General features: G+C 60.4%; 44 protein-coding genes. 15 read left to right on the forward strand and 29 right to left on the reverse strand.

Annotated features, from left to right (window positions below):
• Window positions 1–96: 96 nt before the first annotated feature.
• The gene (locus G485_RS0123490; protein WP_240489261.1) at window positions 97–930 is read right to left on the reverse strand and encodes a hypothetical protein; all 834 of its coding nucleotides are present in this window, start codon (window positions 928–930) and stop codon (window positions 97–99) included.
• 454 nt (window positions 931–1384) lie between these two features.
• On the opposite strand from G485_RS0123490, the gene G485_RS28665 reads away from it, so the two are divergent.
• Window positions 1385–3019, forward strand: coding sequence for an alpha/beta hydrolase family protein (locus G485_RS28665; RefSeq protein WP_051318533.1), 1635 nt, complete (start codon window positions 1385–1387; stop codon window positions 3017–3019).
• Window positions 3020–3071: 52 nt separating this feature from the next.
• Here G485_RS28665 and G485_RS0123500 read toward each other — a convergent pair whose 3' ends face one another.
• The 4 genes from G485_RS0123500 to wrbA form a co-directional block, all read right to left on the reverse strand.
• Window positions 3072–4046 carry a glycoside hydrolase family 113 gene (locus G485_RS0123500; protein ID WP_027094548.1) on the reverse strand — a complete coding sequence of 325 codons (975 nt, stop codon included), beginning with the start codon at window positions 4044–4046 and terminating at the stop codon, window positions 3072–3074.
• A gap of 33 nt (window positions 4047–4079) precedes the next feature.
• Window positions 4080–4628 carry an alpha-amylase family protein gene (locus G485_RS28005; RefSeq protein ID WP_169732362.1) on the reverse strand — a complete coding sequence of 183 codons (549 nt, stop codon included), beginning with the start codon at window positions 4626–4628 and terminating at the stop codon, window positions 4080–4082.
• A 108-nt stretch (window positions 4629–4736) separates the two neighbouring features.
• Window positions 4737–6398 (reverse strand): glycosyl hydrolase, encoded by a 1662-nt coding sequence (locus G485_RS28010; protein ID WP_051318535.1) that lies wholly within the window; start codon window positions 6396–6398, stop codon window positions 4737–4739.
• A gap of 349 nt (window positions 6399–6747) precedes the next feature.
• Window positions 6748–7362: an NAD(P)H:quinone oxidoreductase gene (gene wrbA, locus G485_RS0123515; RefSeq protein WP_027094549.1), complete on the reverse strand. Its 615-nt coding sequence runs from the start codon at window positions 7360–7362 to the stop codon at window positions 6748–6750.
• Window positions 7363–7665: 303 nt separating this feature from the next.
• On the opposite strand from wrbA, the gene G485_RS29605 reads away from it, so the two are divergent.
• The gene (locus G485_RS29605; protein WP_420805835.1) at window positions 7666–11805 is read left to right on the forward strand and encodes a bifunctional 2',3'-cyclic-nucleotide 2'-phosphodiesterase/3'-nucleotidase; all 4140 of its coding nucleotides are present in this window, start codon (window positions 7666–7668) and stop codon (window positions 11803–11805) included.
• Between the two features lie 473 nt (window positions 11806–12278).
• Entirely contained in the window at window positions 12279–13343 is a 1065-nt protein-coding gene (locus G485_RS0123525) for a ParB/RepB/Spo0J family partition protein (RefSeq protein WP_027094550.1), read from the forward strand.
• Window positions 13344–13637: 294 nt separating this feature from the next.
• Here the strand turns inward: G485_RS0123525 and trxA are convergent, their stop codons facing one another.
• On the reverse strand, window positions 13638–13964 hold the full coding sequence (gene trxA, locus G485_RS0123535) for a thioredoxin (protein WP_027094552.1): 327 nt from the start codon (window positions 13962–13964) through the stop codon (window positions 13638–13640).
• Window positions 13961–14329 carry a MerR family transcriptional regulator gene (locus tag G485_RS0123540; protein ID WP_027094553.1) on the reverse strand — a complete coding sequence of 123 codons (369 nt, stop codon included), beginning with the start codon at window positions 14327–14329 and terminating at the stop codon, window positions 13961–13963. The genes trxA and G485_RS0123540 overlap by 4 nt, the downstream gene beginning before the upstream one ends.
• A gap of 148 nt (window positions 14330–14477) precedes the next feature.
• Here G485_RS0123540 and G485_RS0123545 point away from each other — a divergent pair, with 148 nt between their 5' ends.
• The 7 genes from G485_RS0123545 (at window position 14478) to G485_RS0123575 (ending at window position 22452) form a co-directional block, all read left to right on the forward strand.
• Window positions 14478–14714: a hypothetical protein gene (locus tag G485_RS0123545; protein WP_027094554.1), complete on the forward strand. Its 237-nt coding sequence runs from the start codon at window positions 14478–14480 to the stop codon at window positions 14712–14714.
• Window positions 14715–14722: 8 nt separating this feature from the next.
• A complete protein-coding gene (locus G485_RS0123550) occupies window positions 14723–15451 on the forward strand; it encodes a hypothetical protein (protein ID WP_027094555.1) in 729 nt (242 codons plus the stop codon).
• Window positions 15448–16644: a glutathionylspermidine synthase family protein gene (locus G485_RS0123555; RefSeq protein ID WP_027094556.1), complete on the forward strand. Its 1197-nt coding sequence runs from the start codon at window positions 15448–15450 to the stop codon at window positions 16642–16644. The genes G485_RS0123550 and G485_RS0123555 overlap by 4 nt, the downstream gene beginning before the upstream one ends.
• The gene (locus G485_RS0123560) at window positions 16645–17355 is read left to right on the forward strand and encodes a hypothetical protein (RefSeq protein ID WP_027094557.1); all 711 of its coding nucleotides are present in this window, start codon (window positions 16645–16647) and stop codon (window positions 17353–17355) included.
• An 11-nt stretch (window positions 17356–17366) separates the two neighbouring features.
• Entirely contained in the window at window positions 17367–17741 is a 375-nt protein-coding gene (locus G485_RS0123565) for a DUF350 domain-containing protein (RefSeq protein ID WP_035157958.1), read from the forward strand.
• A 155-nt stretch (window positions 17742–17896) separates the two neighbouring features.
• Window positions 17897–19489 carry an SWIM zinc finger family protein gene (locus G485_RS0123570; RefSeq protein ID WP_051318536.1) on the forward strand — a complete coding sequence of 531 codons (1593 nt, stop codon included), beginning with the start codon at window positions 17897–17899 and terminating at the stop codon, window positions 19487–19489.
• Complete coding sequence (locus G485_RS0123575; protein WP_027094560.1) at window positions 19486–22452, forward strand: DEAD/DEAH box helicase; 2967 nt, start codon at window positions 19486–19488, stop codon at window positions 22450–22452. Before G485_RS0123570 ends, G485_RS0123575 begins: the two co-directional genes overlap by 4 nt.
• Before the next feature lie 230 nt (window positions 22453–22682).
• On the opposite strand, the gene G485_RS28025 is transcribed toward G485_RS0123575, so the two are convergent.
• From G485_RS28025 to G485_RS28035, 8 genes are all read right to left on the reverse strand, one after another.
• The gene (locus tag G485_RS28025; protein WP_051318537.1) at window positions 22683–24467 is read right to left on the reverse strand and encodes an ABC transporter ATP-binding protein; all 1785 of its coding nucleotides are present in this window, start codon (window positions 24465–24467) and stop codon (window positions 22683–22685) included.
• Window positions 24433–26202, reverse strand: coding sequence for an ABC transporter ATP-binding protein (locus G485_RS0123590; RefSeq protein WP_027094561.1), 1770 nt, complete (start codon window positions 26200–26202; stop codon window positions 24433–24435). The genes G485_RS28025 and G485_RS0123590 overlap by 35 nt, the downstream gene beginning before the upstream one ends.
• Before the next feature lie 175 nt (window positions 26203–26377).
• Window positions 26378–27754 carry a dipeptidase gene (locus G485_RS0123595; protein ID WP_027094562.1) on the reverse strand — a complete coding sequence of 459 codons (1377 nt, stop codon included), beginning with the start codon at window positions 27752–27754 and terminating at the stop codon, window positions 26378–26380.
• Between the two features lie 67 nt (window positions 27755–27821).
• The gene (locus tag G485_RS28030) at window positions 27822–28454 is read right to left on the reverse strand and encodes an RNA polymerase sigma factor (RefSeq protein ID WP_051318538.1); all 633 of its coding nucleotides are present in this window, start codon (window positions 28452–28454) and stop codon (window positions 27822–27824) included.
• A gap of 201 nt (window positions 28455–28655) precedes the next feature.
• Window positions 28656–29207, reverse strand: coding sequence for a cysteine hydrolase family protein (locus tag G485_RS0123605; RefSeq protein WP_027094563.1), 552 nt, complete (start codon window positions 29205–29207; stop codon window positions 28656–28658).
• A gap of 78 nt (window positions 29208–29285) precedes the next feature.
• A complete protein-coding gene (locus G485_RS0123610) occupies window positions 29286–29549 on the reverse strand; it encodes a hypothetical protein (RefSeq protein WP_027094564.1) in 264 nt (87 codons plus the stop codon).
• 355 nt (window positions 29550–29904) lie between these two features.
• Window positions 29905–30516, reverse strand: coding sequence for a glycerol-3-phosphate acyltransferase (locus G485_RS0123615; protein WP_156922562.1), 612 nt, complete (start codon window positions 30514–30516; stop codon window positions 29905–29907).
• Complete coding sequence (locus G485_RS28035) at window positions 30513–31514, reverse strand: glycosyltransferase (RefSeq protein WP_338027805.1); 1002 nt, start codon at window positions 31512–31514, stop codon at window positions 30513–30515. Before G485_RS28035 ends, G485_RS0123615 begins: the two co-directional genes overlap by 4 nt.
• Before the next feature lie 29 nt (window positions 31515–31543).
• Here G485_RS28035 and G485_RS30560 point away from each other — a divergent pair, with 29 nt between their 5' ends.
• Entirely contained in the window at window positions 31544–31738 is a 195-nt protein-coding gene (locus G485_RS30560) for a hypothetical protein (protein ID WP_169732360.1), read from the forward strand.
• A 610-nt stretch (window positions 31739–32348) separates the two neighbouring features.
• Here the strand turns inward: G485_RS30560 and G485_RS0123625 are convergent.
• From G485_RS0123625 to G485_RS0123675, 11 genes are all read right to left on the reverse strand, one after another.
• A complete protein-coding gene (locus G485_RS0123625; protein ID WP_338027806.1) occupies window positions 32349–33473 on the reverse strand; it encodes an N-acetylglucosamine kinase in 1125 nt (374 codons plus the stop codon).
• A 54-nt stretch (window positions 33474–33527) separates the two neighbouring features.
• Window positions 33528–35288 (reverse strand): glycoside hydrolase family 3 N-terminal domain-containing protein, encoded by a 1761-nt coding sequence (locus G485_RS31155; RefSeq protein WP_051318539.1) that lies wholly within the window; start codon window positions 35286–35288, stop codon window positions 33528–33530.
• A 20-nt stretch (window positions 35289–35308) separates the two neighbouring features.
• A complete protein-coding gene (locus G485_RS0123635) occupies window positions 35309–36451 on the reverse strand; it encodes an exo-beta-N-acetylmuramidase NamZ family protein (protein ID WP_027094568.1) in 1143 nt (380 codons plus the stop codon).
• 20 nt (window positions 36452–36471) lie between these two features.
• Window positions 36472–37188, reverse strand: a complete 717-nt coding sequence (locus tag G485_RS0123640) for a PIG-L deacetylase family protein (RefSeq protein WP_027094569.1) — start codon at window positions 37186–37188, stop codon at window positions 36472–36474.
• A complete protein-coding gene (locus tag G485_RS0123645) occupies window positions 37185–38159 on the reverse strand; it encodes a GNAT family N-acetyltransferase (RefSeq protein ID WP_027094570.1) in 975 nt (324 codons plus the stop codon). Before G485_RS0123645 ends, G485_RS0123640 begins: the two co-directional genes overlap by 4 nt.
• Before the next feature lie 12 nt (window positions 38160–38171).
• Window positions 38172–39392 carry an anhydro-N-acetylmuramic acid kinase gene (locus tag G485_RS0123650; RefSeq protein WP_027094571.1) on the reverse strand — a complete coding sequence of 407 codons (1221 nt, stop codon included), beginning with the start codon at window positions 39390–39392 and terminating at the stop codon, window positions 38172–38174.
• On the reverse strand, window positions 39389–40249 hold the full coding sequence (locus G485_RS0123655; protein ID WP_027094572.1) for a carbohydrate ABC transporter permease: 861 nt from the start codon (window positions 40247–40249) through the stop codon (window positions 39389–39391). Before G485_RS0123655 ends, G485_RS0123650 begins: the two co-directional genes overlap by 4 nt.
• Before the next feature lie 17 nt (window positions 40250–40266).
• Window positions 40267–41169, reverse strand: coding sequence for a carbohydrate ABC transporter permease (locus G485_RS0123660; protein ID WP_027094573.1), 903 nt, complete (start codon window positions 41167–41169; stop codon window positions 40267–40269).
• A gap of 81 nt (window positions 41170–41250) precedes the next feature.
• Complete coding sequence (locus G485_RS0123665; RefSeq protein WP_027094574.1) at window positions 41251–42714, reverse strand: ABC transporter substrate-binding protein; 1464 nt, start codon at window positions 42712–42714, stop codon at window positions 41251–41253.
• A gap of 32 nt (window positions 42715–42746) precedes the next feature.
• Entirely contained in the window at window positions 42747–43694 is a 948-nt protein-coding gene (murQ, locus tag G485_RS28045) for an N-acetylmuramic acid 6-phosphate etherase (protein WP_051318540.1), read from the reverse strand.
• 512 nt (window positions 43695–44206) lie between these two features.
• The gene (locus G485_RS0123675) at window positions 44207–45070 is read right to left on the reverse strand and encodes a MurR/RpiR family transcriptional regulator (protein ID WP_027094575.1); all 864 of its coding nucleotides are present in this window, start codon (window positions 45068–45070) and stop codon (window positions 44207–44209) included.
• A 293-nt stretch (window positions 45071–45363) separates the two neighbouring features.
• On the opposite strand from G485_RS0123675, the gene G485_RS0123680 reads away from it, so the two are divergent.
• The 3 genes from G485_RS0123680 (at window position 45364) to G485_RS0123690 (ending at window position 48795) form a co-directional block, all read left to right on the forward strand.
• Window positions 45364–46671: a 6-phospho-beta-glucosidase gene (locus tag G485_RS0123680; RefSeq protein ID WP_027094576.1), complete on the forward strand. Its 1308-nt coding sequence runs from the start codon at window positions 45364–45366 to the stop codon at window positions 46669–46671.
• Window positions 46668–47681 carry an N-acetylglucosamine kinase gene (locus tag G485_RS0123685; RefSeq protein ID WP_027094577.1) on the forward strand — a complete coding sequence of 338 codons (1014 nt, stop codon included), beginning with the start codon at window positions 46668–46670 and terminating at the stop codon, window positions 47679–47681. The genes G485_RS0123680 and G485_RS0123685 overlap by 4 nt, the downstream gene beginning before the upstream one ends.
• A gap of 115 nt (window positions 47682–47796) precedes the next feature.
• Window positions 47797–48795, forward strand: a complete 999-nt coding sequence (locus tag G485_RS0123690; RefSeq protein ID WP_027094578.1) for an aldo/keto reductase — start codon at window positions 47797–47799, stop codon at window positions 48793–48795.
• A gap of 138 nt (window positions 48796–48933) precedes the next feature.
• On the opposite strand, the gene G485_RS0123695 is transcribed toward G485_RS0123690, so the two are convergent.
• From G485_RS0123695 to G485_RS0123705, 3 genes are all read right to left on the reverse strand, one after another.
• Window positions 48934–50337 carry an MATE family efflux transporter gene (locus G485_RS0123695; RefSeq protein WP_084423473.1) on the reverse strand — a complete coding sequence of 468 codons (1404 nt, stop codon included), beginning with the start codon at window positions 50335–50337 and terminating at the stop codon, window positions 48934–48936.
• A 239-nt stretch (window positions 50338–50576) separates the two neighbouring features.
• Window positions 50577–51359: a hypothetical protein gene (locus G485_RS0123700; RefSeq protein WP_240489258.1), complete on the reverse strand. Its 783-nt coding sequence runs from the start codon at window positions 51357–51359 to the stop codon at window positions 50577–50579.
• A gap of 28 nt (window positions 51360–51387) precedes the next feature.
• Window positions 51388–53073 (reverse strand): SWIM zinc finger family protein, encoded by a 1686-nt coding sequence (locus G485_RS0123705; RefSeq protein WP_027094581.1) that lies wholly within the window; start codon window positions 53071–53073, stop codon window positions 51388–51390.
• Between the two features lie 248 nt (window positions 53074–53321).
• On the opposite strand from G485_RS0123705, the gene G485_RS0123710 reads away from it, so the two are divergent.
• On the forward strand, window positions 53322–53529 hold a 208-nt coding region (locus G485_RS0123710), incomplete at its 3' end, for a transposase (RefSeq protein ID WP_035157967.1).

The following is a 53529-nucleotide window of genomic DNA, read 5'->3' on the forward strand; positions in this document are numbered from 1 at the left end:
GGGCGAATGTAGCTCAGGCTCTGAGCTTCTTTGGCGGACGTTCGTGCAGGCTTTCGGCGGTAATACGTAAGGGGCGGTCTCCAAACGGTCGACGACTTAGAGCTGCCGGGACAGCTTTGACTTTTTATTGCCGCCCGCCGAATTCAACCGGAGCGCCGATTGGCGCAGCGCCAGCGCCCCAGCCGCAAGCGAGACCAGGAAGCAGACGCCCGCCAGGATCGGAAGCATCGACCACCGAAGCACGGCATCGCCGTTCATCGTCTGCCAGCCTATCGCGACAAGGCCCAGCAGGAAGGCGACGCCCGCAATGTGAATCAGCTTGCGGCGGGCCGACGCTTGGAGCGGGGAGCGTTCCGTCAGCCAGGCGACGAGCGGCACCGCCTGGAGCGCATGGAAGCCGAGTCCGTGCAGCCAGATAATATTGCCGTGCGAACCGATATAGCGGCCCTGGTTGACGGAGATCCAGATACCCGCCGCGAACGACAGGACGACCGCAATCATCGCATAGCGCACGCCGAGCACCAGCTCCGGACGAAGCTCATAAGCTTTCCGGCGGAAAAACTGAACGCCCAGGAACAGATAGAAAAGGACGAGCAGCAGCGCGACGAACGCGAAGACGTTCCCGACGGCCTTGTCGAAGGCCGTACCGTCCGCCACGAACCTCGGGTTGACGCCCCGGAAGTTTTGTACCGTCTCCGCGAAGTAAGCGTAGAGCGCAAGCGCGATGTAAGCCCGGCGAAATACGGAGCGGCTTCTCGCTCCCAGCGCGGAGAACGGGCTGACCGCCGCTGTGGACAGAAGGAAGGCGCCGAGCGCCGCGTTGAACGAGAACGCTTTGGATACGTCTCCCCCCGGCGGCACCTCTCCCCCGAACGCAAGCGTCCAAACGGCGCAAACCGCCGCCAACAGGAAGCCGAGCAGCCCGGTCATCACCAGACTTTTTTCCCCTTCGAACAAACGGACCTTCCGCTTCGCCTCGTGAGCGATAACATGGCTTTTCAAATTGGCCTCTTCCCTTCTCGTGCGAATGGTTACCTTCACAATACTGGAAGGGAATGGATAGGCGTAACGTCCTTCAGGTGAGTCCGGCACCGGACCGGAAGCGGTTCGCCGCACCGGTCTGAAGTCGCAGCTTATCCCGGTCAAGCGGCACCGGCGCCTGCACGTCGGCCGGGCAAGCAGCCGATTACACCCGGTCTAGAGGGCGGCATGCGGCAATGTCTTCAGCCCCATTCACCATTGAGGGCATTTCTTATTAACGCTGTGAACCAACCGCTTTTTTAAACCAAAATTAACCGCCATCGCCCCCTGCCCTTAAACTCCCCGCGATATGATTTCATTCGGAACTTGGTAAACGTTCAATCCACAGAAGAGGTGAAATCATATGAAGTTCAAAATAATTCCCCGCAGCTTAACCGTATCCCTGGCGCTCGCCGTTGCATGGACAGGCCAAGCGGCGGGATCTCCCGGCGCTTGGGCGGCGACGAACGCTCCCGCTGCCGGCCAAGCGTCCGCGATGGCGGATATCCCGCTGCGCAAGCTTGGCGAATGGATCGGGCTGACGATCCATTGGGAGCCGAAGCAGCGGACGATTATCGCGGCCAAGGGAACGGACACGATCCGGCTTCGCCTGGAAGACGAAGGAAGAGCTTCCGCAACGGCGAACGGCCGGACGATTCGCTTGGACGGCGGCGTCGCGGTTCGCGGCGGCACCGTATATGTGACGCGGGACGCGCTGCGGCAGACGCTGGGCATCGAAGCTTCCTGGGCGAACGGCAAGCCGGTGATCGATTCCGCGGACGCGCAAACCCGCGCGAACGCGTTCCTGACCCGGCTTCAGCGCGGCGATGCGGAATCCGCCTATTCGCTGGCCAACGCCGCCTTCAAGGCGGCAACCATTCCCGCGGGGTTGCAGGAATGGATCCGGCAGCTCTCCGCTTATCCGAGAACGTGGGGCACCGTCGCAGCCGACGCCGTACATACGACCGTTACCGTCACGTACCAAGGACCGAAAATGCCGTTCGACGTCGAAGTCCGGCTGGATCGGGACGGACAGGTGGACGATCTTTATGCGACGATGCGAATGGAGGGCTATCGCGCCCCGGCCTACGATCGTCCCGATAGCTACAAGGAGATGCCGGTTGTCGTCGGCACGGGCGATCATGCGGTTCAAGCCACTTTAACGCTTCCCTCAGGCGAAGGGCCGTTCCCGGCGGTCATTCTCGTCCAGGGTGACGGCGAACTGGACGCCGACAGCACCGTTTTCGCCCAGAAACCGTTCCGCGACTTGGCCGCGGGCCTGGCCGGGCAACAAATCGCCGTGCTGCGCATGCCCAAAACGACCCGCGAACACTACGTGCAATTGGCGGATCATTACACGGTCGAGGACGAATTCGTCGATAATCCGCTCCTGGCCGCGGAAGCCTTGGCGACCTATCCCTCCATCGATCCGCAGCGCATCTATGTGGCCGGTCATAGCCGGGGCGGATGGATGGTCCCCCGCATTCTGGCCCGCGACTCGAAGCGGCTTCTTGCCGGAGCGATCGTCCTGGCGGGTGCGGATCCGCGCTATTCGGAGATCGACTCTTATGACCATCCCGAGCTGGGAGGGATGCTGCCCGCCGAAGAGCTGGCCTATTACCGCGAACAATTGAAGCTCGTGCGGCAGCCGGACTTCGACCCGGCGAATCCGCCCGCGTCGTTCGATTTGCCGCCCAATCCGTACTGGTGGTCCGACATCGACAGCTACGAGCCGGCGAAGGAAGCGCAGCTGCGCGACGCCGACATGCTCGTGCTGCAAGGGGAACAGGATTTTCAGGTGCCGGCCGCCAGCCTGCAAGGCTGGAAGGATATTTACGAGGGAAGACCGAACGTGGAGTACCGCACTTATCCGAATTTGACCCATTTATTTACGGAAGGCACACTGGAGAACGGGATCAGCAATTACGCCAAACCGGCGAATGTGGATCCCCAAGTGATCGAGGATATAGCGAAGTGGATCGCAGACCGGCCGCATTAAAAAGGAAAGCCGGCCAAGGGGGCAAACGAGTCTCCCTTGGCCGGCCTTGCGCTTATTTCGGCTTCGCATACCATTCGCGAACGACGCGTTCCGCTTTTTTGCCGTAAATATCGAAGCCCGTGTTAGCCCCAGCCGCTTCAAGCGGATACAGCTTGACGCTCCAATCCCACCAGAAAAAACCCGCAAACCACGGCTCGTCCCAGAACGTCTTGAGGACGGAGCTGTAGAAGTTCGCCTGCTCCTCCTCGCTGGCCGGAAGCTTCGTATGCGTGAAGTCCCACGGCATCGCCGCGCAGCCCAAAGCGCTGCGGCAGCCGATCTCCACGAAGGCGATCGGTTTGCCGAACCTGGCGTGAAGCCGGGACAGCTTCTCCTTCACCGGAAGCCAGTTCGCGATCATCGCTTCCTCACTGGCCCCCGGCCGGGAGGCGACCGGATAGTAAGCGCTCGTGCCGATCAAATCGACCCGGTCGAACCAATCGACGCCCTCCTCTTTGCCGTGGTTCGCGTTATAGGTGATCGGCCCGCCGTAAACGCTCCGGATATCGTCAATGAGGGCGTGCCAGTATTCGGTCTTTCGCTCCGTGCCGATCATCTCGCAGCCGACGCAGAACATGTCGCAGCCCAGTTCCTCCGCGAGCTCGGCATAGTGGCGCAAGAAATTGCCGTAGGAACGAAACCAGGCGTCCCAATAGCGCTTGGCGCCTTCCTCCTCGGGAAAGCCGATATGCGCGCGCCAAATGCCGTCGGCGGAATTGACGACCGGCTTCAGGCATACTTTGAGCCCAAGCGCCTGGGCCTGCTTCACCGCATATTCGATATCCCGGTCGGTGACCGTGTATCCGTAGTCGAAGGGAATCTCCGTCGAATGAATCGTCGATTGAAACGTGTAGAACGCCAGCGCAATCCACTCGCTTCCGGTCTCCTTCAGCTTCCGAAGCGAATCGAGCGCGTACGGCTGCCGATACGCCCCGCGGGCGCTGTTCCAGCCGTACGTCATTCCTTTGATGAATAAACCCGCCGCCAAAAAAAGATTCCTCCTTCGCCTTCGCCGCCCCGGTTACCGAAAAGCCGCTTTTACGACCGCAAGCTCGTGGGGCGACACTTTTCTCGTATACCGGCCTTCATGAACGCCCGATTCTTCGCGCGCCCACAAATCGCGTACGGCCGCTGCCTTCCTGGCAAGCCCGCCCGCTCCCGCCTCGAGGCCGAGCTCGCTCCACTTCACCGTCATCTCTTTCTCCTCCGACGACCGGTTGTACAAGCCGATGGCGACGGACCCGTCCGACAACGGCTTCACCCACAGATCGGTTCCTTCTTCCTTGCGGACGATGCGGCCCTGCCGGCCGAGCGGAACCTGTTTCACGGCAATCAGTTCGGGATTCAGGAGCGTCTCCTTCGTAGCGGCGTCCATCTTCCGGATGTCGCAGCCGATGAGAAGCGGAGCGGCGGAGAGACACCAAAGGCTGAAATGCGACCGGTATTCCAAGGGCGTACAACCCGGGCCCATCCATTCGTTCGCCCCGTTCACGCCGACGACGAGCATATCCGGATCGTTCCAATGGCCGGGGACGGCGTACGCTGTTGAATGGGATCGGTCACGATTCACTCCTCCTTGAACGGATTGTCCGGAATGTCCTCTATTATGTTGCCTTCGCGGCAAGGCGAACACCCTAGTAAACGCACAGCAACACAATAGAAAATAGAGATTGGAGGGCTAGCGTCCGTAAGCGTTCAGATCGGGCAGTTCGTCCAACGTAAGGACTCTCTTGTCGTTGTACACCTTCTTGATATGATCGAGGCTGTTCTTCTTGCCGTCGGTCAGAAAATCGCCGTCCCAGGTGCAGAACCAGCTCCAGTCGGCATGGTATTTCTCCAGCAGCTCCGGATCGGGAATCGGTCCGTTCTCGGTAAGGGCGACCAGCTTCTTGTCCTGCACCAGCGACACCAGCTCGTCGTACTTGCCGCTTACGGGACCGTAATCGCCGTCCGGCGGATAGGAATCGACGCTGACGATATCGACGACATCGTCGCCCGGATACCAATCGGCGGCGGCCGAATTCCAAATCCAGATCAAATTGTTCAGTTTATGGACGTTCGTCAGACGGTCGTACACGAGGCGGTACAGCTTTTTCGCAGGCTCGGGCCCTTTCGCCCCCCACCAGAACCACCCGCCTTCCGCTTCGTGCAGCGGACGGAACAGCACCGGCACTTTGGCATCCTGCAGCTTCTTCAACTGGGCGGCAATCGCGTCGATGTCGCGGAGGAGAAGCTTGTAGTCTTCGGAATCCGGATGCTTCATCGCGTACTCCACGTCGAATGTCGTCGCTTCCGTATAGAACCCTCTCCACCATTCTTTGCCGGGTTCGTCGATCAGATCCTTCGGCGCGTTCCAATGCCAGACGAACGTGACGATTCCGCCTCGGCGATGCCAATCGATCGCCCGCTCGATCTCCTCCGATTTGGAGCCGTGCGCAACCCTCGTCGGCGAATATTCGATCAGATCGAAGCCGACGACGGCCGGTTGCTTGCCCGTCTGTTCGGCGATCCAGTCCAGGTTGCTGTAGTTCTGCTGCCCGGAGAGAATCGACTTGCCGTATTGATCGGCAAGGAAGGCGAATAGGGACCCCGCTTCCTTCGTCGCGTTCGGATTGACCAGCTTGCGCACGATCGCATGCGGCTTCGGCGCCCCGGCTTGTTGCAGCTTAATGTAGTCGATCTCGTACCAGCCCCAGTTTTTGTCGATCGTCACGGTATTCTCCCCTTCGTTCAGAAGCAGCTTGCCTGCCGGCACTTCGCCGAATGTAACGCTTGCTTTGACGCTAACGTCGCCGGACGGCTGCCCGTTCAGCTTCAAGGACAATACTTTGTCGCCGTAGGGCGCGCGGCAGCCGATCGACAGGGCGTAGATCCCGGCGGCGGGGACGTCGATCTGAAAAGCGATGGAGTCTCCGTCCTTGTCGAAGCCCGTCACGTATCCGGTTCCCGAGTACCCTTGCGCGGAGGACTCGACGATGGTGCCGTTCAGCGCCGCATCCTCGGCTTCGTAGACGACCGGCTCCATGGCGGCGGCTTCGGTTTCGTTCGCCCCGGCGGCGGAAGGTGCCGCGCCCTGGCCTTCGGCGGACGCTTCATTGGGCGGAGCCGCGGCCATACCGCTGGCTGACGCCGTATTGGGCGCATCCGGAGACGCGTTGCCGGCCGTCGTGCCGGGAGGTGTGCCGGGGGATGCGCCGAGCTTCATCCCGTTGGAATTGCCGGCCGCTTCCTTCCCCGCAGCGGGATCGGAGCGGGCGAACGGCTTGGCGACAACGATCAGGCAGAGGACAATAATAATCGCGACAGATGAAAATAAGACGAGCCTGATTTTTCGTTTCATCGGACCTAACGCCCCCGTTTTGTCGTCTTCCCTAGCTTGGTTACGCGAAAACGCGACTCCATTGGCCGGTGCGCCGCTTGATTTCATCGAGCATCCCGCCCGTTCGGGCCGGCTTCGCGGCGCGCCTCGACTTCACCCAAAATAGCACAACCAAAACCGCCTAAAAACATTACGGATTATACAAATTGACCCCACGGATGCGTCGATGCGCTCCGTAGAAAAGAAAAAAAACAAAGCCGTCCCGCCTATCCCAACAAGACAGATTGTTCGTCTTGTTAAGCTAACGCTGGACTCGCCAGCGTTAAAAAACCGGACCCAGCCGGGTCCGGTTCCTAACCGTTTCCTCTTCTCAGCCGCCCTGCCCCTGCTTTACCCAACCGGCTACGGTAACGGTCCGTTTCGCCTGGTGCATGACGGCCGCCTGGACATCCTCCTGCAAGGAGCCGTCCTGATTCACGGTGACGCTCGTGCCATACGGATTCCCGCCGGACGTATATGCCGACTGGTCCGTGTAGCCCGGAGCGGCCACAATCGCTCCCCAGTGATAGAACGACGTATGCAGCGCCAAAATCGTCGCTTCCTGCCCGCCGTGCGGATTGCCGGCGCTCGCCATCGCACTGACGACTTTGTTCGCCAGCTTGCCTTGGGCCCACAAGCCGCCCAGCGTATCAATAAACTGCTTCATCTGCGACGGCACGTTGCCGAATCGGGTCGGCACGCTGAAAATCAGGGCGTCCGCCCACTCCAAATCGGCCGCGGAAGCTACCGGCACGTCCTTCGTCGCTTCGGCGTGCGCCTTCCAGGCGGGGTTGCTGTCGATGGCGGCTTGCGGCGCCAGTTCCTGCACTTTGAGCACCTTCACTTCGGCTCCCGCTTCCTTCGCCCCTTCGGCCGCCCATTGCGCCAGCTTGTAGTTCGTTCCGGTGGAACTGTAGTAAATGATCGCTAGTTTGACATTGGCCACTCAGATCGCTCCTCTGGAATAAATTTCATCCTTCTTGTTATCTCCGCAAAAAGCCCAAATCATTCCCTTTATAGGAAAGTCCCCCTCAACCGCCAATGCCGTCACCCACGGCCCATGTCCTTAGAAAGTGAGAAAATATTACACAAATATGTCCGATTCTATCGGTTTTTGCCGAAATCGATCCTTTTGGTGAGAATATCGGATTATAAGCAAACTTTTTCTAGAAAAATATAGTCATCCTCCCTATGATTCTATTATTATTAGTAATGTATTCATACACATAGTGGGAGGATGATGTTACACGTGCGATACCGCTCCGGTTCGAAGCTTGGAAGATTAATGGTTTCATCTCTTGCAGTCAGTTTATTGGCGCTGCCTCTGAACGGCTTTATCGCATCCGCGGCGGACGCGGAATCGACCCTCAAGCTAAGAATTCTGGAGACGACGGACGTTCACACCAACCTCATGCCTTACGACTACTACAAAGACGCCCCCTCCGATTCCGTCGGCCTGGCTCGAACCGCCACGCTGATCAAGGCGGCCAGACAGGAAGAACCCAACACGTTCCTGGTCGATAACGGCGACCTGATTCAGGGCACTCCGCTCGGCACGTACAAGGCGCTGATCGCCCCGCTCAAGGACGGCGAGATCCACACGGTCTACAAAGCGATGAACCAGTTGGGCTACGACGCCGCGACGCTGGGCAACCACGAGTTCAACTACGGGCTCGATTACCTCGACAAGGCGATCGCGGGAGCCGACTTCCCCTATGTCAACGCGAACGTGTATGTCGACGACAAGGACGGGAACCCGGACAACGACGTCAACAAGTACGAGCCGTACAAAATTATCGAGAAGAAATACACGGACGAGTCCGGCCGGGAGCAGACGCTGCGAATCGGCGTCATCGGGTTCGTTCCGCCGCAAATTACGCAATGGGACAAATCCGCGCTGGACGGCAAGGTCATCGCCAAGGACATCGTCGCGACGGCCGAGAAGTTCGTGCCCGAGATCAGAGCCAAAGGCGCGGATCTCGTCATCGCCTTGGCGCACTCCGGCTTTAACGGCAACGCGCAGCCTTATGTAAGCGCCGAGGACGCGGTGCTGCCGCTGAGCAAAGTGCCGGGCATCGACGCGATCACCTTTTCCCATACCCATAAGGTGTTCCCGACGGCGGACGACCAGTCGCTGGACGCCCTGTTCAAAGGAGCCGACGGCAAGCCGCTGCCGGGCGTGGACAACGTGCGAGGAACGATCAACGGCGTTCCCGCTGTGCAAGCCGGCTACGGCGGAAGCAACCTCGGCGTAATCGACTTGACGCTGGAGAAGCAGGACGGGAAGTGGAAGGTCGTCAGCTCCCAGTCGTCCACCAAGGCGATCTATGACGCGGCCGCCAAGAAGGCGCTTGTCGACTCGGATCCGGCCGTCGTGGAGGCGGTGAAGGCGGATCACGAAGCGACGATCCAATACGCCAACAACCCGATCGGGACAACGGCGGCTCCGATCCACAGCTTTTTCGCGCTCGTGCAGGACGACCCGTCCGTCCAGATCGTCACGAACGCGCAGAAGCAGTATGTGGAAGAGTACGTGAAGAAGAACTTGCCCGAATACAAGGACACGCCGGTTCTGTCCGTCGGGGCGCCGTTCAAGGCCGGACGCAACGGGCCGGAGGAATTCACGGAGATCAAGGCCGGACCGCTGGCGATCAAGAGCGCGGGCGACCTGTACTTGTACGACAATACCTTGAAGGCCCTTCTCGTGAAGGGTTCGGTCGTCAAGGAGTGGCTGGAGATGTCCGCCGGCAAGTTCAACCAGATCGATCCGGGCAAGAAGGAAGAGCAAGCGCTGCTGAATCCTTCCTTCCCGGTGTACAACTTCGACGTCATCGACGGCGTCACGTACCAGATCGACGTGACGAAGCCGGCCAAGTACAAGCCGGACGGCACGATCAACGACGCTTCTTCCAGCCGGATCGTCAATCTGAGCTACCAGGGCAAGCCCATCGATCCGGACCAGGATTTCATCATCGCCACCAACAATTACCGCGCGGGGGGAGGCGGCAACTTCCCGGGCGTCAAGGGCAGCAAGTTGATCATCGATTCGACGGTCGAGAACCGGCAAATTCTCATGGACTACATCGCTTCCCAGCCGTCCGTCAACCCGACGGCCGACAACAACTGGTCGATCGCGCCGATCGCCGGAGGCGTCAACGTGACGTTTACGTCCTCGCCGAAGGCGGCGGATTACATCGGCTCGGGCTCCAATATCGGCTATACGGGCAAGCAGGACGATAAAGGGTTCGGCATCTTTACGCTGGATCTGAGCAAGGCGGCGGCGCCAAGCACCGGTACGGACACGGGCGCAGGCACGGGTACGGGCGCCGGAACCGGGACGCAAACGGGCATCGCGTTCAAGGACGTACCCGCAACCCACTGGGCCTACGAGGCGATCGGCGACTTGGCCGCCCAGAACATCGTCACGGGCACCGGCGACTCGACGTTCGACCCGAACGCCCCGGTGACGCGGGCGCAATTCGCCACCCTGCTCGCCAAGGCGTTGCAACTGACCGCGGCCGGCAAAGCGAAATTCTCCGACGTCCCGGCTTCGGCCTGGTATGCGGACGCGGTGGCGGCGGCTTCCGAGCAAGGCATCGTCGGCGGCGTAAGCAAAGACAAGTTCGCGCCGAACGCCGCCATTACCCGCGAGCAAATGGCCGTCATGGCAAGCAACGCCTTGAAATATAAGGCGGGCGGCTCGATTAAGGCGGACAGCGAAGCGAAGTTTGCGGACGTCTCCGCCATCAGCGCATGGGCCAAGGCGGGCGTGAACGTCGCGGTCGATCGCGGCGTCATGGCGGGCAACGGCGGCAAGTTCAGCCCGAAAGCGACGGTCACCCGCGCCGAAGCGGCCAAGGTCGTCTATACGCTGATTACGCCGATCTCGGTTCAATTGCTCGGCATCAACGACTTCCACGGGCAACTGGACTATTCGAAGACGGTGAAGGACGCAAACGGCCAAGTCGTCTCCACGCTCGGCGGAGCCGACTATCTGGCGGCTTATCTGAGGCAGCGCGAGGCGACGAACCCGAACACGCTGCTCGTGCATGCGGGCGACGCCGTCGGCGCCAGTGCGCCGGTGTCCGCTCTGCTGCAGGACGAGCCGACCATCGACTTCCTCAACCGGCTCGGCTTCGACGTCGGAACGCTCGGCAACCACGAATTCGACAAGGGTGCGGACGAGGCGCTGCGCCTCATTCACGGCGGCAAAAACCCGGTCAGCGGCAAGGACTTCGCGGGCGCGAACTTCCCGTACGTCGCGGCCAACGTGCTCGGCAAAGACGGCAAGCCGCTGCTCGATCCGTACGTCGTCAAGGAAGCGGGCGGCGTCAAGATCGGCTTCATCGGCCTCGTGACCAACATTACGCCGACGATCGTCCGGGCTTCCAGCATTGAAGGCATCACCTTCACGAACCAGACCGAAGCGGTCAACAAAGCGGTGGCGGAGCTGAAGGCGCAAGGCGTCGAGGCGATCGTCATTTTGGCGCACGATCCGTTCGAAGGCTCGTCCGACGCGCCGACCGGCGAGGTCGTCGACCTGGCGAACAGCGTGGACGACGAAGTGGACGTCATTTTCGCCGGACATAATCATGGCGGTTTGAACAAAGTGATCGACGGCAAGCTCGTCACCGAGGCGTATTCGTACGGGACGGCGTTCTCCGACATCGATCTGGAGATCGACCGCGCCACGCACGATATTGTGTCGTCCAAGGCGGAGATCGTCGACGTCAAGCACGAAGGCATCGAGCCGGACGCCGAGATCGCGAAGATGATCAAGGACTATCAGGGGCTGAACGCTCCGACGATGAACAAGCCGATCGGCAAGACGGACGCGGCCATTACGAGAACGGCGAACGAAGCCGGCGAATCGGCGCTCGGCAACCTGATCGCCGACGGCATGCGCGAGGCGATGAAGACGGACTTCGCGTTCATGAACTCCGGCGGCATCCGCAACGACATGCCGGAGGGCAACGTCACCTACGGCAACATGTTCAGCATCCAGCCGTTCGGCAACGTGCTCGTGAAGATGACGCTCACGGGCGCGCAGATGAAGGAGCTGCTCAATCAGCAATGGGCGGGAACCTCGGCGAAAATCGGTCAAGTGTCCGGGTTCACGTACAGCTACGACGACAGCAAGCCGGTAGGCGAGCGAATCGTCGAGATCAAGAAGGCGGACGGCACCGTGCTGGAGGATTCCGCCTCGTACACGATCGTCGTCAACGACTTCATGGCGACCGGCGGCGACGGCTACACCGTCCTGAAGGAAGGAACGAACCGCGAAGCCGGTCCCGTCGACCTCGACGCGACGATCGCCTACCTCCAAGCCAAGTTCGGCGACGGCGCCATTACCGCGAAAATCGAAAACCGCTTTACAAAGTTGAATTAACCCGCAACAAGGAAATAAGGTTGGCCAGCCTCTGCGGCTGTCCAACCTTATTCTTTTTATGCCGCTCTATTCTGTCACCGTCACCGCAACGGACTCTTGCTTGCTCCCCAATGAAGCGGTTATTCGGGGTTTTCCCCCTCGCAACCGGATGGTTTTCCCTGCGGCAGCCGCGGATAATGATATAATGGTTACGGGCGTCAAGCGGCCGCGGCTCCAAGTCGGGTAATGCCGCCGAAGAGAATAAACCGACGACGGTGCAACGAGCGAACAATCTCTTTCGAGCCTTGATAAGACGTTTTTTTCCCTTGTTCGCTCGTTCCCTTGTCATAAGGTGCTTAGCAAGACGGTTTTTTTGTCTTGTACGCCGGTTCCCGGTCGCCGAAGCCAGCCGCACTCCTTTTAGCAGATAAAAAGAACCTCGCTTAAATCTATTCGAATCGGATATTCGAGAGAACGATAGGAGAAGTCGACCTATGAACATTGTCGAGATCAAGATCGGCCTCATCGATGAAGACACGGATCAGCCGCGATACCAGTTCGACGAAGAGGCGCTTCAGGAATTGATGAACAGCATCGAAGAGCTGGGTCTGCTGTCGCCTATCAAAGTCAGGCCGATAGAAGGCGGAAGATATAAAATCATCTACGGCAATCGTCGCTACAAAGCCTGCAAGAAGCTGGGCCGGCCGACGATTCCCTGCATCGTGTCGAACGCGACGGACGAGCTTGACATCTATCTGGAGCAAATCGCGGAAAACCTCACCCGCGAAGGCTTCTCGCCGGTGGAGGAGGCGGAGGCTTTCCACAAGCTGTTGAACGACGCCAGGTTCAGAAGCTCGACCAAGTTTCTGTCAAGCAAGCTAGGCAAGACGGAGGCTTATATCAAAAACAAATGCGAGCTGCTCAAATTCGGCCCCGCCGTCAAGAAACTGGTTGTCGCCGGAACGGAAATCCGCAAGGACAAGCTGACGGAAGACCAACTGCTCCCATTAAAGGACTTGCCTATGGAATACCGGGATGCCCTGGCGCTCACCTTCGCCCGGGACGAGACGCCCGTCACCGACATCAAGCGGATCGCCAAGCTGTTCAAGGACGAGAGCATTTCGGCCGGCGTGAAGAGCAAACTGCTCTACAAATCCGGATACGAGCTGCTGGAGACGTGGGCCACATTCGAGCACAACCGCAAGGAACGCGCGCGGCAAGAAGCGTTGAAGGCGGAGGAGGCGAGACGGGCGGAGGAAGAAGCGAAGGCAATGGCGGAAGCGGGCGCGGAGGCGGAAGTGAATGCGGAGGCGGAACCGCAAGCGGCTCGGACGGCGGCGGCTACGGCCGAGACTTCCATCGAGAGCAAGGCGCGCAAGCTGCTGGCCTCGCTGCCTGCGCCGGCGCCTCTCCCGGCCGAAGCCGCAAGCGGCCTCAAGGCGCTTCCGCCGGAAGCGGCGGAGCGGTTCGTACAGAATGTGGACGCCCTGATCGAAAATTTGGAGAAGCATCTGGCGGAATGGAGACGCATCCGCGAGGCGGTGACATCGGGGACTTGATTTTGGCGGAAGCGGCGCGCGAATGGGTCCAGTTCGTGTTGTAAGCTCGATTTTCGTGCTTACAGCACGCAATTCGGCTGTCGCGCCGCCTCTAAGCTCGATTTTCGTTCTTACTGCGTGCATTCGCGCCGAAGCCGGGCGACCGCTCGCTGCCGTGCAGAAGCTTCAGTCGCCAGCCGCTTGCTTCCTGCAAGGGCCCGCTTCTCGCTCGGTTGCGCACCGGCCCGGGACTCGCGCCCCGCAAAATGGCAAAAACCCCGGGAAGCCGGGGTTTTCCCATCCACTCGCCCTTCCTTACACCCGCGCAAGCCGCCGATCGATCACGTTCCGATATACATCCTTCGGCCGCAATCCGACCAGCTTGTCGACGGGCTGCCCATCCTTAAAAAGGATGACCGTCGGCATGCTCATGACGCCGAATTGCGACGCCAGCTCGGGAGAGTCGTCCGCGTCCACCTTGGCGAACCTTACAACTCCCCCGTATTCTTCCGCCAAATGATCCAGAATCGGCAACAAGGCTTTGCACGGAGGGCACCATTCCGCCCCGAATTCCAGGACGGCAATATCCGAACTCCCCATCCACTCTGTAAACCGGCTTTCATCGATCGTTTGCAGGCTCATTGTGCCTTCTCCTCCTTTTTCTCCTCGCGAATGGACGCGATCCGATCGATCAGATTCGACCGGATCTCCGACAACAGCCTGATCTGACCGTCGATCTCGGACAGCTTCTTCTCGAAAACCGGCAGCACCTCCTCGCAGAACGCCTCCTTGCTCTTCATGACGCAATGGAGAAAGCTCGCGATCTGCTCCGTATTCAAACCCAGCGACAAATAGAGCCGAATCGTGCGGACCTGTTCCACGGCCAGCGGGTTGTACACCCTGTAGCCGCTCTCCAGCCGGGAAGCCGTCAGCAGTCCCTTCTTCTCGTAATAACGGAGAGACCGGATGCTCGCTCCCGTCGCTTTGGACAGCTCCCCTATTCTCACAGTCGTCACCTCCCCGGAGCGGCCGTTACCCTCATCATAAACCCTGACATCCGTGTGAGGGTCAAACATTTTGCCGGACGGCGAAACAAGACGGCGGTATAGAACGTATGATTGACATGCGCTTTTTTTTGGAAGAGGAGGGGCTCGCTTGGAAAAGGGAATGAAGGTGCATTTGCTGCTGAAGCAGCCCGGAGGAGACATCCTTCAGATTGACGAACGAATGTGGACCGCGGATATGATAGCGGCTCTGCATCACGTCAACTATCTGACGGTCGGCGGGGTCGAATACGAGACGCTTGAAGGCCGGCTGAACGTGGACACGCAAGCGATGGAGCTGCTGCTTGCCGAGGTTCGGCACGTGAAGAAGCTGGAACGGAAGGAGTAACGCCTGCCATGGACGAACAGAAGGAGAAGAAAAGCGGGCCGGCAAAGCCGCTCCCCTTGCTGGCGGCCGACGGCAAGCCGCTGAAGGTGCTGTCGACGTCGCTGGGCATCGCCCTGCTGGCGAACGCGCTCTATGCGGCCGGCGCCTCGCATCCCGCCGCGGCGGAGACGGGCGCGCCCGATGCATCGCCGACGGCGTCCGGCTCGGGCGCGGCGGCGGCCGGTCCGGTGCTGGCCGAATGGTCGACGGAAGCGGTAAAGGCGTACTTCGACCCGTCCGTCGACTGGAATTTGCCGTTGGCCGGCGAGGAGGAAGACGAACCCGCGGCGGCAGGCGGCACGGACGCCGGAAATTCCGGCGGCGACGGATCAGGCGGCTCAGGGGGATCGGGCGGAGGCACTACGATCGTTCATACGTCGTCCGGCTTCGGCTGGGACGATCTGATGCTGTACCATCTCATTTTCAATCGGGGCGGGTCGTATTCGTCGGGCGCTTATTACGGCAGCCATGCCGCTTACGACGCCAGAAGCGGGCAGGCCTACAAGCCGCGCAGCTACGACAGCGAAGCGTTCCAGAACAAGCCGGTCGTCGGCTCGGCCGTTCGCCCGAAGACCTCGGCTTCGAGCGGCTCGATCACGCGCCGCTCCACGTCTTCCTCGCCGGGCGGCATCGGCGGCAAATCGAGCAGCTTCAGCTCGTCCGGCTCGAGCCATTCCTTGGGCGGGTTCGGCGGATGAGCGTCGGCGCCTTCGAGGTCGTCGGCACGCCGCACCCGGACCGCGAGAGCCGCGTGGCGGCGCTGCGCGAGATGGGCTTCGGCTGGGCCGACCTGGAGAACGATCCGTATTGGATCGATCAGCTCGTCGTCATGAACGAAGCCGTCTACGCCGAGCTGGCGCAGGCGTCCGAACGGTTGTGGCGAATTTTCGACAAGGCCGCCCGATTCGTGACGGGCAAGCGCGACCTGTACGGGATGATCGGCATCCCCGAGGTGCTGTGGAAGAGCCTCGACACGATCGCTCTCGAGCCGGAAGGCTTGATCAGCCGTTATGCGCGCTTCGATTGGGCCGTGTCGGCGTCGGGCGACATCAAGCTGCTCGAGTTGAACGCGGATACGCCCACAGGCTATGCGGAGGCTTCGGTCGCAACCCCGTGGATGTGCGGCCAATACGGCATCCGCACAGTCAACGGGCCGATGGCGGAGCGGGTCCGCGAAGCCTGGGCGGCATGGCGTCCGGACGCGGCGGCTTGCGTCGGGTACGGCTCGCACCGGGAAGACACGGGAACGGTCGATCTGCTTATTCGCCATAGCGGACAGGGCGTCCGGGGCGTCGACTGCCTCGACCTGTGGATCGACAACGGCATCTTGCGGGACAAGGAAGGACGGGAGATTCGCCGCCTGTTCGCCTTGTACCCGAAAGAGTGGATGGCCGTGGACGACGGCGGCGACGCGCTCGCCTACGCTATCGAGACCGAGCGGCTGCGGCTGTTCAACTCGCCCCACGCCGTCATTTTGCAATCCAAAGGGCTTCAGGCGCTCATCTGGGGGCTGCATGAGCTGCAGCTCGTATTCTCTCCCGAAGAGTCGGAGACGATCGAGCGCTACATGCTTCCCACCTATACCAAAGCGGTGTTCGACGGGAGCTTCGTCTCGAAGTCGATGTTCGGGCGGGAAGGCGGGTCGGTCGTCCTTTACGACGAGGATGGACGCTTGGAGCTGAAGGACGAGGACGGCTACGATACGAGCCGCCTCTTTCCGACGGTGTACCAGAAGCGGGCGGAGCTCGCCCGCATTCAGCTGGCGGCCGGCGAGTTCCATCTGCTGACCGGCCTGTTCGTCCTCAACGGCGTTCCGTGCGGCTTGCTCGGACGCGCAGGCGGGCCGATCACGGGGAATGCCAGTCATTTTGTAGCGATCGGAGTGAAATGAATGAACGGTTGGGAACCGAGGGGAAGGAACCGGGACGACAGTTACGCCGCGCGAATACTCCCTCTCCTTATAGGCGGCATTCTGTTCATCGTCTTCCTGGGCGTTGTCGCCAATTCTTGTTCGGACCGCGACAGCGGTTGGGACTCTTCTTCGGCGGCATGGCCGGATTCCGGGAATGCGGCGGCCGTCTCCGATAATACGGCGCAGCCGCAGACCGTTCCGTGGGATTACCGGATCGTCGAGGGAACGGTCGGCGACCTGATCAACGGGGATATGACGCTGCTGCCGGACAACGCGCTGCTGCCTAACGACGACAACTATGCGACGGGCGACAAAGTATGGGTGCTGCAGTACATGGGAGCCATCATGGACACGGACGCGAACAACCGGGCGAATATTACGCTCACATCCTGGAAGCCGATCAAGTCCTTCCGGAAGAAGGAAGCGGCCGAAGCGGACATCGCGAAGCTGAAGCTTAGCCTGAAGGCGGAGATCGACCTGGTCGGCGTGTACAAAACGACCTATCAAGGCGAAACCCGCGACTTCGCCGTCATGACCCTTCCTTCGGGACAGACGGTCAAGCAGCCCATCGACGAGGCCAGGTACGCCAAGCTGAAGCCTCTGAAGAAAGTGTCCGTTCTGCTCGAGGAAGTGCACGATTACAGCAATTATGATCTGGCGTATGCCAAGTTTCGGGGGTGGGCCGCGTGATCGTGGTCGATATGATCGTCAGCATCGTCGTCATTCTTGTCCTTCAGTTGCTGGGCATGGTCATTTTCAGCTGGATGACGCCGTTCAACGACCTGGAGGAGCTCAAAAAAGGCAATACGGCCGTCGGCCTCGCCATGGGCGGCAAATTTCTCGGGACGGCGATTATTCTCGGCGTGTCGGCCTATACGAACAGCTCGATCTGGCACATGATGCTCTGGTTCGGGGCCGGTTACGTCTGTCTCGTCGCCGTCTACTGGGTGTTCGAATGGGCCACGCCGGGGCTGAAGCTGCCGGAGCATTTGCAGCAAGGCAACGTTGCCGTCGGTTTGCTGCTATGCTTCGTTTTTGTCGGCATGAGCTTTGCGATCAGCAGCCTGATTATTTAACGGGATAAGATGAACAGCTGCAGGCTGTCTCCCGCGGGCCTCCCGCCCTGCCGGACGAGACGGCCTGTTTTTTGTCGTACCTCTCGAAGACGGGGGTGTTATAATAGAAAATAAACCGTATGAGAGAATTCTAGTTGCGTTTAGGAGAAGAACCGATGACGATGCCGGGCGACGATCATTTGGACGATAAGCAATGGAACCGACTGCTTCAAAATGTAGCCAGACACTTCGACGACCTGACGATCAAGCGCGGGTTCCAATACTACAAACAAGGACGCGTGCGGTCGTTCGCGGCCAACGCCGGCCGAAGTCTGGAAGCCGTCGTCGAAGGAAGCGAAGCGTATCGGGTTCGAGTCGATCCGAACGCGCTCTCCGGAAGCGAATGCGGCTGTCCGTTGTCCAGGCCGTGCAAGCATATGATCGCCGTGCTGATGGCCTACGCCGAGAGACAGGGCCGGTCGGTTCATGCGCTCGCCAACGCGAGAACGACGTACATGCAGGAAGCGGAAGGCTTCGTCCGCTCCGCCCCTTCCGCCGGCAAGCGCCGCGAGGCGGAAATGGCGGAGCAAGCGGCCCTGCTGCCCGAATCGGACATTTCGAAGTGGCACGAGTGGTTCGCCCTGTGCACCGAAGCGCTGACGGACAGCACCCGCAACCCGCAATACGCCGCAGAGGCGCTCTCCGCCATCCGCCGGGCGAAGCCCGCTATGTCCCCCGCGGCGGACAAGCTGTTCGAGCTGAACGCCCTTTTCTTTTTGATGCATAAATTGACCTCCGTTCCCTTCATGGGATACTTCACGAATATAGCCGCTGCCGGCGTCAAGGACGCCATCGGGCAATTCATCGCGGAACCGCCGCCCCCGGCCTCCGAACCCGGGCAATGGCCGCGCCTGCTGGAGACGGCCGCGCTGCTCCGGCGCCGCATGATGGCGGACACGGCGGGCGCTTCCATGTTCGCGGATGCGTATTGCGATCTCTGGCTCAACTGGATTTCGCCCGGCGTTCAGGACCAGGAGCTATACCGCGAAGAGCTGCGGCGGCTGCAGGCAGCGGAAGACGGAACAGCGAACCCGCACGCCCGGAAATCCCTGGTTGTCGGCCAAAGCTGGATGCGCTTCTACCTGTCCGAAGACCGCGAAGCCTGGGCGCTGTTAAGCTCGGTCAAAAACCAGCTGCTGCCAGGCGACGTCTTCCGGTTCATCAACCGTCTGATCGCAGCCGAAGACTGGCCGAGATTGGTCGAATGGCTGGCCGAAAGCGCCGCAGCGCTGATCGGATATCGTTACGATACGATGGACGAATACGGGCGCTATTGGGATGCCGCCGTCCGGCATCTGCCCGCCGCCGAAGAGCGGATGTGGCAATCGATCGCGAGCCTGCTGCCCCAATCCGGCCAAATCTACGAAGACAAGCTGCGCGAGTACGGCAGGTGGCGGCAATGGATGGACTTTCAGCTCAGCGTCGGAAGCGATCCGCTCAACTTCCGAGCGTCCGAGCTGCAATCGATGGAGAAGGAAGCGCCGGAGACGCTTCTGCCTTTCTACCATCAGGCCGTCGAACGCTACGTGCTGGTCAAAAACAGGGACGGCTACAAGCAAGCTGTCCGGCTGCTCAAGCGGCTGGCCAAGCTCTATAAGAAAATAAAGCAGGAAGAGCGCTGGGAGCGGTTCTTCGCTTCGTTCGTGGGCCGCCATAGCCGGTTGCGGGCGCTTCAGGAGGAGCTGCGGAAAGGAAAGCTGATCTTATGACGACGAATGCCATCCCCCCGATCGAGTCGATTGCCGTCCGGATCGCGCTGAGCGGACTCGGCGACGCGCTCTTCTTCGGCGATGTCGCGCCTTATTACGAAAATCCGGGAATGTACTTCAAGCAGCGCCTGTTCGCCTGGCACGAAGCGTCCTTCTACGGAACCGAGCTGGAGATGCGCGACATTCAAGGCCTTGAAGTCATCGTGCTTCCCTCCGAGCAGGTCATCCCCTTCCTCGCGGACGGACGGCTGCTCAAGCATATCGAATGGAAGTGGGAAGGCGAAGCGGCGCGCTTGCTGGAGCTGGCCCCGCTGCTGGCCGAATGCTTGAACGGGCGGAAGTACGTTCCGGACTTTGACGCGTTCCGCTCGGGCCGGCTGCAATGGGTTTGGGACTTGGAAGCGCTGGACGCGCCGGAACGGGAAGCCTTGGAGAACGACGGTCTCAGCCCGGAGACCTCGAACGGATTGCGCGCGGCCTTCTCGGCCGCCGTCTTCCACCGCTATTACGGGACGGAGCAGGCGGCGGCGGATTTGCGGCGGGACTACCCGCTGCTGTTCGCCGGAGAGGAGGCGAGCGCGGCCACGGCAGGGATGGACGCCCGGTCGTGGCTCGTGCAGGTCGGCTGGCGGGCGGATACGGCCCCGTTCCGGCCGGTGCTGCAGCTGCTGGAGCCGGGCGAAGAGGATGAACTGTGGCGTCTCCGACTTGTCCTGCAGGACAAGCAGGACGCGGCCGTGCTGGCGCCGGTGCGGCTGAGCGCCCGCGGCGAGGCGTTCGGCTCATGGCCGCGCGGCTGGACGGCCCATGTGCGCGAGCGTTCCGCGAGCTGGCTCGAGCGGCTTCGGGCCAGCTTGCCCGCGGAGCGGCTGGCGGACGGCGAAGACGTGCTGGGCAAGCCGCTGGATACCGCAGCCGCCTGGCAATTTCTAACGGAGGACAGCCGGCGCTTGCTGGAGGCCGGTTGGCAGGTCCTGCTGCCGTCCTGGTGGGAGGCGGTCAGCCGGAAGAAGCCGAAGCTGCGCGCCAAGATCGCGCAGGACCAGCCGGTGCCGGGCGCCCGCTCGCTGCTCGGGCTGGGCGCCATCCTGAGCTTCGACTGGCGCGTCGCCATCGGCGACGCCGAGCTGTCCGAAGCCGAGTTTATGCGGCTGGCCGCCCGCAACGAGCGGCTCGTCCGCTTCCGCGGGCAATGGATTGCGCTCGATCCCGCGCTGCTCGAGCAAATTCGCCAGGCGATCGAAGGCATGGATAAGTCGAAGGGGCTGTCGTTCCTGGATGCGCTGCAGCTGCATTTGCTCGGGAATGGAGACTCCCAAGGCAAAGGAACGCCGCAGACGTCCTCGCCGGAAGAGGAAGAAGCGCGCCTTCGCATCGAAGTGGAGCTGAACGAGCATCTGGCGAATCTCATCGCCCAGCTGAATCAACAGAAGGAATGGCCGAAGGTGGAGCCGCCGTCCGGCTTGCGGGCGGAGCTGCGCGGCTACCAGCTAGACGGCTTCTCCTGGCTCGCATTCCTTCGCCGGATCGGCCTCGGCGCCTGCCTGGCGGACGACATGGGGCTCGGCAAGACGGTGCAGCTCATCGCCTATCTGCTTCATGCGAAGGAAAGCCCGGCCGAGACGGACGGCCCGCTTCCATCGCTGATCGTCTGCCCGACGTCGGTGCTCGGCAACTGGCAGAAGGAGCTGCAACGCTTCGCTCCGTCGCTTCGCGTCATGCTGCACTACGGCAGCGGGCGCCTCAGCGGCGAAGCCTTCCAGGCCGAAGCCCGCAAGGCGGACGTCGTGCTCACCTCTTACGCGACGGCGATGCTCGATCAGGAGACGATCCGGGATTTCGTCTGGGGAGCCATTTGCCTGGACGAGGCGCAGAATATCAAGAACGCCCAGACGAAGCAGTCCATGGCGGTCCGGAGCTTCCCGGCCCGGCACCGCATCGCGCTTACCGGGACGCCCATCGAGAATCGGCTGTCGGAGCTGTGGTCGATTTACGATTTTATCACGCCCGGCTATTTGGGCAGCGAGCGCGCGTTCCAGCTTCGGTTCGCCACCGCCATCGAGCAGAACCGCGACGAGAGGCGGACGGCCGAGCTGCAGCGGCTGGTCAGGCCGTTCATGCTCCGCCGCAAGAAGAAGGACCCGGCCATCCAGCTCGACTTGCCGGACAAGAACGAGATGAAGTGCTACGTTCATCTGACGACCGAGCAGGCGGAGTTGTACGACCGCTGCGTCCGGGAGCTGCTGGAGAAGCTGGAGCGGCTGGAAGATCCCGAGCGCAAAGGCGCCATCCTTGCCGCGCTGACGCAATTGAAGCAAGCGTGCGACCATCCGGCGCTGCTGGAGAAAGGCGAGGAGAAGAACGCCCGCCGGCCGGGGGAAGAAGAGATCGACTTCGAAGCCGTCGTCGAACGTTCCTCCAAGCTCGAACGCCTTGTGGCTATGGTGAAGGAGGTGCGCGAGGAGGGGGATCGTTGCCTCATTTTCACCCAATATCTCGGCATGGGACTGCTCATCCAGGAGGCGCTGCAGAAGGAACTTGGAGAGCCCGTCCTTTACTTGCACGGCGGCACGCCCAAGTCGCAGCGCGACCGGATGATCGAGCGATTCCAGTCCCGAACGCTCCCCCCGGAGGAGCAGCCGAACGTGTTTATCCTGTCGCTCAAGGCGGGCGGCGTCGGCCTGAACCTGACGGCGGCGAACCACGTGTTCCATTTCGACCGATGGTGGAATCCGGCCGTCGAGAACCAGGCGACCGACCGCGCCTACCGAATGGGGCAAACCCGGGACGTGCAGGTGCACAAGTTTATCTCGCTCGGCACGATCGAGGAGCGCATCGACGAGATGCTGGAGAACAAGCAGCAGCTCAGCGACAACGTCGTGTCCGGCTCGGAAGCGTGGATTACCGAACTGTCGAACGACGAACTCCGGGACCTCTTCGTTCTGCGGCGGGAATTGGTCTAAGCCAAGCTCCCCTCTTCGGAGGGCCAGCTTGGCTTTGCCTTCTCCGGTTGCCCGACTAGATTCGCGGCCCCGGGGCGAAGCGGCAGCCCCAAAACGGCCGTATAAGCGAAATAACGGATCCCGGGTCCGTTGGAAAATTTAAAATGCTTCTTTTCCATGAAATAGCGGATCCTCTGTCCGTCACGGTGACTGCAGAGGGATACTCGCCGCGCAAAGCGTTCACCGGGCCGTCATCCCGCGCCGATCTCCGCCTTGCCCCTGGAGTGCAGATACAGCTCCTCGTAATAGCCGTGCTGCGCGAGCAGTTGTGCGTGCGTGCCCTGCTCGACGATCCGTCCGCCGCGCATGACGACGATCCGGTCCGCCTGCATGACCGTCGACAGCCGGTGCGCGATCACGAGCGTCGTCCGGTGCGCGGATACGGCCTTGAGCGCCCGTTGGATCAACTGCTCCGTGTACGAGTCCAGGTTCGCCGTGGCCTCGTCGAGAATGAGAATTTTCGGCTGGAACACGATAATTCTGGCGAAGGAGATCAGCTGCTTCTCGCCCGCCGACAAGCCGCTTCCCCGCTCCGACAGCATCGTGTCGTAACCGTCCTTCATCCGGCCGATCAGCGCGTCCGCGCCGACGAACCGGCACGCCCGAACGACCTCCTCGCGGGAGATCGACTCGTCGAACATCCGCACGTTGTCGACGATGCTTCCCGCGTACAAATAAGGCTCCTGCTGCACGAGGCCGACGAGCCGGTGCAGCTTCTCCTGGGGAAGCTCGCGGACGTCGATGCCGTCGATCCGGACGCTTCCCTTCTGCACGTCGTAGAACCGGCACAGCAGGCCGATGAGCGAGCTCTTCCCCGCCCCCGTCGTGCCGACGATGCCGATCATCTCCCCGGGCGCGATATGCAGGTCGAGATCGTGAAGAACCGGCATGCCGTCCGAATAACCGAACTGAATGCGGTCGAAGTCTACCTTGCCTGCGATCCGGCTCCAATCCGCGTCATACGGCCGCTCCGGGTCCTTCACCTCCGGCTGCACCGAGAACAAATTCCATATCCGGTTCACGGAGACGGTCGTCGACTGCAGCGTGTTCCATTGCTGCGTAATGCTGCTGATCGGTTGGAAAAACTGGCGGATATACGTAATGAACGCGTACAGCACGCCGAATTCGATCGTCCGGTCGAAAACGGCCACGCCCCCGAGCCACGTCACGAACGCGACCGACAGGCTGCCCAGCACGTCGAACGATCGGTTGAACAGCACGTTCGTGCGAATTTCCCGCAGGTTGGCGCTGAAGTAGATTTGGTTGCGGTCCGTGAACCGGTTCGTCTGCTCCTTCTCCTGATGGAACGCCTGAATCAGGCTCATGCCCGCCAGATTTTCCGCCGCGAAGGCGATCAAGCGCGACAGCGCCGTCCGCGAGTTCTGGTAAGTCTTGCGCATGTAGGAGCGAAAGCCGATGGCGATCAAGGCGATAATCGGCAGCAGGATGAGGCAGTACACCGCCAGCGTCGCGTCCAGTTGAAACATGATGACGATGATGAAGACCAACGTAAAGCCGTCGCGCACGACGCTGAGCAGCACCTGGGAGAAAAACTGGTTCAGCGTCTCCGTGTCGCTGGACACGTTCGTGATCAGGCTTCCGCTCGGCGTCCGGTCGAAGAACGACATCGACAGCTTGGTGATATGCGCGAACAGATCCTTGCGAATGCGGGCGACGACGCTCTGCGCGGCATATTGCAGCAGGTTGTTCTGCAAATACGTGAACAGGAAGCCGGCCACCGACAAGCCGAGATAGACCGCGCAGATGATCAGCAGCGAGCGGTAGTCGTTCCGGCCGACCATAATGTTGTCGTCGATCGCGATCTTGACCAGATAAGGCTGGGCCAAATCGGCCGAGATGGCGAGGACGGTGCAGCCGAACACCAGAAGGAAGGTCCAGCGGTGAGGCTTGGCGTATGACAGCAAGACGCGAAAAACGGAATTAGACCCATTGCGGTTGTCCGCCTTCATCCTCATAGCCCCCTTCCTCCTGAATGGCGTGAAGGGCGGCATACAGCCCGCCCTCCCGCAGCAGCTGCTCGTGCGTTCCCCGCTGAACGACCGCACCTTCGTCCAGCACGACGATCTCGTCCGCATGCTTCAGGGCGCTGATCCGGTGCGCGATGACGATGGTCGTCTTGTTCGCCCGCTCCTTCCGGATCGCGTCGATGATGCGCTTCTCCGTCACCGCGTCGACGGCGCTGACGCTGTCGTCGAGAATGAGGATCGGCGACCGCTTGATCAGGCCGCGCGCGAGGCTCGTTCGCTGCCGCTGTCCCCCGGACAGCGTAATGCCGCGTTCGCCCAGCTTCGTCTCGAAGCCGTCGGGAAACTCCGCGATGCTGCGGTAAATCTGCGCCTGCCTGGCCGCTTCCTCGACCTGGTCCAGCGCGGAATCCCGCCGGTAAAAGGCGATGTTGTCGCGGATCGTCGTGCTGAACAGGAAGCCTTCCTGCGGAACGTAAGCGATCTGGTCGCGCAGGCTCTGGAGCGTCAGATCGCGGATATCCACGCCGCCGATGCGAATCGTGCCGGCCGGCGGGTCATAAATCCGGAGCAGCAGCTTGACGAGCGTCGTCTTGCCGCTTCCCGTCTTGCCGAGAATGCCGAGCGTCTTGCCGGGCTCGACGCGGAGGCGAATATCGCGCAAGGCGGCCCGGTCGGCGTCGGGATACGAGAACGTCAAGCCGTCGATCTCGATCGCCGCGCAGTCCATGCGAAGCGGACGGGCCGACTCCGATTCGCGGATATCCCCTTGCACCGCGAGCAGGTCGTTGATCCGCTCCAGCGAGGCGCGGGAGCGCTGCATCGTGTTGATGACGTTGCCGATCTGCTGCAGCGGGGTGACCATCATGCGGATATACAGCGTCAAAGCGACGAAGTTGCCGAGCGAAATCCGGTGATGGATGGTCAGGTAGCCGCCGAACACGAGGGTGACGACGAGCGACAGCGCCCCGAGAAAAGGAATCAAAGCCTGGAACAGCGAAGACACCCGCACCAGCTTCAGCTGATTGTCGCGAATGCGGTCGACGGCCGCCCCGAAGCGGCGAATCATGGTCGGCTCCGCCGCGAACTTCTTCGTCACGCGGATGCCGCCGAACTGCTCCTCGGCCGCTTCCGTCATTTTGCTGAGCGACTCCTGCACAGTCAGGGAACGCTTGCGGATGACCGGGCCGAACCGGGTTACGATCCAGGGAATCCAAACAAGCGGCAGGATGCATACGGCGATGAGATAGAGGGGGATCGAACCGAGCACCATCATCGCCAGCGCGGACAAAATGAGAATCGTGGCGTTCGTCGTCTGGTTGATGCCCATGGAGATCGATTCCCGCACGGCCGTCACGTCGTTCATGACGTAGCTGAGCAGCTTGCCGACGCCGTTCCTCGAATAGAAACGCTCGCTTAGCGTGGTGAAGTGGGCGAACAGTCTTTTGCGCGTATAGAACTCGAACCGTCTGCCCAGCCGCATGACGACGTATTGGCCCGAGCCGCCCAGAACGCCGTAAGCGACGCCGACCGCGAGCAGCAGCAGGCTGTAGTCGACGATCAGCGACGGAGTCAATCCCCCCGCCTGCAGCTTGTCGGTGAATTGCCCGAGCAGCCGGGGATAAAACGATTGGACGACGTTGGCCGTGGCGATAAACAGGACGGAAATCAAATATACGATCCATTTCGATCGGATATAGTCCATCAGGACTCGTTGCGATCTCAAACGGCATCCCTTCCTAGAACGAGATATCCTGCAAGCCCTTCCATTTTAACGGCAATCGTATTTCCATACAAGTAAGATATTCTTTCTATTCTCGATTAACGTACCTGCACCAGCGCGTCAAAAAAACTCCGAACCGGGCGCATTCGCCGATTCGGAGCGGATCGGCGGCACCGCTTTAAATCGCGGAGGATCCCGCCGCCTTATGCAAATAGTTCACAAGCGTAAGCAAGCCTTTGTCGAAGTTGTCCAGGCTGAAATGCTCGTCGGGCGCATGCAAATTTTCATCCGGCAGGCCGAAGCCCATCATGACGACAGGAGCGCGAAGCACGTCGGCGAAAGTGGCGACGACCGGAATGGAGCCGCCGTCCTTCGTGAAGATCGCGCGCTTGCCGTACACTTCCTCGTAAGCGTCGGCGGCCAGCTGCAGCATCGGGTCGGTCGGATCGCAGCTGAACGCCAACGCCCGCTCGAGCTGCTTGACATGCACCTTCGCTCCCGGCTGAATATGCTTCCGCAGGTGCGCTTCGATGCGGTCCAACGTCCGCTGCGGATCCTGGGTGCCCACGAGACGGCACGTAATTTTCGCATGGGCTTCCTTCGGGATGACCGTCTTCGTGCCTTCTCCCTGAAAACCGCCCCATACCCCGTTCAGCTCCAGCGTCGGACGGGCCCCGGTCCGCTCGGTGAAGGAATAGCCTTCTTCCCCGTACAGCGTATCCAGGCCGAGCTCCGCCGCCAGCTTGGCTTCGTCCGGATTGTAGCTGGCCAGATCCTGCTTCTCCAAAGCCGTCAGCTCCGGCACACCTTCGTAGAACCCTTCGACCGTCACCCGTCCCCTCTCGTCGTGCAGCGTCGCCAGCAGCGAGACGAGCGCATGCAGCGCATTGGGCACGGCGCCGCCGTAAAGCCCGGAATGCAGGTCGGTGCGGGCGGTCGAGACGGTCACTTCCATCGAGCATAGCCCGCGGAGGCCGGTGCAGATCGACGGCTTGCCCGGCTCCAGCAGCGAGGAGTCGGAGATGACGATGGCGTCGGCGGCCAGCTTCTCCCGGTTCGCCTTCAGAAATTCGGGCAGGCTCGTGCCGGACACCTCTTCCTCCCCTTCTACGCAGAACTTGATGTTGACCGGCAGCGAGCCCTCCTGGCGAAGGATCGCTTCGACGACTTTGACATGCAGGAACAGCTGCCCTTTGTCGTCCGTCGCGCCTCTGGCGTAGATTTTGCCGTCGCGAATATCGGGCTCGAACGGAGGCGTCGTCCACAGGTGGAGCGGATCGACCGGCTGCACGTCGTAGTGCCCGTAGATGAGAATCGTCGGGCGTCCCGGCGCCTTCAGATGCTCGGCGTAAACGATCGGGTTTCCTTTCGTCTCGTGAATCTCGACCTTCTCCATGCCGGCGCGGGTCAGAGCATCGGCCAGCCAGCGCGCGGAGGCGAGGATGTCTCCCTTATGCTCGGACAGTGCGGAGATGCTCGGAATGGACAGCCATTCCTTCAACTCGTTCAGGTGTTGTTCCCGGCGTTCGGCGAAATACGTCTTATAATCGCTCACAGGCGTTCATTCCTTTCTGTCGTAAAAGGCTTCTCTTCCCGATTCTACCACTTCCCGGGCCGGATGCCTAACGGTGTTTCGTCCGGCTGCGCTCTTCACTCCGATGATAAAGGGCATTCGCGCTCGTCGACTCCCACCATATCTTCAGAAATCTCTTGCGCATGGCTTCCCTTGCCCGGTGCAGCTTGTGCTTGATCGACTCCTCCGTCGTATCGAGCGCATCGGCCATCTCTTTATAGCTGAGCTCTCGCTTCCAACGAAGCTCGATCAGCGCCTGATACTCCGGCTTCAGTTCCCGAAGAATCGTGCCGACCGTCTCCGACATCATTTTCAGCTCGATTACCTTCTCGACCGACTCCGTACGGCTGGCGAACACGCTGTTTTCGTTATCGATATGAATACGGTCGATGTCCGTTTCGTTGCGGTGCTTTTTCATTTTTCTCATATAACTGTAGACCGTATTTTTGACGACCGTTCGAATCCAGCTTCGGAGCTTGGCGTCGTCCGCAATGTCCGGCGTGTGATGGACGACTTTGAGGAACGATTCCTGAATGATATCTTCCGTCGCGGCGTGATCCTTGACCATATAGAAAATGACGCCGTAGAACATCTCGTAGAATTCTCTATAAATTTCTTTCTGAACCGAGGCGTTAAGACCCTCGAAACTCCCCGCACACAAGAGCGATAATTTGCTCGACATGAACTTCCGGCTCCCTCCCCCAACCAAACCGGCAAGGCTCTCATCTCCGACAAGCACCCAGCTTTTTCCTAGATTATACAATAAATTTGTTGCCTGATCGCAAAATTTCTCCAGATTCGTCGAATCTTGGATGGGGAAGGAAACAATAAAGCAGACGGCCTCCCGTCTGCTTCATGTGTGTTAAAGCTCACAGCCGGCTCCTCAGATCGAACGATCGCCTTCGAGCACGGCGGCGCCGAGCGAATTCCGGAAATGCCCTAGCGCCCATTCGTGGCCGTCGGGATTGAAGCTGGCGACCGCATCGGCGTGAACGGCGATGGCAAACCCTTTGTTGTACGCGTCCACCGCGGTATGCAGGACGCAAATATCGGTGCAGACGCCGGCCAGATGGACTTCCGTAATGCTCCGGGCGCGTAGGCGAAGCTCCAAATCCGTTCCGCAAAATGCGCTGTAGCGCGTTTTGTCCATCCAATAGATGCGGTCCCGGTGACGTGCGTAAACGTCGTTTAGCTTGCCATACAGCGTGCGGCCCTCCGTTCCCCGAATATTGTGCGGAGGGAACAGCTTCGTCTCCGGATGGTAAGGATCGCCGGCTTCGTGAAGATCCACCGCCATGACGACCTCGTCGCCCGCCCGGACGAACGATTCGGTCAAGTCCGCGATCCGTTGCTCAATCCGAACGGCCGGCTCGCCGCAAGGAAGCTTCCCGGTCACGAAATCCACCGTATAATCGATGACAATCAAAGCCCGCATACTCGTCTCCCCCTCCTCATTCCGTCAGCCGAACGGCCATGCGCACCCGGAAGCCGGCCGCGGGACGGCGCGATAGATTCATTTTAACGAAAAATCCGTTCCTAAGCATTCGGGAACAGGAGGCTGAACTCCGTTCCCTTCCCCACGTCGCTTCTGACGTCGATTTAAGTTCGCGCGATTGTCCATATCGAACTCATAAAACGGGACGTTGTCGTCAAATGGGCGAAGAGGCATCTTCAAAAGGTTGGCGTACCATTCGGCGGCTTCTCTCAAATTCTCGACATGCAGGATGGCGCTTTTCACAATAGTTACAATCGGTTCGTTCGTCACGGCAGCTTCCACTACATAACCCTCCTAAGATGTGGATTAGGTTTTCAACATGTGACATGGATCGGAGAAGCAATCCGTTTGACCCTTTCGGATGTGTGATTGCCGCCACAAACAACTCCGGCGAGCGAGTTGTTCTGCCAAGGCATTCATAGGGAACTTCGCGGGAGAATCCGGATGCGTCGCTGTAAGTAAAACGGAGTCGCTCGTCATCGTATCCGTAGATGAGGCCAAATTCGCAATGGGTCAAATTCCAGACGATCGCGGGAATCCCTCGATCGATGGAAGCATGGATGATACGAAGAGCGCGGAGCAAAAGATCCGGCGTGAGGGAACGATTCGGTTCTCCTACGCAATCGATTGTTTCCCATCAGCGAGACGGCATTCGCTTGAGAAACACCCGCAGCTCCCGCCGGTGCGTATAGACGATCAGCAAGAAGTTGAACGCCCAGAACCACAGAACGGGAGGCGAATACCCCATCGAGAGCAAAAAAATGGAGAGCGGCAGCATCCCGAACACGACTTGAAAGCCGTCCATCTCCGTCGTGGTCGGCTTGCCCTTGTTCGCCCACCGGGTAACGGCCAGCAGCAAGGCGAGAATGACGGCATAAGCGAGCGAGGCGGCAAATCCGGTCAACCCGCTCCAGACGCCGAACGTGACCGCGATAGCCTTGCCGCCTCTCCATTTAAGAAACGGCGAGAAGGCGTGCCCCAGGACAGCGGCTGAAGCGACGGCAGTCGTCTCGTACCCCGAGACGGCGCCGGAATTCACGAGCCATGCGATGGGGACGTACCCTTTAAGGAAATCAAGCGCGATGCCGGCCAACCCATACGCATAACCGGCGGCTTTCCATAGATTAAGCGCCCCGGGATTGCCGTCGCCAACGGTCCGCAGATTGTGACGCGCGATCAAACCGAGCCAGTAGGAAAACATAAGGGAACCGGACAAAAAAGACAGGGCCGTCCATAGTAGGATGATCATCGCTTCTGATTGCCTCCTACTTCGATTTGCCTTCCCTTCCAAGCGACGCTTCCCAGAAACGCGACCCGATACAGCGAATAAAGCATAACGTAGAGGAAGAAAACGGTGCTCAGCAGATGCAGGGCCGGAACCCAAAATCCGAAACGACCTGAATATTTAATGAAGTAAATCATTTGCAGCGTGTACAACAAATACCCCGCAGACAGGGGCAACGCCCAGGACGTTTGCAGCGCGAACGGCGCCGCCTCCGCGACGATGAGCCCAACCAGCCAGACGGCGATGAGGACGATCGTCCAGGGCGACAGCTTGCCGGTGCTGAGCGCGGCGCTTTTGCCGAAGCCCTGGATTTCGCTGCGCAGGCCTCCGGGATACATGCGGAAAGAGACGACTCCGTGTCCGATGAAGTTGGTCACCGGCACGCCCGCTTCCACGAACTTCGCCCCCAGATTCAGGTCGTCGAGCACCTCGGCCTTGATGCCTTCATGGCCTTTGGTCTTCTCATAATCGTCCCTGGCCGTCAGGATGCAGGAGCCGTAGAGCCCCTTCCTCGGGTTCGTCCGCTCGAAAGGAGACGTAAACGCGAAGATGCCGAGCAGATTCGGAATTAACGCGAGCCGCTCGTAAAACTTCTCCGTGTAGTGGTAAGGAACGACAGATATCGCTCCCCCCGTGCGCTCCCTCGCCGCCAGAAGCGATTGAAGCGCGTGCGGAGCGAGCCGCACGTCGGCATCGAGGAAGGCGATCACATCTCCGGTGGAGCGTTTGTAGCCGTTCCATACCGCCCAATTTTTCCCCGTCCAGCCCGGCGGCAGCGGTTCGCTCTCCACCACCGTCACGCCGTAGCTCTCGGCGACGGCTCGCGTCTGGTCTTCCGAGTGGTCGTCCACGACGATGATCTCGAACGGCTTGCAGATCTGGGCTTGAAGCGACTCCAGCAGAAAGGGTAAATTGCGCTCTTCGTTGCGGGCCGGAATGATGACGGACAGCTTCCTCTGCACAGGGGAAGGTGCCGGACGGCAGGAACCGTATGGCGGCGAAACAGAACGAACCCCGCTCCGCAGGCGAGCGCAATGAGAAGCCAGATTGCCATGCCATTCTCCCCCTGAATATTTCACTTTATGAACATTTCGTTAATTTTATTGTAGCAAAACGCCGGATAAGCGGATATGGCCATTTCGCCCGTTCATGGGCGAAGGGGGATGACGAAATCCGAGTTTTTTAATATATTGATCTGCTGAAAAGTCGTTTGATTGCTGGTGGTAATATCGATTTTCGCACTAGCTTTGCCTAAACAAAATCATGATTTGTCAAGCTATTTTCCACAAGCTGACGGCCGAGACTTTCTCGACCGTCTGAACATCTTCGGCGTCTTTAGGGCTTCTTGGAGCATGAATGAGCAGGACTCCGAACGCTTACGGACACACAGGCCGTTATTTGTCAAAAATCGCGTTTTTTTATGTTCTAACGGACACTGGTTCCGCTATGCGTCGGATTTCCCTCGATAGGGGCACAGTTTGAAGCGAATAACGGATTCTCTGTCCGTTCCATTTCTGAATAGGCTTCCAGGCGAGAAATAACGGATCCTAGGTCCGCTTGAGCCAAGGCAATCCCCGATTGAAAGCTTGGAGCACCCAAGCGAATAAAAAAGGGGACTTTGGATTGATTAAACATCCCCTAAAGTCTCCTGGACAAGTATCTGAAGTTTTTATGCAAAGCTAGTGCGATATTGCAGCCGCGCTCGAGACGCAGTCGTTGGCTTGAACTTCAGTGCAGATAAAATAATCCCTCTTGCGCAGGAAGGAACGCGCATAAGGGATTATTTCTTGTGTGCATTAACGCCGGCTCTGCAGCGCCATCCGAACGGCGCCGACGACGGCGGCGTCGGGCGGCGCCGTGACGCAGCGCAGGCCGGGATAGCTCCGGCCCAGCAGCTCCACCAAAGCATCGCGCACGTGCGCATTGTTCAGCAGCACGCTTCCCGCGAGCGCCAAGCTCCCGTCCTGCAAAGCCAAGCGCTCGATGACGGGCGCCGCCAGCTCGAACAAGTCGCGGGCGCTTCCTTCCGCGATGGCGAGTGCCGCCCGATCTCCGGCCGCGCAAGCTTCTGACAGCAGCGGAGCGAGCGCGGCGATGTCCCGCTTGTTCGTCGACGGATCGTAGACGAAGCCGATGAGCTGCCGCGCCGAGTTCACACGCAGCCGCGCGTACACCAACTCCGTGACGGCCGTCGGCGGGATGCGGCCGTCGCCCGCCTTGAACGCGGCGGCGAGCAAATCCCGGCCGATGGCGTAGCCGCTGCCCCCGTCATCGATCAGATGCCCGCCGCCGCCCGCGCGGTGCGTCTCGCCCGCCTCGTTCCGGCCGAAGCAGATCGAACCCGTTCCCGCGATCAGCACGATGCCGTACGGGCAGTCCAGCGCTCCGCGCAGCGCCGTCTCCTGGTCGCCCGTAATGCTCAGTTCGCCTTCGTAGCCACACGCCCGAATCTCCGCCGTCAGCCGTTCTACGACCGTCGGATTGCTGACGCCCGCCGCGCCGATGCAGATGTGCCCGCAATGCGCGAGCCCGCCGCACGCCTCCGAGATCGAGTCCATGATCTCCCGCAGGCTGCGGCGAACGCCCGCTTCGTCGTGGCCGTTGTAATTGATCGCCCCGGAAGCGAACGTCCGCACGATCCTCCCCGTCTCGTCCGCTACGGCGACCGCGGTTTTCGTGCCTCCGCCGTCCAACCCGGCAACATAGATCATGCCTTCATTCCACCCGCCCCTGCTCATCATGACCTGAAGTGTTCTCCGCACACGTTTCCGGTCTTCATCCCTCGAACTGTCTCCCACTCCCGGCCGCTTCTTCTGATCCGACCTGTCCGCCACTCCCGTTCCCGCTCTCCACGCTCCATGCTGTCCGCCGCTTCCGCCCCCCATCTTCGCGCCCCAGTTTTTCGCTACCGTTTCGTGCACTCTCTCCTCTTATCCGCCCGCACACTTATACGCCACATCCAACCTCCCTCTCTTTCAGAGCGTCAAACTCAGCTTGCCGACTGGCGCGGCTTCCCCGCTCAAAATCCGAACCAGCGACTTCAACGCCAGCGGCGTATACTCGAAGGCAGCCAAAGCGCAGACATCCGGCCCCAATCCCGCGAGATCGTAAGGCTTGCCGAGCGCTACCGCCGTCACCCGATGTCCTGCCGCCCGCAAGCGGCTGACGAGCGTAAGCTGCCCTGGGTGCTCCCGCCCGTTCACGAGGCCGACGACGACCCGCGGGTAGCTTTTCGCCCGCTCAGCCGCCTGAAGAATTTCATCCTCATCCGGGTCGAGCCTCGTCACCCAATAGTCCGCCGCGAACGCCTCGGCCATCGCCCGCGGGAAAGAGACGGCTTTGTCGACGCCGCTCGCTGCTTGGTCGGCGCGGTACGGATCGCTTCCGATAAACAGCGTATCGCCGGCGCCCCTCTCCACGCGCTCCAGCACGCCCCCGAGATGGCAGACGCTCTCCAGACTCATCGCCTCCGCCGTCCGACGGTGTGCCTCGCAGCCGACGACGGCAAAGCCCGGTACCGCAAAGCCGGGACCAACCAAGCTCGAAGCCCCCAAGCCGGAGCCTTCCAGCCTGGGGCCATCCAAGCTCGAGCCCACCGAGCTCGAATCCGCCGGCCCCGAACCTCCCAAGCCCGAACGCTCCAAGGTCGGCACCCCCATATTCGAACTCTCCAGCCCCGAACCCGTCAATCCCGGACCTGGCAATCTCGCCCCCGGCAAAACCGTGCCATGCGCGCCATATTTGCTCTTATAATACAGCACCTTATCCACCGCTTCATCCACGACGGACAAAGACAAGTCGCCCTCCAGCACCGCCCGTTCGATCCGTTCCGCGGCTTCCCTTACCAGTTGCGGCGTATGGCTGATAAAAAGCAGATGAACCCCGGCCTTCAGCGCCCCGACAGCCCCCTCCGCCGTGCCGTAAAATCTCCGGATCGCGTCCATCTCCAGGCAATCGGAGACGACGAGGCCTTCGAAACCCAGCCGCCCCTTCAATAGCCCGGTGACGACCGCTCTCGACATCGTGGCGGGAACCCGCTCCGGCTCCAGCTCCGGGAACAAAATATGCGCGGTCATGACGCACTCCGCACCGGCCGCAATCGCAGCCGCAAACGGCTTCAGCTCCAGCCCGGCCAGCTGCTCCGCCGTCTTCCCGACGACCGGAAGCCCCAGATGGGAGTCGACCGACGTATCCCCGTGACCGGGAAAATGCTTGACGGCCGCAAGCACGCCCTCGTCGCGCAGCCCCTGCAGCATCAACAGCCCGTACCGCTCCACCGTCTCGGCCGTATCGCCGTACGAGCGGACGTTGATGACCGGATTGAGCTTGTTGTTGTTAATATCCAGCACGGGCGCGAGATTAAAGTTGATCCCGAGCGCCCGCAGCTCGCGCGCCGTCAGCCGTCCGGCGGCATAGGCGTGCTCCGGACGGCCCGTCGAGGCGATCGCCGCCGCGCCCGGAACGTTGGTCGCGTCCGCAGGCAGACGGGTCACCCGGCCGCCTTCCTGATCGATGGCGATCAGCGGCGGGCAGCCGGTGATCGCCTCGATCGTCCGCCGCAATTCGCCGCACAGCTCCTTCACCTGCACGGCGCTCTCCACATTGTGCGAGAACAGAATGACGTTCCCGATGCCGTAATCGGCCACCAGGCTTCGCCATTCGTCCGTGGGACGCGCCGCCGGAAACCCCGTCGCGATCAACTGGCCGATTTTCTCCCGAAGCGATAGCTCTCTCATTCCGATCTCCCCATGGCTTCTCAATCGTATAAATGATACTGCCGCTTCTCCCGGGAGAACCGCTCGCTCTCCTCCCGGAAGCGCCGGACGACCTCCGCCGCCCCGACAGAATCGTCCCGGTAGACGCTGTCTCCGCAGAGCAGATCGATGAACGGCCGGGAACCCTCCTTCAGCGGCGGCAAAAAAGCGAACGCCTCATAGCGGCGTTTAATGGCGTAAAGAAGCGCGATGCCCGTCTCCAGCGGGCGCAAAGCCCGGCCGTCCGTCACATACAGCTGCACGCCGGCGCACGGCTCGCCCTTGAACTTCGAAGCGGTCGGCTTGAAATAAACCGGACGGAAGCGAACGCCCGGAAGCCCCAAACCGTTCATCTCGCCCGCCAGCGAATACGGCTCGACGAACGGCGCCCCGATCATCTCGAACGGGAACGTCGTGCCCCGCCCCTCCGACAGGTTCGTCCCTTCGAACAGGCACGTTCCGGGATACAGCAGCGCCGTCTCGAACCGGGGGAGGCCCATCGAAGGATGCACCCAAATCCGGCCCGTCTCCGGGTAAAGCATGCTCCGCTCCCAGCCTTCGCAGCGCACGACGTGGAGCTCGGCGCCCCAGCCCATTTGCTCGTTCGCCATCGTCGCGACTTCGCCGGCCGTCAGCCCGTAGCGCACCGCCAGCGGATAGTTGCCGACGAACGACCGGTATTCCGGCCGCAGCACGTTGCCTTCCACCGTTACCCCGTCCAGCGGAGCGATGCGGTCGAGCACGACGAACGGCTTGCCCGCCTTCGCGCAATCTTCCAGGGCGTACAGCATCGTATAAACGAACGTATAATACCGGACACCGACATCCTGAATGTCGTAAACGACCGCATCCACTGCATCCAGCATCTCCGGCGTCAGCCGCTTGGAGTCCGCGCGGTACAAGCTGTAGACCGGCACGCCGGTATACGGATCGGTGTACGCTTCCACCTGTCCGCCCGCTTCGATATCGCCGCGCACCCCGTGTTCCGGCGAGAAAAGCGCAGCCAGATGGAAGTTTTCGTGCAAAATTTGAATCGTCGGGACGAAGTCGGCGGTCAGACCGGCGGGCGCCGTAATGAGACCCAGCCGCTTGCCTTTGAACAGATGCGAGTGCTTCCCGATATTATCGATCCCGTTGCGAACCATCGCTCGCCCACCACTCCCTCTTACAGCTCGGACCTCAGCACGCGCATCGTCTCCGGCGGAATCATGAACGTCTCGGCGTACGTTTTGCGCGCTTCGATCCCGCGCACCCGCGCCAGATGCTTGTAATATTCAAGGTAGGGGAACGACTTGCTGCCGGTGACGAACCAATGCCGGGAGACCGCGTTCACCCACAGATCGTAAGCTTCCTGATCGAAGTCGATATAGATATAAGGCTTATAGTCCACCGCGTCTTCCCAGTTCTCCGCATAATAGAGACGGGAAGCGAAGAAGGCGGGAAGCTCCCGCTCCAGCGGCTTGAGCCCCGCGTAATAGCGGGCGTCGTTCACGATCAGGTGGGTCGTGTTGTGGTCCTTGTGCATGCTGCTCTTGTAATGGGTGACGATGACGTTCGGCCGCACCCGCCGGATGACGTCGCAGACGCGAAGCCGCATCTCCTCGTCGTTCCGCAGCTCCCCGTCGGGAACGTCGAAGACGATCGCCTCCCCGCCCAGCAGCTCCGCGAACGCCTCCGCTTCCCGAACCTTCTGCTTGCGGTAGTCGGCGACGTCCCTTCCTTCCGGCACGCCCCGCTCCCCCGCCGTCAGCGCCAGCGTGACGATCCGGTCGCCCTTGAGCGCATGGCTCGCCAGCACCCCGCCCGCCGTCAGCTCCATATCCCCGACATGTCCGCCGATCGCCAGGATCGTCATCTTTTGCCCGCTTGTCTGCTCGCTCATTGTGGAAACTCCTTTCGCATGACCGCGAATTGTTTGACGGTCCGGAAGCCCGCCCGCTCGTAAATCCGCAAGGCCGGGTTCCCGCTCCCGGTGTACAGCGACATGTACGTCGTCCCGATCCGCCGGAACGCTTCGCATAACCGGAAGAACAAAATCGTGCCGAGCCCGTGCCCCTCATGGTCGGGATGCACGCCGATGCCGGCGAAGTAGCCCCGTCCGTTCGCCTGCCGCACAACCGGGCCTGCGAAGCCGACGACGGCACCCTCGCGCGCAGCCACGACGACCGGCTGGCCTTCCGCCGCGCATGCCGCAATCTCCTTCCGCCACAGCGGATTGCCCAAGCCGTCCAGCATCGTCACGAGGCCCGCATGCTGCGAAGGATCGAACAGCCCGACCGCGTAGCCGCCCGAAGCCGCCTTCGCTTCCTTCGCCCCGATCTCTTCCGGCATCGCGAAGTCCGACAGCTTCAAATACATCGCGTTCTCCCGCGCTCGTTCGGCATAGCCTCTGCGAAGCAGGAACGGATAGACCGGGCCGTCGACCGGAACGCCGGGCGCATTGTTGTGCTCGTGGCCGGGCGTGTCCGGAATGTACCAGGCAAGCTGAATCGGGTTGAAAAAAAGTACGTCCGCCTGCCGCTTGCCCAGCTCCCGGAAGCGCCGCTCCACCGCGTCCAGCAGCAGACCGAGCGTTTCGTCGCTGCGGATGCCCTCGGACGCTACGAGGCAGGTGAGGTACCCCGCCTTGTCCCCGAGCGGCAGCCCGTCGCCGGTGCAGCCGCAGGCGAAGCCTGCGACCCGGCCGCCGTCTTCCACCCACACGAACGCCGCCGCCGGATCGAAATGCGGGTTCGCCAAGAACACGCGCCCGAAGCTTTCCTCCGTCATTTCCTTGTAGCCGTCCTTCACCGCCTCCGCGTTCCACAAGGCGATCGTTCCTTCCGTGTAGCGATCGTTCCAGGGCAACAGCATACGGCTCCACCTCTAGTACGAAATTTTGCCGAGCACGACCGGCCGTCTCGCCCCCGTCACGGAGGGGAGGTTCGCCGGCAAGCCCTCTATCGCGCAAACGGCCAGCAAAGCGAAGGCGACCGCCTCCTTGGCGTCGCTGTTGCGGCCGGCTTCCTCCTGCGTCGTCACCGCGACGCCCATCGGCTCCATCTCCCGCTTCAGCATGGCGAGCAGCGTGCCGTTGTAGCTTCCGCCCCCGCCGACGATCATCGCCTGCGCCGGATGGCGGCGACGGACGAACCGGCGGTAGGCGTCGCCGATCGACCAGGCCGTCAAATACGTGACGGTCGCGATCAGGTCTTCCGCCCGCAGGCCGCGCTCGCGCTGCCAGCCCAGCAGCCGGTCGACGTAAGCGGCGCCGAACCGCTCGCGTCCGGTCGACTTGGGCGGCGGCAGCCGGTAGTAGTCTTCCTGCTGCAGCCAGCTGAGCAGCGCTTCGTCGACCCGGCCGCTCCTCGCGACGGCGCCGCCTTCGTCCATCGCTTTCGCCCCCGGATAGAGGCGCGAGACGAGCCCGTCGATCAGCATATTGCCCGGACCGGTATCGAACGCCGTCACGTCCTCCGCCGAACAGCCCGCGGGCAGAACGGTCATGTTGCCGATGCCGCCGATATTTTGCAGCAGCAGCGTCCGCTCCTCTTCCCGGTACAGCCAATACTCCGTGAACGGCACGAGCGGCGCCCCTTGCCCGCCGACCGCCATGTCCGCCGCGCGAAAGTCCGAGACGCACGGAATGCCGGTTCGCGCGGCGATGACGGCTCCTTCCCCGATCTGCACCGTATAGCGCAGGTCGTAACCGTTCACCCGCTCCGCGTCCGGCGCATGATAAATCGTCTGCCCGTGCGAGCCGACGACCGCCACGTCCTCCGGCCGCAGCCCGGCCGCCGCGATCGCCGACAGCGCCGCTTCGGCGTACAGCTCGCCAAGCAGGACGTTCAGCCGCCCGACCCGGTCTACCGTCGCCTCCCGGGGATCGAACAGCCGGAAGATCTCTTCCCGGACAGACGCCGGATACGGCTTGTTCTCGAAGGCGACCAGCCGGACCCGAGGCTTGGCGCCTAGACTTTCCGCCAACTCCACCTCGACTACCGCAGCGTCGATTCCGTCGACCGACGTGCCGGACATGAGCCCGACGGCATAACGGCGCGCGCCCCGAAACCTGCTCTCCGCAGCCGTGCCTCCCGCCGCCGTCATCCTTTCACCGCCCCGACGGTAACGCCTTCGAGGAAGTACTTCTGCAAGCTGAAGAACAGCACGAACATCGGAATGGCCGAGATGGCCGCCCCCGCCATCATCGGCGCGAAATACGTCGTGTTGGCGAAGCGGAAGTTTTTGAGCCCGACCTGAATCGTCTGCATCTCCATCGTGTTCGTGACGAGGAACGGCCAGAAGAACGTATTCCAGCTATCCACGAACGTCAGAATGGCCATGACGGCCAGCACGGTTTTAGACAACGGCACGATGATTCGCGTGAAAATTTGCAGCTGGCTGCAGCCCTCCACCTTGGCGCTCTCGATAATCTCGGTCGGAATCGACCCGATAAACTGCTTCGCCAGGAAGATGTTGTACACGGTCACGATCCCCGGCAAAATCAAGGCGCTGTATGTATTTTCGATATGGAAGACGTTCACGATCAGAATGTAAAGCGGCACCTGCGTCACCTGGTACGGAATCATCATCGCGCTGAGCAGCAGCGAGAACAGGACGTTCCGTCCGCGGAAGCGGATTTTGGAGAACGCATACCCCGCCAGGCTCGCTAAGACGACGTTGGTGATCATGACGGAGCCGGCCACGACGAGCGAATTGAGCAGCCAGCGGTACGAATATTTGCTGAAGTCGAAGAAGAACAGATAGGATTCGAAGGAAATTTTCTTGGGCCACAGCGTATAGTTGGCTGCGCCGGCTTCGACGGGGTCGCCGAACGAAGAGATGATCATGAAGTAGATCGGAAAAAGCGTCGCAACCGCGAAAACGAGGAGGACGACCGCAATCGCGGCGTTGCGGACGTAGGGGGCGATCTTCCTGCCGGAATGCTGTTTGTATAGCGCCATACCGTTCGCTCCTCCTCTTAATATTCCACGTCTTTGCCTAGGAACCGGAATTGGAAATACGAGATGACGGCGATAATGAGCGCGAGCACGAGCGATTGCGCGGCCGCCTCGCCGTATTCGAAATATTTGAACGCGTTGTTGAAAATAAGCAGCCCGACCATCGTCGTTGCGTTGTCCGGACCGCCCCCCGTCATCAGGTAGGCGTTCTGGAACACCTGAAACGAGCCGATGACGCCCGTGACGAGCAGGAACAACGTCGTCGGCCGCAGAAACGGAACGACGACATGCCACAGCTTCTGGAAAAAGGAGGCCCCGTCGAGGTCCGCCGCTTCGTAGTAGCTGTTGTCGATGCCGAGCAGCGCGGCCAGGTAGATGATGATGCTCGTTCCGTGGCTGGACAGCCAGGCCATCAGCACGAGGGAGAACATCGCGGTCGCGCTCGAGCCGAGCCAGTTCTGATTGCCGATGCCGAACACGTCGAGCAGCCGGTTCATCAGGCCGGAAGGCAGCGGATCGTAGATCCACAGCCAGACGACGGACATCGCGACGCCGGACGCGACGGCCGGCAAATAATAAACCGCCTTGAAGGCCGTCTGCAGCCGCTTCTTGAACGGCAAAATGAGGATGGCGACGGCGAACGACAGGAGAAGCGAGACCGGCACCGTAAGCAATGTGTAGACGATCGTGTTGCGGATCGACTTCCAGAACAGCGAATCGCCGAACGAGTTGACATAGTTTTCGAAGCCGACATAAGTGGAGCCGAGCGGCTTGTATTCCTGAAAGCTGATCATAAAGGCGCTGACGACCGGGTAGGCCGTAAACATCGCGTACACGAGCAGCGCGATCGCGATGAACGCATAGGCCCAAGCCGCGTCTCCGTGCAATAATCTTCGTTTGATCGTTCTGGCCAGCTGTGCCATAGGCCGACTCCTTTCCCTGTCATCGAAGCCGGCTCCGGACGGCCGCGCCGGCAATCGGCGGCCATCCGGAGCGGCGGGCGGTTAATCCGTCACGACGCCGTCCTGGCCGAATTCCTTGATCGCGGCGCTCTTGACGGCCTCGTACATCTCCTCGGGCTTAATCTCGTTCGCAAGCAGCGCCTGGAACTTCGGAACGATCACTTCGTCCTCGAGCTTGATCGCCTTGGCGCCGAGCTCGGGCGGAATGTCGGGACGGGCGGGCGCCGCATGGGACAGCAGCACTTCTACCGCCGCTGCGTTGTCCGGATTGCGGTTCACCGTCATGCTGGCCGCCGCTTCCTTGCCGGACTTCGTAATATGGGCGACGAACAGCTCGTTGTTGGTCATGGCCGCGACTTTGCCGCTGGCGAGGAAGTAGGCCGCCTTGACGACGTTCGCCTTGTGTTCGGGCGTCGGCTCCTTCTTGCCGCGGAACGTGACGTACCCGTCGACCGCCGGACTCGACACGGCCGGCTGGCCGAGGAACGAAGGCACGGGCAGGACGATGTAATCGACCGGAATGCTCCCTTCGACGGCGCTTCCGTCGTTCGCCTTGAGCTTCTCGTTGTTTTTGTTGGCCGAGTTCTCGAACGTGGCCAGCCCTTTGCCGGTAATCATCGTCTGACCGGTCAGGAACATGTTCCAGCGCTTGCCCGCGTCGATCGAACTGAGCTCCTTCGGCATCGAGCCGTCGTCGATCAGCTGCCGGACGTCCTTCAGCACTTCCAGATAATTTTTGCTCGTATAGGCGTACTTCAGATCCTTCGTAAAAGCGGAAGGCATGCCGGCGTTCTTGACGAGAATGCCCAAGTAGTCCTTGGAAGCGACGCCCGCGTTGGCGAAGACGAAGCCGTAACGCGTCGTCTTGTTGCCGTCCTTGACGACGCCCTTCTTGATCGCTTCCCGGAATTCGTCGTACGTCCAGCCGTTCTTCTGAACGCTTTTCCAGTCGATGCCGGCTTCCTCCAGGAACTGCTTGTTGCCGCCCAGCGCGTGAATTTCCATATACGCCGGGAAGCCGTACAGGCCGGTTCCGTTCTTCATATATTCGAGGGGCGCCGTCTCGAAATCGCCGACCATCTCGGGCGTCGCCGCGTCGGTAATGTCCATCAGCACGCCCTGCTGCACGTATTTGGAGACGCTGGCCGAGGGAATGAAGGCGATGTCGGGCGGGCTGCCCGCGTTCACCTGGGTGTCCAGCTTCTGCGTCATGTCTTCCCAGCTCGCCGGCTCGATCTTGAGCGTCAGGTTCGGGTACAGCGCGTTAAAGTCTTTGGCCATCTGTTCGAAATTGTCCTGGTAAGTGGCGGACACCGGCGGAAGCAGCGCGGTAATGGTGTCTTTCGCCGCGGACGCGACGGACGAAGCGGGAGCGCTCGCCGAGCCGGAAGGGCTCTGCGAAGCGTTGCCGTTGTTGTTGCCGCCTCCCGAAGAGCAGCCCGCGAGCGCGGAGATCGATAACGTTAAAGCCAGTGCAGATGCGAAAACGCGACTTTGTTTTGCCATTGTCCTTCATCCTCCCCTTTATTTGTCCGGCTTTATTGACTTTCGGGCGACGGTTGCGGCGCGGTCTGGAAAAGGTCCGGATATGTACGGATGGCCGCCTTGAGATTGCCGTCGCTTTGGCGCAGCGCCTGTTCGGCTTCCTCCGGGCCGAGCCCGGTCTTGATCATCAGAATCGCGAGCTTGGCGTTCATGGAGGCTTTGCGAAGCGTTTCGGCCGCCGTCGCTTCGTCCGTGCCGGTCGCGGCCCGGATGATGCGGATGGAGCGGTCGTACAGCTTCCGGTTGCTGGCCTTCAGATCGACCATCAGGTTATCGTATGTCTTGCCCAGCTTGACCATGGTGCATGTCGTCAGCATGTTGAGCACGAGCTTCTGCGCGGTGCCCGCCTTCAGCCGGGTCGAGCCCATAATGACCTCCGGTCCGACCACGGGGGCAATGCAGATGTCGCAAACTTCCGACAATTTCGAATGTTTGTTATTGACGACCCCGATCGTCACGGCCCCCAGTTCGGCGGCCCTCCGCAGTCCCGCGATGACGAACGCGGCGCTGCCGCTGGCCGAGATGCCGATGACGGCGTCCTTGTCCGTCACCCCGCAGCGATCGATTAAAGCGATCCCCTCCTCCTCATCGTCCTCGAATCCTTCGACGGCCATCCTAAGCGCGATGTCCCCGCCGGCAATGTGGCCTTGCACGAGCGTCGGATCGACGCCGAAGGTAGGCGGGCATTCGGATGCATCCAGAACGCCGAGCCTTCCCGAAGTGCCTGCCCCTATATAAAACATTCTCCCACCGTTCTTCAGCAGCCGGTGCAGAACGTCAACCGCCTTCGCGATTTGCGGTATTTCCGCGGCCACCGCCGCCGGAACCTTGGCATCCTCGCGATTAAGAAGCCGCAGCATCTCCTCCGTCGTGCATTCGTCGATCATTTGCGTGTCCGGATGGATCTCTTCCGTTGTCAATCCCGCCAGATATTCGTTCATGTCGGCTCCTTTCTCTTCCGCCTGGTCAGTGTGGTCATGCACTCGTCCGTTGCGGCTTCTCGTACAGCGTTTTCTCGTTTGTTAGGTTAATATTAAGGCGGGATGAAATCTTTCGTCAATACAATTTGAAATTAAATTTTATTACGGAACAAATTTTTGTAATAAATATTTAGAGAAAAACAATAAAAAACGCGCCCCTTATCGAGCCGGCCAGGCCCCCCTTTTTGAGCGCGCTTGCGATCGGTTTTCCACCGTACAGCCGCCGCTATGGCTGTCGCCAGTTAACAATATTTCAAACGAGCAACTCGCTTTTCATCACGGTGACGGCTTGTCCCGCTATCCATACCCGATCTTCTTGCAAGCCGATTTTGAGTACACCGCCACGTGCGGAAGCCTGGTAAGCTTCCCCTAGCAGCGAAAAATTCGGACGCAGGCTTCGGACGCTATCTTCGGACTCTACTTCAATCAAATAATCGAATTCAATCTAAGAGCTGCAACGTTGTACCCAAGGCCTACTTGCGGTACTTGCCGGACAGCACGTTGTGCGTCTTCGTCAGGAACCGCTTCACGCTCTGGTACTCCGCGCTGGCGACCCCGGCGAACAGCATGTCGACGACGGTGAGCATCGCGATGCGCGATCCCATCGCCCCGCTGCGGAACGTCAGCTCCGGCGTCGAGATGCTGAGCACGATATTCGACTTATCGGCAAGCTCGCTCCGGTTGTACTTGGTGATGGCGATCGTCGTGGCCCGGTTCTTGTTGGCGATGTCGAGCGAATCGAGAATGTCGATCGTGCTCCCGGAGTTCGAGACGAAGATGGCGACGTCTCCCTTGCCGAGCAAAGTGGCGGCCGTCAGTTGGCTGTGCCCGTCGGTATAAGCGTGGCAAATCTTGTTGATGCGCGAAAATTTCTGCTCGGCGTCCTTGCACACGAGCCCGGAAGCGCCGATGCCGAACAGCGCGATGCGGTTGCAGTTCCGCAGCGCATTCACCGCGCGCTCGACCTCCTTGCGGTCGATGACGCTCAGCGTGTCTTCGATCGACTTGGCGTTGTTGCGCGCGATGTTGGCGATGATGACCGGCAAGTCGTCGCCCGGCTGGATGTCGGTATACTCGTCCTTGTCTTCTTCCTCCATGGAACCCAGGGAGGCGGATATGCTGACGATAAAGCTGCGGTAGCCGCTGTAGCCCATCGTCTTGCAAAACCGGAGAACCGAGGCGTCGCTCGTCTTGCTGAGTTGCGCGAGGCCCTTCACCGACAGATGGGGCACCTCTTCCACATTGGCCAAGATCGCGTCGGCCACCAGCTTCTCGACCGGCGTCAAACTGTCCCTCATATCCCGGATTTTGATCAAAATATTGTCATGAATCGCCATATCGTTCGTTCCCTACTCGTCCTCGTATTTTATTAGTCTGACTTCACAGAATCAGACGCGAAACGACCCGTTCCTCGCAAAATCACTTTAATCTTAAGCGGAATTGTATGAAAACACAAGAAAACGCTTGATAAATATTGGCAATCAGACCGGCAATGTCCGATTATTTATTTTAAAATATTTTTATCATATTGAATTTTTATTTCGCAACTTCTTGTGGTTTTTTTCGCCACCGTGCTATAATGGCGGCATCTTGCCGCGCCATTCAAGCCTATCGACAGAGGGGGTTCCCGATGAACAGCAAGCTGAAAATCGCAATCATAGGTTCCGGCAGCACCTACACCCCGGAGCTGATCGAAGGGATGATCAAACGCAAAGACGCGCTCCCCGTTACCGAGCTGGCGCTGATGGATATCGACCGGCGCAAGCTCGATATCGTCGGCAAGCTGTGCGTCCGCATGCTGGATGCCGCAGGCGTCCATTGCCGCGTCGTCCTGACGGAAAGCCTGGACGAAGCCCTTGAAGGCGCCGACTTCGTGCTGGGGCAAATTCGCGTCGGTAAGCTGCCCGCCCGCGTGCTGGACGAGAGAATCCCGCTCCGGCACGGTCTGATCGGCCAGGAGACTTGCGGCATCGGCGGATTTTTCAAAGCGATGCGCACGATCCCCGTCATGCTCCGACTCGCGGAGCGCATGCAGGCCCTTTGCCCCGGCGCTTGGCTCATCAACTTCTCCAATCCCGCGGGCATTATTACCGAAGCGCTGCTCAACCATTCGAACGTGAAGATGCTCGGCCTCTGCAACGTGCCGTACAATATGTTCAAGAGCATTCGCGCTTCCCTCGGATTGGAGCGGGCGAGCATCACCTATGTCGGCCTCAACCATTTGAGCTGGATTACGGGAATCGAACAGGACGGCAAAGACTACCTGCAGTCGGCGCTGGAGATGGGCTTGAACAGCGAAGCGATGCGCAACATTCCGTCCAGCGGGTTCAGCAAAGAGCTGATCCGCACGGTGGGCGCCATCCCCTCCTCTTATCTCGAATACTATTATTTCAAGGAGAAAAAGCTCAAAATCCTGCAGGAGAGCGAACTGTCGCGCGGGGAGAAGTGCATGCAGATCGAGGAGGAGCTGCTCCGCCTCTATTCCGACGCCGAGCTTCGCGCGAAGCCGGAGCTGCTGGCGTCCCGCGGCGGCGCCAATTATTCCGAAGTCGCGATCAGCCTCGTCGACGCCATTTATAACGACAAGCAAGAGATTCACGTCGTTAATCTTCTGAATCGGGGAGCCTTGGATTTCATGGAAGATTCCGACGCGATCGAGATCGGCGCGGTCATCGGCAGGGACGGGGCGAAGCCGGTCGGGCTGCCCGGCTTCCGCAACCGGCATATCATCGACTACATGCGAATGGTCAAAGCGTACGAACGCGAGACGGTCGCGGCGGCCGTGACCGGCAGCGAGGAAGCCGCCTTGCGCGCGCTGATGATGAACCCGCTCGTCGGCGATTACGACGCGGCGTTCGCCTGCTTCCACGAATTGAAGGAAGCCCACCGGGCTTATCTCCCCCAATTCTACGGGGGCAAAACGGCGAGCCCGGCATGACGGCGGCCGGCCCCTCCTATGTGATCGGAGTAGACGGCGGCAACAGCAAAACGGACTACTTCCTGTTCGACGCCGAAGGCGGCCTCGTCGACCATAGCCGCGCCGGCACGTGCAGCCATGAACGGTTCCCCGACGGCTACGAGAGCTCGTACCGGATTATGAACGTGCACATCCGGCAGCTGCTGGCGCGCAACCGGCTGTCGATGGAATCGGTCGCGGCGGGCGCGTTCGGCCTCGCCGGCGCGGACATTCCGTCCCAGAAGCGGCAATTGCGCCAGGTGGTGGAACGGATCGGGTTTACGCGCTATGCAGTGGACAACGACTCGTTCCTCGGCATTAAAGCGGGCATCGAGGCCGGCTTCGGCGTCTGCTCCGTGAACGGCTCCGGCGCCGTGACCGGCGGCATCTCGCCTTCCGGCGCCCGGCTGCAGGTCGGCGGCGTCGGCAGCGAGCTGTCCGGGGACGAAGCCGGCGGCTTCTATCTGGCGCGGCGAACGCTGCGCGCGGTGTACGACGCCTTTTACCGGATGGGCCCGCCCACGCAACTGACCGAACCCGTGCTGAAGCTGCTTGGCGTGCCCGCGAAGGAGCATTTTCTCGACTGCGCGCTTGAAGGCCTGCTGGACCGGACGCTTCCCACTACCGAGATGATCCGGCTTCTGTTCGCCGCCGCCGACGCCGGCGACGCCGCGGCCATGGGCATCGTCGACCATTCGGCCCGCCAGCTCGCCCTGTCCACCGCCGGCTGCATTCACAATCTCGACTTCGGCCCCGAAGTCGACATCGTGCTGGCCGGCTCCGTATGGGTCAAAGCGGAGAGCCCGCTGCTGGCCGACCGGTATCGCGATTACGTCGCCCAATTGACCGACCGGCGCTGCCGCTTCTTGACGCTGCATGTGCCACCGGCCGCAGGCGCCGTCCTGTGGGCGCTGGAACTGGTGCACGGGCAAGCGGCCGATGCGGCGCTGCGGCGCAAGGTCGTGGAGGCGATCGAACGGTTGAAACTGTAGACATCCTGGACCGCATCGCGGGCTCGAGATACGGTCGCCTTATCTTCCGGGACATGCGGTATAATAGAAGTAGATTGTGCGTCTATTACCGTCTCGATCAAGGAGGAGATTGGCCATGGAATACGTCTATTTGGGCCGAACGGGCTTGCAGGTGTCGCGGTTCTGCCTCGGAACGATGACCTACGGGGACTGGGACCTGGACGAGCAAACGTCGATATCGATCATTCACCGGGTGCTGGACTCCGGCATCAACTTTCTGGATACGGCGGATACATACGGCAAAGGGACCAGCGAGGAGATTATCGGCAAGGCGATCAAAGGGCGCCGGGACCGCGTCATCGTCGCCACGAAGTTCAAAGTCCGGACCGCGGAGGGCCCGAACGGGGAAGGCGCCAGCCGTTACCGCATCATGCGGCAAGTCGAGGCCAGCCTCAAGCGGTTGAACACCGATTACATCGACCTGTACCAGGTGCACCGCCCGGACCCGCACACCCCGCTGGACGAGACGCTGCGGGCGCTGGACGATCTTGTGAAGCAGGGCAAAGTCCGCTACATCGGCTGCTCCAACTTCGAGGCCTGGCGCATCGTCGAATCGCTCTGGGTCAGCGACCGCATGAATCTGGAGCGATTCGTGACCAATCAGCCGTGCTACAACCTTTTCAACCGGTACATTGAACAGGAGATTCTGCCCGCTTCCGAGCGCCACGGACTGGCCACGTTGGCGTACTCGCCGCTGGACGGCGGCTGGCTCTCGGGCAAATACCGGGTCGGGCGTCCCCTGCCGGACAACTCCCGCGGCGAGCGGATGGACGTCGAGTCCGAGGCCAACAAGGCGAAGCTGGAAAAGGTGGAACGCCTGGCGCAATGGGCCGAATCGCGCGGCATGAGCCTCGGGCAGTTCGCCCTGGCGTGGCTGCTGCATCGGAAGAGCGTCATCCCCGTCGTCGGCATCCGCAACGAGAAGCAGCTCGAATCCAACCTCGGCGCTCTGAACGTTCGGCTGACCGAGGATGATCTGAAGCAAGTCGATCTGGTATCCCCGAGCCCCTATCACGACTTCTCGCAGGACGGCAGCTTCTGGTTCAACGAACCCCGGGCTTATCGGTTCAAGTAGGTTGCCGGTTGCAGATAGCGAACGAATCGCCGTTCCGAAAGCCGCCCCTCTCCGCGAAGGAGAGCCGGCGGCTTCTTACGTTTATTGCTGATCAGCGGGGATAAGCCCGCAATCACCCTGCAAGACGCTAGGTCCTCCCTAATCGATCAACCGACGCCGGTACCACTTCTCCCCCCGGAAGCGCCAGAGGAAGATCGCCCCGCGCACGCCCCATTCGCAGTTCATCGCCACCCAGACGCCGAGGATGCCGAAGTTCAGGACGATCCCCAGCATGTAGCCGAGCACGATCCGGAATAGCCACATGGACAGCATCGACATGACGGACGTGAATTTGGAGTCGCCCGCCGCCCGGAGCGCGGACGGCATAATGAAGCTGATCCCCCAGAGCGGAACTTGCGCAATCGCATTAATGAGCGTGATGATGAAAATGTCGTCCACAATCTCGGCCGGAGGATGGAACATTCCGACGATGGGCCGGAACAGCGGCATGAGAATGAGCAGCATCGCCAGGAAGAACAGCGAAGAGGTCCAGAGGAACGACTTCGTGAATTTGCGGGCGTCCGCGATGTTGCGCCGTCCCATACATTGGCCTACGACCGTGATCGTAACGAGCGACAGCGCGTTGGACGGGATCTGGAACACGCCGGCCAGCGAGGAGCAGATGGCGTTCGTCGCGATCGCGTAGGTGCCCATGCTGACGATGAACACCTGGGTCAACAGCTTCCCCCCGTTGAAGAACATCTGCTCCGCCGCAAACGGAATGCCGATCGACAGAATCTTTTTGAGCATGGCCAGACTGACCTGGAACGCATCCCGGATGCGGAAATGCAAATTCGTGTCCATCCGCACGAGATAGAGGATCGCGCAAATCGCCGCCAAATACCGGGCCACGTTCACCGCGATCGTCATACCGAGAACGCCCATGTGCATCAGGTTGATCAACACGACGTTCAACGTCACATACGAGAAGTTCATAATCAGAGACAGCGCCAGCGACGCCCGGGATTTCCCGATCCCCCGGAGCGCCCCGCATACCGCCTCCACGATCGCAATTCCCGCGTAAGAGACGCAGCTTCCGATCAGATACGTTCTCCCGTTGGCCAAGACGTCCGGCGAAGCCGAACCGAACAGCGCATTCAACGTCGGACCGTGGAAAACAATCATCAGCAGGCTGATGCCAAGCGCGAACAGGAAGACCGAAGACACCGTGCTGGACGCCGCTTTGGACACCATCAGCGGGTTGCCGCTGCCTTTGTATTGCGCGACAAGCACCGTTCCCCCGGTCGATACGGCCACGAATACGCTGATCAGAAAAATGTTCAGCGAATCGATCATATTCACCGCGCTGACCGCCGCCACGCCCGACGAGCTGATCATGGCGGTGTTGAGCAGGTTCAGGCCGACGATGAACGCCTGATCGATCAGAATCGGGATGAACAGCGCAACGATCTGCCGGTAATCGATCGAATCTCCCGACAGGTGCTTTACCAGGAACTTTTCCAGGAACGCTTGCTTGCGGGCGATTGGGTTAGGCTGGACCACATCATCACATTCTCTTCCGTAAAGTTAAAAAACTCTTCCAGTAAGAAGAGCTTTGCTTGTTGTTTATGAAATGCGGCCGTACACGACGCACGTTTTTCTCCGGGTTGATACTATCATCGGGGAGAGGGGCTGTCAACGCCGATAAGGCGTCGGAATGGCGGCGATTCGCAGCCGTAGCCGCCCTCTCCCCCGGATAGCTCGCGTTAGGACCCGATTGCTCCAAGCTTCTCGCGGGCGACTTAGGAGTCTTCCTTGCGAATCTTCGCCGGGTTGTTGATTTTGTAAGGCACCGGGTGCTTCGTCAGCTTCTTGGCGATCACTTTCGCTTCGAACGCGATCGTGTCCCCGACAGCCAGTTCCAGCTTCTTGAGCGTGGCGCTGTGGCTGGACCAGGCTGCGCCCAGTTCGGTCTCCGTGTCTACGATGGATACCGCTTCGTAGATGATCACTTCGTCGTCGTTGTCGGAGAAATGGTTCGGCACCGTCGTGAATTCCTTCACGGTGGCGACCATTTTGACCTTTTCCTCGGGAAGCTCGATCTTCTTCGTCTTGCCCTTCTTCGCCGGCGCTCCGGCAGCGGGCGCTTGCTCCTTCGGCTCTTGAAGCGCAGGCTCCTCAGCCGCAGGTTCAAGAGCCGGCGGCGCTTCCTCGATCGCTTCCGGTGTCAGCCCCGCCTCCTCCCCGGATTCCGTCTTGGCCGCGTACCGCTGCCCATAATTCGATGCTTGCATCTCCTTCAAATAGGAAGGATGAATGCAGTGCTTCTGCTTGTTGCCGAATTCGATGACGGCGGTCATCTTGTCGACGAAACCGACGATGCGGCAAGCTTCGTTCAGGCCGTGGCCCTTGTAGTAGAAGGTCTTCGTCTTGGACGCCTTGTCCGACAGCAGCCCCCACTCTTTGCATCTGTCCAGCTCTTCCGCCTCGCTGTCAAAGGTAAAGAACAAACCCGGCTCGATCACGAACAAATAAACCAATTCCGTCTCCGCCTTTCTGTCCGCTTTAGCTACAGTGTACCACATCGGCCGTCCCCGCAGCCTCAGGCTGCGGTTACAGCGGGACCGCTTGAAGCTCCTGCAGAAGGGCGGGTCGGTTAGCATACCGTTGCCGCAGGCTTAGCACAATGTTCTCGGCGGTCCGCTTCCCTCCCGCTTGGATCAGTTCCCGGATCAACCGGCAAACTTGCCGATAGCCTTTGCGATCGGAGGCGTGCTCCATCTCCTGCCCGATCCGGATCTCGAACAGCCGATACACCTCGTCCGGGTACTTATCGACCAGATGCTTGTAATATTCGACCACCGCGTATGGATTACGGGCGACGTATTGCAGCAACCGATCCGTCTCCCGCTCCTCGACCAACAGCTTCGTGTACAGAGCTTCGGATTTCCACGAACCTCGTTCCAGCCCGGCCAACACTCGGGCGTAAACGTCCGGCCATTCCTCCGGCGTGTACAACCGCTTCAATTGTTCGTAGTAGGAATATTCGCCGTTCAAAGCGAATTCCTCGGTCAAGCGGCGCTCTTCCTCTTCGTCCTTCGTTAAGCGGCATACCTCCAAACGAAGCTTCTTCCAGCTGTCTACGAGTCCCGGATACCCTCGTTGGGCGTCCAGGCGTTCCCCTTCCCGGGCCAAGCGCAGCGCCTCGTCGTAACGCTGTTCCGCGATCGCTTCGTGGATGGCCAGTTCGCGGATATTGGACAGCTCGATGTTCTCGCGGAGAAATTCGTCCGCGGTTTTCTCGTCGTCGAACCTCCGAATAAGACGATACTTCAGCACAGCCGCTTCATTGGCAAAGTAAGACCCGGTTCCGCTTCTAGCGTTTCTGTCCAATAGACGTTGAAGAGAAATCTCCCATTCCTTCCGTTCTTCTTCGCCGCTTACGAGCAACGTAGCGCTCTCCAACAACGACAACTGCCATTCCCCCCAGTCCTCCAGCCCGGGATGCCGCGCCTCTTCCAGAAGCATCCGGAACAATTCCTTCCGTTCGGACGCCGACAAGGAGGAAGCTCCTTCAGCCGCTTGACTTGCGAGACCCAGACATTCTTCGATCATCCCTCCGACCAGACCGTCGGAATCGTCGCACGTCTGGAGTAAATCCGTCAATTCATGCAGCACGCAAAAACCGATTCGGGCCGCCCGAATCGGTTCGCCTCTTTCCAGCGCCTCATTCGCCTTCCCCATGACCATCTCCGCGCCCGTCAAAGCGCGAGAGACGGTCCGGTAGGGAACGAAGCCGCCCCGATCCGAATTCTGCCGTACGTAGGTTCGGATCAGCTTGGCGAACGATTGCAAATCCTCCTTGCCGTCCGCCTTCGCGAAGCGAAGGCTCAGGAGCCTCCTTACTTCCGGGATCTCCTTCGCGTACTCCAACAGCAATTCAATCAACTGCTCCTTGCTTAACGCTTCCAATTGGTCGGACAGCTTCGTCTTGGACTTCGGTTTTGTCTGCCGACCCTCCTTGGACCGGGGGAGTTGGTCTCTGATCTCCAGCAGGACAGCCGCCTGGTGTTTGCAAAATGCGTTGCGGTCGAAAGGACAATCGCATTCCGAAAATTCAATCTCGCCGCGGGAGTCGATTATCACTTTAACCTCGTATAGCTCGCTTCCCTCCACTTGAGCATGGAAGATCCCCTCTTCCACCTCTTCCATATCGACGATGCGCCCGTCGTCCCGGTATTCCGCTCCTCTCTTCAAGATGACGGGAGAGAGAATCTTCTCCAGGTCTTTTAGCTTCAATTCCGGCTCTCCTCCTTTGTTTGGGTTGCCGATGCTGGAGCATTTCTCTATCAAACCTCAGGCTCTTTTCTATTTCGACAACGGTTAGAAATGAACCTCTATTATAGGGCTTGCTGAACGAACAAAAAATCCTTATTCCACAAGGGATTTGAGCTACTTTTGTCGAATTTATCTGCAAGGAAAACATAGAAAATTGGCAAAAAACCTTGCAGATGGAGTGAGCGAACGTGTTCGTGCCGAATCGGGATATGGCAGATCTGTTGGAAAATTTCTACTTACCCTTTGGCGGGAAGCTTAATCCTGGGAATCGCTGGGTACAGCTTGCCGCACTCATCCCTTGGGATAAAGTGGAAGAGAAATACTTCCAATCCTTCTCATCGATCGGCATCGGTCAAAAAGCATATTCGGTTCGCATTGCACTCGGTGCCCTCATCATCAAGGAGCGCCTTGGTTTAA

This window comes from Cohnella thermotolerans DSM 17683 (assembly GCF_000429825.1).
Lineage (GTDB): Bacteria > Bacillota > Bacilli > Paenibacillales > Paenibacillaceae > Cohnella > Cohnella thermotolerans.

What these genes read in the sequence shown, in the direction of transcription:
- G485_RS0123490 (WP_240489261.1), bottom strand. Translation starts at nt 930, where the DNA reads ATGACCGGGCTGCTCGGCTTCCTGTTGGCGGCGGTTTGCGCCGTTTGG.
- G485_RS28665 (WP_051318533.1), top strand. Translation starts at nt 1,385, where the DNA reads ATGAAGTTCAAAATAATTCCCCGCAGCTTAACCGTATCCCTGGCGCTC.
- G485_RS28010 (WP_051318535.1), bottom strand. Translation starts at nt 6,398, where the DNA reads ATGAAACGAAAAATCAGGCTCGTCTTATTTTCATCTGTCGCGATTATT.
- G485_RS0123525 (WP_027094550.1), top strand. Translation starts at nt 12,279, where the DNA reads ATGAACATTGTCGAGATCAAGATCGGCCTCATCGATGAAGACACGGAT.
- trxA (WP_027094552.1), bottom strand. Translation starts at nt 13,964, where the DNA reads ATGAGCCTGCAAACGATCGATGAAAGCCGGTTTACAGAGTGGATGGGG.
- G485_RS0123550 (WP_027094555.1), top strand. Translation starts at nt 14,723, where the DNA reads ATGGACGAACAGAAGGAGAAGAAAAGCGGGCCGGCAAAGCCGCTCCCC.
- G485_RS0123555 (WP_027094556.1), top strand. Translation starts at nt 15,448, where the DNA reads ATGAGCGTCGGCGCCTTCGAGGTCGTCGGCACGCCGCACCCGGACCGC.
- G485_RS0123560 (WP_027094557.1), top strand. Translation starts at nt 16,645, where the DNA reads ATGAACGGTTGGGAACCGAGGGGAAGGAACCGGGACGACAGTTACGCC.
- G485_RS0123565 (WP_035157958.1), top strand. Translation starts at nt 17,367, where the DNA reads ATGATCGTCAGCATCGTCGTCATTCTTGTCCTTCAGTTGCTGGGCATG.
- G485_RS0123570 (WP_051318536.1), top strand. Translation starts at nt 17,897, where the DNA reads ATGACGATGCCGGGCGACGATCATTTGGACGATAAGCAATGGAACCGA.
- G485_RS0123575 (WP_027094560.1), top strand. Translation starts at nt 19,486, where the DNA reads ATGACGACGAATGCCATCCCCCCGATCGAGTCGATTGCCGTCCGGATC.
- G485_RS28025 (WP_051318537.1), bottom strand. Translation starts at nt 24,467, where the DNA reads ATGAGGATGAAGGCGGACAACCGCAATGGGTCTAATTCCGTTTTTCGC.
- G485_RS28030 (WP_051318538.1), bottom strand. Translation starts at nt 28,454, where the DNA reads ATGTCGAGCAAATTATCGCTCTTGTGTGCGGGGAGTTTCGAGGGTCTT.
- G485_RS0123605 (WP_027094563.1), bottom strand. Translation starts at nt 29,207, where the DNA reads ATGCGGGCTTTGATTGTCATCGATTATACGGTGGATTTCGTGACCGGG.
- G485_RS0123615 (WP_156922562.1), bottom strand. Translation starts at nt 30,516, where the DNA reads ATGATCATCCTACTATGGACGGCCCTGTCTTTTTTGTCCGGTTCCCTT.
- G485_RS30560 (WP_169732360.1), top strand. Translation starts at nt 31,544, where the DNA reads ATGGCGGCGAAACAGAACGAACCCCGCTCCGCAGGCGAGCGCAATGAG.
- G485_RS31155 (WP_051318539.1), bottom strand. Translation starts at nt 35,288, where the DNA reads ATGAGAGAGCTATCGCTTCGGGAGAAAATCGGCCAGTTGATCGCGACG.
- G485_RS0123635 (WP_027094568.1), bottom strand. Translation starts at nt 36,451, where the DNA reads ATGGTTCGCAACGGGATCGATAATATCGGGAAGCACTCGCATCTGTTC.
- G485_RS0123640 (WP_027094569.1), bottom strand. Translation starts at nt 37,188, where the DNA reads ATGAGCGAGCAGACAAGCGGGCAAAAGATGACGATCCTGGCGATCGGC.
- G485_RS0123645 (WP_027094570.1), bottom strand. Translation starts at nt 38,159, where the DNA reads ATGCTGTTGCCCTGGAACGATCGCTACACGGAAGGAACGATCGCCTTG.
- G485_RS0123650 (WP_027094571.1), bottom strand. Translation starts at nt 39,392, where the DNA reads ATGACGGCGGCGGGAGGCACGGCTGCGGAGAGCAGGTTTCGGGGCGCG.
- G485_RS0123655 (WP_027094572.1), bottom strand. Translation starts at nt 40,249, where the DNA reads ATGGCGCTATACAAACAGCATTCCGGCAGGAAGATCGCCCCCTACGTC.
- G485_RS0123660 (WP_027094573.1), bottom strand. Translation starts at nt 41,169, where the DNA reads ATGGCACAGCTGGCCAGAACGATCAAACGAAGATTATTGCACGGAGAC.
- G485_RS0123665 (WP_027094574.1), bottom strand. Translation starts at nt 42,714, where the DNA reads ATGGCAAAACAAAGTCGCGTTTTCGCATCTGCACTGGCTTTAACGTTA.
- murQ (WP_051318540.1), bottom strand. Translation starts at nt 43,694, where the DNA reads ATGAACGAATATCTGGCGGGATTGACAACGGAAGAGATCCATCCGGAC.
- G485_RS0123675 (WP_027094575.1), bottom strand. Translation starts at nt 45,070, where the DNA reads ATGGCGATTCATGACAATATTTTGATCAAAATCCGGGATATGAGGGAC.
- G485_RS0123680 (WP_027094576.1), top strand. Translation starts at nt 45,364, where the DNA reads ATGAACAGCAAGCTGAAAATCGCAATCATAGGTTCCGGCAGCACCTAC.
- G485_RS0123685 (WP_027094577.1), top strand. Translation starts at nt 46,668, where the DNA reads ATGACGGCGGCCGGCCCCTCCTATGTGATCGGAGTAGACGGCGGCAAC.
- G485_RS0123690 (WP_027094578.1), top strand. Translation starts at nt 47,797, where the DNA reads ATGGAATACGTCTATTTGGGCCGAACGGGCTTGCAGGTGTCGCGGTTC.
- G485_RS0123700 (WP_240489258.1), bottom strand. Translation starts at nt 51,359, where the DNA reads ATGTGGTACACTGTAGCTAAAGCGGACAGAAAGGCGGAGACGGAATTG.